The 40,990-nt window shown below is 69.5% G+C and carries 32 protein-coding genes and 3 pseudogenes; 19 read left to right on the top strand and 16 right to left on the bottom strand.

Features of this window, described 5'->3' with window-relative positions:
- Nucleotides 1–118: 118 nt before the first annotated feature.
- Nucleotides 119–1,078, top strand: a pseudogene (locus JHD63_RS08925) (sigma-54 interaction domain-containing protein); the annotation flags it as partial.
- 110 nt (nt 1,079–1,188) lie between these two features.
- Here JHD63_RS08925 and cobT read toward each other — a convergent pair.
- Complete coding sequence (gene cobT, locus JHD63_RS08920) at nt 1,189–2,205, bottom strand: nicotinate-nucleotide--dimethylbenzimidazole phosphoribosyltransferase (protein ID WP_198970393.1); 1,017 nt, start codon at nt 2,203–2,205, stop codon at nt 1,189–1,191.
- Nucleotides 2,206–2,390: 185 nt separating this feature from the next.
- Between cobT and katG the strand changes: the two genes are divergently transcribed.
- The 4 genes from katG (at nt 2,391) to JHD63_RS08900 (ending at nt 6,370) form a co-directional block, all read left to right on the top strand.
- Nucleotides 2,391–4,631 carry a catalase/peroxidase HPI gene (katG, locus tag JHD63_RS08915; RefSeq protein ID WP_198970392.1) on the top strand — a complete coding sequence of 747 codons (2,241 nt, stop codon included), beginning with the start codon at nt 2,391–2,393 and terminating at the stop codon, nt 4,629–4,631.
- Between the two features lie 68 nt (nt 4,632–4,699).
- Entirely contained in the window at nt 4,700–5,116 is a 417-nt protein-coding gene (locus JHD63_RS08910; protein WP_198970391.1) for a hypothetical protein, read from the top strand.
- A 67-nt stretch (nt 5,117–5,183) separates the two neighbouring features.
- Nucleotides 5,184–5,774 (top strand): chromate transporter, encoded by a 591-nt coding sequence (locus JHD63_RS08905; RefSeq protein ID WP_198970390.1) that lies wholly within the window; start codon nt 5,184–5,186, stop codon nt 5,772–5,774.
- Nucleotides 5,774–6,370: a chromate transporter gene (locus JHD63_RS08900; RefSeq protein ID WP_370590436.1), complete on the top strand. Its 597-nt coding sequence runs from the start codon at nt 5,774–5,776 to the stop codon at nt 6,368–6,370. Before JHD63_RS08905 ends, JHD63_RS08900 begins: the two co-directional genes overlap by 1 nt.
- Before the next feature lie 13 nt (nt 6,371–6,383).
- Here JHD63_RS08900 and JHD63_RS08895 read toward each other — a convergent pair whose 3' ends face one another.
- The 3 genes from JHD63_RS08895 to cls all read right to left on the bottom strand — a co-directional run bounded on the left by JHD63_RS08895 (nt 6,384) and on the right by cls (nt 9,740).
- Nucleotides 6,384–6,605 (bottom strand): helix-turn-helix domain-containing protein, encoded by a 222-nt coding sequence (locus tag JHD63_RS08895; RefSeq protein WP_370590432.1) that lies wholly within the window; start codon nt 6,603–6,605, stop codon nt 6,384–6,386.
- A gap of 212 nt (nt 6,606–6,817) precedes the next feature.
- Nucleotides 6,818–8,254, bottom strand: a complete 1,437-nt coding sequence (sbcB, locus tag JHD63_RS08890; protein ID WP_198970388.1) for an exodeoxyribonuclease I — start codon at nt 8,252–8,254, stop codon at nt 6,818–6,820.
- A 34-nt stretch (nt 8,255–8,288) separates the two neighbouring features.
- The gene (cls, locus tag JHD63_RS08885; protein ID WP_198970387.1) at nt 8,289–9,740 is read right to left on the bottom strand and encodes a cardiolipin synthase; all 1,452 of its coding nucleotides are present in this window, start codon (nt 9,738–9,740) and stop codon (nt 8,289–8,291) included.
- 78 nt (nt 9,741–9,818) lie between these two features.
- Between cls and JHD63_RS08880 the strand changes: the two genes are divergently transcribed.
- The gene (locus tag JHD63_RS08880; RefSeq protein WP_198970386.1) at nt 9,819–11,156 is read left to right on the top strand and encodes a lytic murein transglycosylase; all 1,338 of its coding nucleotides are present in this window, start codon (nt 9,819–9,821) and stop codon (nt 11,154–11,156) included.
- Between the two features lie 61 nt (nt 11,157–11,217).
- Here the strand turns inward: JHD63_RS08880 and clpA are convergent, their stop codons facing one another.
- The 3 genes from clpA to dnaE all read right to left on the bottom strand — a co-directional run bounded on the left by clpA (nt 11,218) and on the right by dnaE (nt 17,586).
- Entirely contained in the window at nt 11,218–13,557 is a 2,340-nt protein-coding gene (clpA, locus tag JHD63_RS08875) for an ATP-dependent Clp protease ATP-binding subunit ClpA (protein ID WP_198970385.1), read from the bottom strand.
- A gap of 57 nt (nt 13,558–13,614) precedes the next feature.
- Nucleotides 13,615–13,989, bottom strand: coding sequence for an ATP-dependent Clp protease adapter ClpS (gene clpS, locus JHD63_RS08870; protein WP_198970384.1), 375 nt, complete (start codon nt 13,987–13,989; stop codon nt 13,615–13,617).
- An 81-nt stretch (nt 13,990–14,070) separates the two neighbouring features.
- The gene (gene dnaE / locus JHD63_RS08865) at nt 14,071–17,586 is read right to left on the bottom strand and encodes a DNA polymerase III subunit alpha (RefSeq protein ID WP_198970383.1); all 3,516 of its coding nucleotides are present in this window, start codon (nt 17,584–17,586) and stop codon (nt 14,071–14,073) included.
- A 64-nt stretch (nt 17,587–17,650) separates the two neighbouring features.
- Here dnaE and JHD63_RS08860 point away from each other — a divergent pair, with 64 nt between their 5' ends.
- Nucleotides 17,651–18,406, top strand: a complete 756-nt coding sequence (locus JHD63_RS08860) for a sulfurtransferase (protein WP_198970382.1) — start codon at nt 17,651–17,653, stop codon at nt 18,404–18,406.
- Between the two features lie 60 nt (nt 18,407–18,466).
- Here the strand turns inward: JHD63_RS08860 and JHD63_RS08855 are convergent, their stop codons facing one another.
- From JHD63_RS08855 to JHD63_RS08845, 3 genes are read right to left on the bottom strand one after another with little or no spacing between them, the layout of a single operon-like run.
- The gene (locus JHD63_RS08855) at nt 18,467–19,021 is read right to left on the bottom strand and encodes a flavodoxin family protein (protein WP_198970381.1); all 555 of its coding nucleotides are present in this window, start codon (nt 19,019–19,021) and stop codon (nt 18,467–18,469) included.
- Nucleotides 19,022–19,073: 52 nt separating this feature from the next.
- Entirely contained in the window at nt 19,074–19,505 is a 432-nt protein-coding gene (locus tag JHD63_RS08850; protein WP_198970380.1) for a DoxX family protein, read from the bottom strand.
- 41 nt (nt 19,506–19,546) lie between these two features.
- Complete coding sequence (locus JHD63_RS08845) at nt 19,547–20,248, bottom strand: pirin family protein (RefSeq protein WP_198970379.1); 702 nt, start codon at nt 20,246–20,248, stop codon at nt 19,547–19,549.
- A gap of 112 nt (nt 20,249–20,360) precedes the next feature.
- On the opposite strand from JHD63_RS08845, the gene JHD63_RS08840 reads away from it, so the two are divergent.
- From JHD63_RS08840 to JHD63_RS08815, 6 genes are all read left to right on the top strand, one after another.
- Complete coding sequence (locus tag JHD63_RS08840; RefSeq protein ID WP_198970378.1) at nt 20,361–21,332, top strand: LysR family transcriptional regulator; 972 nt, start codon at nt 20,361–20,363, stop codon at nt 21,330–21,332.
- 63 nt (nt 21,333–21,395) lie between these two features.
- Nucleotides 21,396–22,466 (top strand): NAD(P)/FAD-dependent oxidoreductase, encoded by a 1,071-nt coding sequence (locus JHD63_RS08835; protein ID WP_198970377.1) that lies wholly within the window; start codon nt 21,396–21,398, stop codon nt 22,464–22,466.
- Between the two features lie 62 nt (nt 22,467–22,528).
- Complete coding sequence (gene gluQRS, locus JHD63_RS08830) at nt 22,529–23,542, top strand: tRNA glutamyl-Q(34) synthetase GluQRS (protein ID WP_198970398.1); 1,014 nt, start codon at nt 22,529–22,531, stop codon at nt 23,540–23,542.
- Entirely contained in the window at nt 23,539–24,279 is a 741-nt protein-coding gene (gene trmB / locus JHD63_RS08825) for a tRNA (guanosine(46)-N7)-methyltransferase TrmB (protein WP_370590431.1), read from the top strand. The genes gluQRS and trmB overlap by 4 nt, the downstream gene beginning before the upstream one ends.
- A 127-nt stretch (nt 24,280–24,406) precedes the next feature.
- Entirely contained in the window at nt 24,407–25,426 is a 1,020-nt protein-coding gene (locus JHD63_RS08820; RefSeq protein WP_198970376.1) for a GGDEF domain-containing protein, read from the top strand.
- A gap of 99 nt (nt 25,427–25,525) precedes the next feature.
- The gene (locus JHD63_RS08815; protein ID WP_198970375.1) at nt 25,526–26,293 is read left to right on the top strand and encodes a class II aldolase/adducin family protein; all 768 of its coding nucleotides are present in this window, start codon (nt 25,526–25,528) and stop codon (nt 26,291–26,293) included.
- A 71-nt stretch (nt 26,294–26,364) separates the two neighbouring features.
- Here JHD63_RS08815 and JHD63_RS08810 read toward each other — a convergent pair whose 3' ends face one another.
- On the bottom strand, nt 26,365–27,213 hold the full coding sequence (locus JHD63_RS08810; RefSeq protein ID WP_198970374.1) for a dienelactone hydrolase family protein: 849 nt from the start codon (nt 27,211–27,213) through the stop codon (nt 26,365–26,367).
- Between the two features lie 95 nt (nt 27,214–27,308).
- Nucleotides 27,309–29,918 carry an alanine--tRNA ligase gene (alaS, locus tag JHD63_RS08805; protein WP_198970373.1) on the bottom strand — a complete coding sequence of 870 codons (2,610 nt, stop codon included), beginning with the start codon at nt 29,916–29,918 and terminating at the stop codon, nt 27,309–27,311.
- 154 nt (nt 29,919–30,072) lie between these two features.
- Between alaS and JHD63_RS08800 the strand changes: the two genes are divergently transcribed.
- From JHD63_RS08800 to JHD63_RS08775, 6 genes are all read left to right on the top strand, one after another.
- On the top strand, nt 30,073–31,227 hold the full coding sequence (locus JHD63_RS08800) for an iron-containing alcohol dehydrogenase (RefSeq protein WP_198970372.1): 1,155 nt from the start codon (nt 30,073–30,075) through the stop codon (nt 31,225–31,227).
- A gap of 126 nt (nt 31,228–31,353) precedes the next feature.
- Nucleotides 31,354–32,046: a response regulator gene (locus JHD63_RS08795; protein ID WP_198970371.1), complete on the top strand. Its 693-nt coding sequence runs from the start codon at nt 31,354–31,356 to the stop codon at nt 32,044–32,046.
- A 22-nt stretch (nt 32,047–32,068) separates the two neighbouring features.
- Nucleotides 32,069–33,541 (top strand): ATP-binding protein, encoded by a 1,473-nt coding sequence (locus JHD63_RS08790; RefSeq protein WP_370590435.1) that lies wholly within the window; start codon nt 32,069–32,071, stop codon nt 33,539–33,541.
- A gap of 195 nt (nt 33,542–33,736) precedes the next feature.
- Nucleotides 33,737–34,213 carry a tripartite tricarboxylate transporter TctB family protein gene (locus tag JHD63_RS08785; RefSeq protein ID WP_233167828.1) on the top strand — a complete coding sequence of 159 codons (477 nt, stop codon included), beginning with the start codon at nt 33,737–33,739 and terminating at the stop codon, nt 34,211–34,213.
- A 6-nt stretch (nt 34,214–34,219) separates the two neighbouring features.
- Nucleotides 34,220–35,776 carry a tripartite tricarboxylate transporter permease gene (locus JHD63_RS08780; protein WP_198970369.1) on the top strand — a complete coding sequence of 519 codons (1,557 nt, stop codon included), beginning with the start codon at nt 34,220–34,222 and terminating at the stop codon, nt 35,774–35,776.
- Between the two features lie 138 nt (nt 35,777–35,914).
- Entirely contained in the window at nt 35,915–37,285 is a 1,371-nt protein-coding gene (locus tag JHD63_RS08775; protein ID WP_198970368.1) for a carbohydrate porin, read from the top strand.
- Between the two features lie 194 nt (nt 37,286–37,479).
- Here the strand turns inward: JHD63_RS08775 and JHD63_RS08770 are convergent, their stop codons facing one another.
- The 4 genes and pseudogenes from JHD63_RS08770 to JHD63_RS08755 form a co-directional block, all read right to left on the bottom strand.
- Nucleotides 37,480–38,097 (bottom strand): flavodoxin, encoded by a 618-nt coding sequence (locus tag JHD63_RS08770; protein WP_233167826.1) that lies wholly within the window; start codon nt 38,095–38,097, stop codon nt 37,480–37,482.
- 17 nt (nt 38,098–38,114) lie between these two features.
- On the bottom strand, nt 38,115–39,104 hold the full coding sequence (locus JHD63_RS08765) for an aldo/keto reductase (protein ID WP_198970367.1): 990 nt from the start codon (nt 39,102–39,104) through the stop codon (nt 38,115–38,117).
- Between the two features lie 265 nt (nt 39,105–39,369).
- Nucleotides 39,370–40,560, bottom strand: a pseudogene (locus JHD63_RS08760) (IS3 family transposase).
- Between the two features lie 310 nt (nt 40,561–40,870).
- Nucleotides 40,871–40,990, bottom strand: a pseudogene (locus tag JHD63_RS08755) (IS5/IS1182 family transposase); the annotation flags it as partial.

Genomic DNA, 40,990 nt, shown 5'->3' with positions numbered 1-40,990 from the left:
CCCCCCCCCCCCCCCCCCCCCCCCCCCCCCCCCCCCCTCTTTTACTTCTCCCGCCCCCCCCTCTCTCTACACTAGCTTCTCTTCGTCGGCAGCGTCAGATGTGTATTAGAGACAGGGCGGCGACAGCGCCGCCGCGCGCCGCGTGCGCGCGCTGGCGGCCGAGTGCGCCGCCAGCGACGCCACGGTGCTCATCACCGGCGAGAGCGGCACCGGCAAGGAACTGGTGGCCCAGGGCATCCACAGCGCCAGCCGGCGCGCGGCGCAGCCCTTCCTGGCGGTGAACTGCGCGGCGCTGGGCGAAAGCCTGTTGGAGAGCGAACTGTTCGGCTACGAGGAAGGCGCCTTCACCGGCGCGCGGCGCGGCGGCAAGACCGGGCTGATCGAGGCCGCGCACACCGGCACCCTGTTCCTCGACGAGATCGGCGACATGCCGCCGGCGCTGCAGACGCGCCTGCTGCGCGTGCTGCAGGAGCGCGAGGTGCTGCGCCTGGGCGCCACCGTCGCCGTGCCGGTGGACCTGCGCGTGATTGCCGCCACCCATGCCGACCTAGCGGCGCAGGTGGAGCGCGGCCTGTTCCGGCGCGACCTGTACTACCGGCTGGCGGTGCTGCGCATCACCACGCCGCCGCTGCGCGAGCGCCCCGCCGACCTCGCCCCCCTGGCCACCGGCCTGATGCAGCGCCGCGCCCGCGCCGCCGGCCTGCCCGCTGCGCAGGCCACGGCGCTGCTCGCCGCCCTGCTCGAGCTGGCCGCCGGCTACGCCTGGCCCGGCAACGTGCGCGAACTGGAGAACATGGTGGAGCGCCTGCTCGCCTGCCACGCCACGTTGGCGCCGGCCGGCCGGATCGACCGCGCCCGGCTGCTGGAGCTGATCCCCGAATGCAGCCAGGCGCGCCCGGCGCCGGTGCGCGACAGCCTGCTGAAGGACGCCCGCCGCGCCGCCGAGCTGCGCCGCGTGCGCGAAGTGCTGCAGTCGGTCAACGGCGACCAGCGCCAGGCCTGCGCCCTGCTGGGCATCAGCCGCGCCACGCTGTGGCGCCGGCTGCGCGAAAGCACGGTACAGGTATCAAATCAATAGCGCCATGCCCTGGATCCATCTGCCTTCACCGTTCATGAGAACCTGAAACCAAGATCCCTCCAGGGCTTCACGCTATGCTGAATGTAGCGTTCTGCGCACGCGACGATGGCTCAACCACGCTGCGACACGCCCGCGCTCTCGAAACTGGCCATCTCCGCCAGCAGCGCGCAGGCCGATACCAGCAGCGGCCAAGCCAGCGCCGCCCCCGATCCCTCGCCCAGGCGCAGGCCCAGGTCCAGCAGCGGCTCGGCGCCGAGCGCTTCCAGCATGGCGCCGTGGCCGCGCTCGCCCGAGCGGTGAGAAAACACGCAGCGCTGCAGCACCCGCGGCTGCAGCCGCGCGGCCACCAGCACCGCGGCGCTGGTGATGAAGCCATCCACCACGATCACGCGCCGCTCCTCGGCCGCCTGCAGCACGGCGCCGACCAGGGTGGCGATCTCGAAGCCGCCGAAGGCCGCCAGCGCGTCGAGCGGCTCGGTGGCGCCGGCATGCAGCGCCAGCACCTCCTGCAGCACCGCGCGCTTGCGCGCCACGCCGGCCGCGTCCAGCCCGGTGCCGCTGCCGGCGCAGTCCGCGATCGGCAGGCCGGCCAGCCGCGCCAGCAGCAGCGCGGCGGCCGAGGTGTTGCCGATGCCCATCTCGCCCAGTAGCAGCGCATTGCCGGGCAGCACGCGCACCACCTCGCGGCCATGGGCGATGGCGCTGTCGCGCTGCGCCGCGCTCATGGCCGGCCCGGCCGACGCATCGGCAGTGCCGGCGGCCACCTTGCGCATCACCAGCCCGGGCCGGGGCGCGAAGTCATGGCGCACGCCGCAATCGACCACGGTCAGCGCCAGCCCGTGCTGCCGCGCCAGCACGCTGACCGCCGCGCCGCCGCCCAGGATGTTGCCGACCATCTGCCAGGTCACCTCGCTCGGGTAGGCCGACACGCCGCGCGCGGCTAGGCCGTGGTCGGCCGCGCACACCAGCATCTGCGGCGCCATCAGCGCCGGGTACTCGGTGCCGAGGATGCAGCCGATCTTCAGCGCCAGCGCCTCCAGCCGGCCCAGCGCGCCGGGCGGCTTGGTCTTCTGGTCGAGGCGGTGTTGCAGGCGGGTGGTGAGGGAGGGGTCTTCGAGGTTTTGCATGAGGGCGAACGAAGCGTTCAACGGAAATCGGTCCGCCGCGAGTATCCGTCCATCGCGCGACAGGACGCCGTATAGATTCACGCTATGAACAACTTCGGGCAATTTGATTTAACTATTCTTCGCCCTCTGCTTACTCTTGCGGTCCACAGCAACCGGTTTCCCAACGCCAACGAAAAGGTAAAGCCATGACGAACGAAGCACAGTGTCCGTTCCACCACGCCGCCGCGGGTGGCGGCACCACCAACCGGGATTGGTGGCCGAACGAGCTGAGGCTGGATATCCTGCACCAGCATTCGAGTCTGTCCGACCCGATGGGGCCGGGCTTCGACTATGCCGAGGCGTTCAGGAGCCTGGATCTGGCCGCGCTCAAGAAGGATCTGCTCGCGCTGATGACCGACTCGCAGGACTGGTGGCCGGCGGACTTCGGCCATTACGGGCCGCTGTTCGTGCGCATGGCCTGGCACAGCGCCGGCACCTACCGTATCGGCGACGGCCGCGGCGGCGCGGGGCGCGGGCAGCAGCGCTTTGCGCCGCTCAACAGCTGGCCCGACAACGTGAGCCTGGACAAGGCGCGCCGCCTGCTCTGGCCGATCAAGCAGAAGTACGGCCGGAAGATCTCCTGGGCCGACCTGATGATCCTCACCGGCAACGTCGCGCTGGAGTCCATGGGTTTCAAGACCTTCGGCTTCGCCGGGGGGCGCGCCGACGTCTGGGAGCCCGACCAGGACGTGTACTGGGGCCGCGAGAAGACCTGGCTGGGCGGCGACGTGCGCTATGCGAAGGGATCGCCCGGCGTCGCGGAAGACCACGCCGTGCTGGTGGCGGACGACGACAGCCAGGCGCCGCACACGCGCGATCTGGAGAACCCCCTGGGCGCCGTGCAGATGGGCCTGATCTACGTCAACCCCGAAGGACCGGACGGCAAGCCCGACCCGCTGGCCGCGGCGCGCGACATCCGCGAAACCTTCGCGCGCATGGCCATGGACGACGAGGAAACCGTGGCGCTGATCGCCGGCGGCCACACCTTCGGCAAGACCCACGGCGCGGCCCCGGCCTCGCACGTGGGGCACGAGCCCGAGGCCGCGGGCATCGAGGCGCAGGGCCTGGGCTGGCACAACAGCCATGGCAGCGGCAAGGGCGGCGACACCATCACCAGCGGCCTGGAAGTCACCTGGACCACCACGCCCACGCGGTGGAGCCACGACTTCTTCGAGAACCTGTTCGGCTTCGAATGGGAGCTGACCAAGAGTCCGGCGGGCGCCCACCAGTGGGTGGCCAAGGACGGCGCCGGGGCCGGCACCATTCCGGACGCGCACGACCCGGCCAAGCGCCACGCGCCCGCCATGCTCACCACTGACTTGTCGCTGCGCTTCGACCCGGCCTACGAGAAGATCTCGCGCCGCTTCCTGGAGAACCCCGAGCAGTTCGCCGATGCCTTCGCCCGCGCCTGGTTCAAGCTCACCCATCGCGACATGGGGCCGCGCGCGCGCTACCTCGGCCCCGAAGTGCCGGCCGAAGAACTGATCTGGCAGGACCCGATCCCCCCCGTTGACCACCCGCTGGTCGATGCGCAGGACGTCGCCGCCCTGAAGGCGAAGATCGCCGCCTCGGGCCTGACGGTGTCGCAACTGGTCAGCACCGCCTGGGCCTCGGCCAGCACCTTCCGCGGCTCGGACAAGCGCGGCGGGGCCAATGGCGCGCGCATCCGCCTCGCGCCGCAGAAGGACTGGGCGGTCAACCAGCCGGCGCAACTGGCGCAGGTGCTGGCCGCGCTGGAGCGCATTCAAGGCGAATTCAACGGCGCGCAGTCCGGCGGCAAGAGGATCTCGCTCGCCGACCTGATCGTGCTGGCCGGCGGTGTCGGCGTGGAACAGGCGGCGAGGAAGGCCGGCCACGACGTGAGCGTGCCCTTCGCGCCCGGCCGCATGGACGCATCCCAGGCGCAGACCGACGTGGCGTCCTTCGCGGTGCTCGAACCCGTTGCCGATGGCTTGCGCAACTACCTCAGGGGCCGGCACGGCGCCGCGCCCGAGGCCCTGCTGATCGACCGCGCGCAACTGCTGACCTTGAGCGCGCCGGAGCTGACGGTGCTCGTCGGCGGCCTGCGCGTACTCGGCGCCAACGTCGGGCAGTCGCAGGACGGCGTCTTCACGCGGCGGCCCGAAACGCTCACCAACGACTTCTTCGTCCACCTGCTGGACATGGGCACGCAGTGGACGCCGGTGTCGCCCGAGCAGACCCGCTTCGAAGGGCGCGATCGCCGCAGCGGCGAACTCAAGTGGACCGCCACCCGCGCCGACCTGGTCTTTGGCTCCAACTCCCAGTTGCGCGCCCTGGCCGAGGTCTACGGCAGCGCCGACGCGCAGCAGAAGTTCGTGCACGACTTCATCGCCGCCTGGACCAAGGTGATGAACTTGGATCGATAAGGCGGCGCAGCCGCCCATGGAAAAAAAGAAAGAGCCGGCGCGGCCCCCGCCCGGCCATGGAGACAGCGATGACAGCGACGGCAGCGCCCCTGGCGGACGCGGACAGCCTGGAGCCGTGGCTCCGGCTGTTCGAGCGTCTCGATGACACCCTGGCGTCGGTCGGCAGCAGCGAGGCGCAGCGGATCTTCCGCACCTTCGGGCCACGGCGGCGCGCCCATGCGCAGCAGCGCCTGCTGCGCGAGCGGCAGCGCCTGATGTTCGAGCTGCACGGCTTGGGCCTATGCCCCATCGCGGGCGGCGCGAACGCCGCACCGCCGGCGCCGCCACTGCGCCCCGGAACGCTGGACACCCACTATGCGTTGCTGGCCCAGGCGTTTGCGCAATGCGTGCCGGCCGCGCAGCGGCTGGGCAAGCCCGCGCTGGCGCAATGGCTGCAGGACCGCGCGCACATCCACCAGGAGCATGCGCTGTTCCTGCTGAACTGAAGGCGACGCGACGATCCGCGGGCACATCGCGCGGCGCGCGGCCCAGGGCCTGGAGATAATCGCCGCCATGTCCACGCCACCGCCCGCCGCCGATCCAAACGCACTGCAGCCCGGGCCGGAGTCCCTGCGCGCGCTGTTCATCGCCTTCACGCTGCTGGCGCTCCAGGGCTTCGGCGGCGTGCTGGTGGTGGTGCAGCGCGAAGTGGTCGAGCGCCGCCGCTGGTTGAGCCGCGAGGAATTCCTGGAGGAATGGTCGGTCGCGCAGATCATGCCCGGGCCCAACGTGGTCAACATGGGACTGATCCTGGGCGACCGCTTCTTCGGCTGGCGCGGCGCGCTGGTGGCGCTGCTCGGGCTGATCACCGTGCCCCTTTGCGTGGTGCTGACGCTGGCCGTGTTCTACGGGCACTACCAGGGCCATCCGGCCGTCGCCGGTGCGCTGCGGGGCATGGCGGCGGTGGCCGCCGGCCTGATCCTTGCCACCGGGCTCAAGCTGTTGCCGGCCCTGCGCCACCATCCGCTGGGCAGGCCGCTGTGCGCGGTGTTCGCAGGCAGTTGCTTTGCCATGATCGCGCTGCTGCGCTGGCCGCTGGTCGGGGTGCTGCTGGGCGTGGGCGCGGTGTCCTGCGTGATGACCTGGCGCAGGCTCAAGCCATGATGGGCGGCAGCCTCAGCCTGTCCGACTGGGCCGGCCTGTTCGTGCAGTTCATGGCGCTGTCCCTCGTCTCGGTGAGCGGCGCCATCGGCACCGTGCCCGACATGCACCGCTATCTGGTGGACAAGCATGCCTGGCTCACCGATCCGCAGTTCAACGCCTCCATCGCCATCGCGCAGGCCGCGCCCGGGCCCAACGTGCTGTTCGTGGCGCTGCTCGGCTGGAACGTGGGCCTGAACGCCGCGGGCGGCCCCGCCGCCGGGATGCGCGCCTGGACGCTGGGTGCCCTGGGCGTGCTGATCACGATGGTCGGCATTCTGCTGCCCAGCGGCCTGCTCACCTACAGCGCGGCCCGCTGGGGCCAGCGCAACCGCCACCGCCGCAGCGTGCGCGCGTTCAAGCAGGGCATGGGCCCGATCGTGGTCGGGCTGCTGATGGCCACCGGCTGGGTGCTGGTGAGCGGCGGCGCGGCCACCAGCGCGCCCTGGACCATCTGGGCCACGGCGCTGGCGGCCGCGCTGGTGGTCTGGCGCACCCGCCTCCATCTGCTGTGGTTGCTGGGCGCCGGTGCGCTGCTGGGGGCGCTGGGCTGGATTTGACCGGGCTGCCGGGTCAGGCGTTCAGTACGCGCGCGAACAACTGGTTGCGGAAATGGATGCCCAGCCGCGCGAACGCGCGGCCGCGGTAGGTCTTGACGGTAGGCAGCGCCAGGCCCAGGTCGCTGGCGATGCCCTCCAGCGTCAGCCCCCGCAGCATGCGCACGCAGACGATGCGCTCGCGCTGGGTCAAGGCCGTCGCGGCCACCGGGTTCAAGGCGGACTGATCGGCCGTCACCTGCAGCGCCGAGGACGGCGCCGACTTGGCTGGCGTGGAGCCCTGAGCGCAACCGCCTCGTGTTGCGGGCGAGGCGGGCGGCGGGTACGGGCTTCGCAGCCGGGAAAGACGGTTAACTATCAAATGTATAGCTACAAGCCCAGGTACTACCTGGGCTACAGGCCTTTTTGACCAAGAAAACGCAAGATACCCCGCTGCCGCCGCCGCGCCGCTCACACCGAGGGCACGATCGCCTCCGCGTAGTCGTAGAGCGCCCCCAGAATGGCCTCGCCGCGCTCGTCGGCCGACTCGCCCAGCGCGTCGATCTGGGCGAAGTACTCGTCCACCGCGAGCGCGCCGCCGGCGCCTTCGAGCAGGCGCTGGGCGCGGTGGGCCTCCCAGCGCTCGGCTTCCTCTGCTGACAGCGTGTCCGGGAAGTTTCGCGCGCGGTAGCGGAACACCAGTTCTTCGAGCCGGGGGTCGGCAAAGCTGCTGCGCGCGGCGGCCAGGGCCGCGGGCGACAGGCTGCGCAGGTGGTTGAGTTCGCGCCGGTCGCTGTTGCCGATGAAGCCGCCGTAGAGGTCTTCGTCGACGTCGCGCGGGCCTTCGTCCGGGCGGCGGAACACCTCGGCCCAGATGGCGGAGAGGTCGGGCAGGCTGCGCGCGGCCTGCGCGTGGCGCGCGGCCAGATCCAGGTCGATCTGCCAGCGGGCGGCCATGTCGGGCGTGAGGGTGCGCAGCGCGCCGACCACCATGGGCGACTTGTTCAGGTGCACGCTCTTCACGGGCAGGCGCGTCATGCCCTCGGGCAGGTCGGCGCTGCGGGTGAACAGGCGCAGGCGGATCTCCTCGGCGCCGAGCGCTGCCAGCCCGGCCGGGTCGTGGGCCAGGTCCCAGGCGAGGATCTCGTTCTTGTTGGTGGGATGCTGGGCCAGCGGCCACATCACGGCCAGGCAGCCGCGCTCGGCCGGGAACATGCCCGATACGTGCAGGAAGGGCCTGGCGCCCTGCAGCGTGACGGGCAGGCCCAGTTCGGCGGCGACGCGGTCCTTCTTGTGCAGGCCCAGCGCGAATTCGAACAGGCGCGGCTGCCGGTCGCGGATCAGCCGCGCCAGCGCGATGGTGGCGCGCACGTCGGACAGCGCGTCGTGCGCCGCCTCGTGCAGCAGGCCGTTGGCGCGCGCCAGGTCCTCCAGCTTGAAGCTCGGGCTGCCGTCCTCCTTGCGGGGCCAGGTGATGCCTTCGGGCCGCAGCGCGTAGGTCAGGCGCACCACGTCCAGCAGGTCCCAGCGGCCGCAGTCGTTCTGCCATTCGCGCGCGTAGGCGTCGATCAGGTTGCGCCAGAACAGGAAGCGCGTGACCTCGTCGTCGAAGCGGATGGTGTTGTAGCCCACGCCGATGGTGCCGGCCTGGGCGAAGGCCTGCTCGATCTGCGCGGCAAACGCATGCTCGGGAATGCCGCGCTCCAGGCACAACTGCGGCGTGATGCCGGTGAGCAGGCAGGCCTCGGGGCTGGGCAGGAAGTCCGGCGCCGGCTGGCAATACAGCATCAGGGGCGCGCCCACTTCGTTCAGCTCGGCGTCGGTGCGGATCGCCGCGAACTGGGCCGGCCGGTCGCGGCGCGGAACGGCGCCGAAGGTTTCGTAGTCGTGCCAGAGAAAGGTGCGCATGCTGCAGGAGGGATAAGCGGCGAACCCGCAAGTATCACAGCAACGGCGAGAACAGCCGGGCGGTCGCATCCCCGAGCCGCTGCCAGAACGGCAGCCGGCGGCGCGCCGACACCCGCTGCGACTGGCGCAGGTCGTGTTCGAACTGCGCGCCCAGCGCAACGGTGAGGGCCGGCCCATAGACCAGGGCGCAGATCTCGTAGTTGAGGCGGAAGCTGCGGTTGTCGAAGTTGGCGGTGCCGATGAAGCCGCAATCGTCGTCCACCAGCATGGTCTTGGAGTGCAGCATGCGCGCCTGGTACTCCCAGACCTTGACGCCGGCGCCGATCAGCTCGTCGAAGTAGGAACGCGCCGCCGCGCTCACCACCGCCGAGTCGCTGCGCCGGGGCACCAGCACGCGCACGTCCACGCCGCGCAGGGCGGCATTGGTCAGCGCCATCAGGGTCGGCGGGCCGGGCACGAAGTACGGCGTGGTGAGCCACACCCTGCGCCGCGCGACGTGGATGGCGGCGACGAGCATGCGGTGGATGGCCTCGCGCTCGTTGTCCGGGCCCGAGGCGATGATCTGCACCGGGTGCGCGCCCGGCGAGGACGGCGGCAGCAGCTCGGCAAACTCCTCCTGCGTCGTGCGGCGCCAGTGCTCGCCGGTGGCATAGGACCAGTCCTCCAGGAACACCGTCTGCAGCCAGCGCACGGCATTGCCCTGCAGCCGCAGGTGCACGTCGTGGTAGGCGTCGGGCCGGCGGCGCTCGTCCTCTTCGTCGGTGATGTTGAGGCCGCCGGTGAAGCCGAGCGTTCCGTCGCAGACCACGATCTTGCGGTGCGTGCGGAAGTTGATCACCGGCCGCAGCCGCCGCCCGATGCGGGTATCGTGGAACAGGCCGACCTCGGCGCCGGCCGCCCGCAGCGGCGCCAGGAAGCGCCTGCCCAGCCGCTTGGACCCCAGCGCATCCACCAGCAGGCGCACCTTCACGCCCTGGCGGGCCTTCTGCACCAGCAGGTCGCGCAGGGCCGTGCCGATGCCGTCGGGCTCGAAGATGTAGTACTCGAGGTGCACATGGCGGCGGGCGGCGCGGATCGCCTCGAACAGCGCATCGAAGGTCTGCGCGCCGCCCACCAGCAGGCGCACGTCGGAGGCGGTGGAGACGGGAATGTCGCAGCTCGCCAGCCCCAGCTGCCCCAGCTGGCGCAAATGGCTGGGCGCCTGCGCCGCCTGCGGACGCAGGCTGTCCAGGTCGGCCTTGGCATAGAGCCGGGAATGGCTGCGCAGGCGCTTGAGCCGCTGCCGCCGCAGGCGCTGGGGCCCCAGGAAGTAATAGAGGACGAAGCCCAGCACCGGCAGCACCGCCATCGAGAGAATCCAGCTCAGCGTGGACAGCGGCGAGCGCTTCTGCAGCACGATCCACACGGCCAGCACCACGATATAGCCCGTCCAGGCGATGGAGATGGCGGCCTTGACGGCTTCGGGGAGGACGGGAAAGTGGAACACGCCGTGTGGATGGGAGAGATGGGGAATTCTAGGAGCACCCCATCGCGCCCCCGCTTTCGGGGCCGCACAATCGGCGGCATGCCACCTCGCCTCCTTCCCCCGCGCCTGCGCCCCCTAGCGCCGGCCCTCGCCCCCCTGGCGCTGGCCTTGGTGCTGGCGGGCTGCGCCTCGGCGCCGTCGACCGCACCATCTGCGCCATCCGCCGCCGCCCCACCCCCTTCTCCGGCAGCCCCCGCCCCGGCGCCCTCGACCCCGGCCGTGCCCGCACCGCCGGCAATGGGCGATGCCGCCCAGGAGCAGGGCTTCGCGCAGTGGGTCGCGGACTTCCGCGCCTACGCCCGCACGCAGGGCATAGGCGAGGCCACGCTGCGCGACGCCTTCGACCAGGTCCGCTACCAGCCGCGCGTGATCGAACTCGACCGGGCGCAGCCCGAATTCACGCGCACGGTGTGGGACTACCTGGACACCGCCGTATCGCCCCAGCGCGTGAGCCGCGGCCAGGCGCAACTGCGGCAGGTCAGGGCCGAGGCCGACGCGGCGGCGGCGCGCTATGGCGTGCCGCCCAGCACCATCGTGGCGATCTGGGGCATGGAGAGCAACTACGGCAGCAACTACGGCGACATCCCGAGCATCGACGCCCTGGCCACGCTCGGCTTCGAAGGCCGGCGCCGGGACTGGGCGCGCGGCGAATTGCTGGCGGCGCTGAGGATCATCGACAAGAGCGACATCGACCACCGGCACATGATCGGTTCCTGGGCCGGCGCCATGGGCCAGACCCAGTTCCTGCCCTCCAGCTTCCTCGCCTATGCGGTGGACGCCGACGGCGACGGCCGGCGCGACATCTGGGGCAGCATGGCCGACGTCATGGCCTCGACCGCGAACTATCTGGCGCGCTCGGGCTGGAAGGCCGGGCAGCCCTGGGGGGCCGAGGTGCAGTTGCCAGCCGGCTTCGACTACGGCCGTGCCGACATGGCGGTGCGCCAGTCCAGCGCTCAGTGGGCGGCCGAGGGCGTGCGCGGCGTGAACGGGCAGGCCCTGCCGGACTTCGCCGACGGCGCCATCCTGCTGCCGGCCGGCGCGCGCGGGCCGGCCTTTCTGACGGGGCCCAACTTCCGCGCCGTGCTGCGCTACAACAACTCGACCAGCTACGCCCTCGCGGTGAACCTGCTGGCCCAGGCCATCGACGGACGCCCCGGCGTGCGGGCGCCATGGCCGCGCGACCTGAGCGCGCTCAGCCGCAGCCAGGTGCGCGACCTGCAAACGGCCCTGAACCAGCGCGGCTTCGCCAGCGGCACGCCCGACGGCATGGTGGGCCCCGCCACCCGCGATGCCCTTCGCCGCTACCAGCGCAGCGTGGGGCTTGCGGCGGACGGCTATCCGAGTTCGGAACTGCTGCAGCGGCTGCAAGCGCCGTGAGCCGCAATTGAAAAGGCCCGTGACCTGAGCGATCACGGGCCTATCCATGGCGCATGCAGCCTCAGTCTGCGGTGGCCTCTTCCGGCTCCGCCGGCTCCGACTTGGTGGAGCGGTCGCGCTTGGGCAGGGGCGTGATGTCGAGCATCACTTCCGGCTCCGTGGCGCCTTCCTTCTCCACCAGATCGACCGTGAGGCGGCCGCCGTCCTGCAGGCGGCCGAACAGCAGTTCGTCGGCCAGCGCGCGGCGGATGGTGTCCTGGATCAGGCGCTGCATCGGCCGTGCGCCCATGAGCGGATCGAAGCCCTTCTTCGCCAGGTGCCTGCGCAGCGTGTCGGTGAAGGTGACCTCCACCTTCTTCTCGGCCAGTTGCGTCTCGAGTTGCAGCAGGAACTTGTCCACCACGCGCAGGATGACCTGCTCGTCCAGCGCCTTGAAGTTGACGATGGCGTCGAGCCGGTTGCGGAACTCGGGCGTGAACAGGCGCTTGATGTCGGCCATCTCGTCGCCCGCCTGGCGCGGGTTGGTGAAGCCGATGGTCGCCTTGTTCATGGTCTCGGCGCCCGCGTTGGTCGTCATGATGATGATCACGTTGCGGAAGTCGGCCTTGCGCCCGTTGTTGTCGGTCAGCGTGCCATGGTCCATGACCTGCAGCAGCACGTTGAAGATGTCCGGATGCGCCTTCTCGATTTCGTCGAGCAGCAGCACGGCGTGCGGCTTCTTGGTGATGGCCTCGGTCAGCAGGCCGCCCTGGTCGAAGCCGACGTAGCCCGGCGGCGCGCCGATCAGGCGGCTCACGGCGTGGCGCTCCATGTACTCCGACATGTCGAAGCGGATCAGCTCGATGCCCATGATGTAGGCGAGTTGCTTCGCCGCCTCGGTCTTGCCGACGCCGGTGGGGCCGCTGAACAGGAAGGAGCCGATCGGCTTGTCGCCCTTGCCCAGGCCCGAGCGTGCCATCTTGACCGCCGAGGCCAGCACTTCGAGCGCCTTGTCCTGGCCGAACACCACGCTCTTCAAGTCGCGCTCGATGGTCTGCAGCTTGCTGCGGTCATCGTTGCTGACGTTGGCCGGCGGAATGCGCGCGATCTTCGCCACGATTTCCTCGACCTCGGACTTGCTGATGGTCTTCTTGCGCTTGCTCGGCGGCAGGATGCGCTGGGCCGCGCCGGCCTCGTCGATGACGTCGATCGCCTTGTCGGGCAGATGGCGGTCGTTGATGTACTTGGCGCTCAGCTCGGCCGCGGCCTGCAGGGCCGCCACCGCGTACTTCACGCCGTGGTGTTCCTCGAAGCGCGACTTCAGGCCCTTCAGGATGTCGACGGTTTCCTGCACCGAAGGCTCGACCACGTCGACTTTCTGGAAGCGGCGCGACAGGGCCGCGTCCTTCTCGAAGATGCCGCGGTACTCGGTGAACGTGGTCGCGCCGATGCACTTGAGCTGGCCGCTGGAGAGCGCGGGCTTGAGCAGGTTGGACGCGTCGAGCGTGCCGCCGGAGGCCGCGCCGGCGCCGATCAGGGTGTGGATCTCGTCGATGAACAGGATGGCGTGGGGCTTGTCCTTGAGCGACTTGAGCACGCCCTTCAGGCGCTGCTCGAAGTCGCCGCGGTACTTGGTGCCGGCCAGCAGCGCGCCCATGTCGAGCGAATACACGTTGGATTCGGCCAGGATCTCCGGCACGTCCTTCTGCGTGATGCGCCAGGCCAGGCCCTCGGCGATGGCGGTCTTGCCGACACCGGCCTCACCCACGAGCAGCGGGTTGTTCTTGCGCCGGCGGCACAGGATCTGGATCACGCGCTCGACCTCGTATTCGCGGCCGATCAGCGGGTCGATCTTGCCGTCCTTGGCCTGCTGATTCAGGTTGACGGTGAACTGCTCCAGCGGCGAGGCCTTCTCGTTCTTCTCGCCGCCGGCCTCTTCGGACTCGGCCTGCGGCTCGCCCGGCTTGGCCGGCTCCGGCGGCTCGCCCTTCTTGATGCCATGGGCAATGAAATTGACCACGTCCAGGCGCGTCACGCCCTGCTGATGCAGGTAGTAGACGGCGTGGGAATCCTTTTCACCGAAGATCGCCACCAGCACGTTGGCGCCGGTGACTTCCTTCTTGCCATTGCCCGTGGACTGCACGTGCATGATGGCGCGCTGGATCACGCGCTGAAAGCCGAGAGTGGGCTGGGTGTCGACTTCGTCGTTGCCAGCCACCTGCGGCGTGTTGTCCTTGATGAAGTTCGCCAGGGACTTGCGCAGATCGTCGATGTTGGCGGAACACGCGCGCAGCACTTCCGCGGCGCTCGGGTTGTCCAGCAGGGCGAGCAGCAGGTGTTCCACGGTGATGAACTCGTGGCGTTGTTGCCGGGCCTCGACAAAGGCCATGTGCAAGCTGACTTCCAATTCCTGGGCAATCATGAGATTTCCTTTTGCCTTGCTGAGAAAATAAGACAGTACGTGGAGTTGGAGTCTCGATTATTCAACCGGTTCACTCACGCACTGCAGCGGATGGCCGGATTTCTGCGCCGCCTCCATCACCTGCTCCACCTTGGTGGCGGCCACGTCGCGTGAATACACGCCACATACGCCTTTTCCATCAAGGTGGATTTTGAGCATGATCTGGGTGGCCGTCTCACGGTCCTTGCCAAAGAATTCCTGGATCACGACGATGACGAACTCCATCGGGGTGAAATCGTCGTTGAGCATGACAACCTGATACATCTGCGGCGGCTGCACCTTCTGCGTGCGCCGCTCCAGCACCACCGCATCGCCGTCATCGAAGCGCGGCGCGGGCTTGCTCCCCGGCAGCGCCGGGGGTTTGGAGGGATTTTGGGTCGCCATGAATTTCATTCTATCGGGGGCCATTGCGCACTGCAGCAGTCATGGAAATTGGTGGCTTTTCGGCGACTTCAAGACCCGTGCCGCCGCGAATCATTCGTAGACGATGACCGCCTGTCCACGGTCGGCCTGCGCCGTCCAGCTGGCCAGGGCCGCATCGGTCGGGTAGAACAGCGCGCGCTCGTCGAGCTTGAGGTCCACGCCCACGGCCATGTCGTGCGCATCGCGCCTGAGCGACAGCCGCACTTCCATGCCGCGCACCAGTTCGCCCTGCTCGGAGGTCTCGCGCACCGGCGGGAAGTCGCGCAACAGGCGCTGGATGTCCGGCGCCCGGCCATTGACCGCCACGCGCAGGAACTTGCCGAAGCGGCAGCGCGCCGTGGCCAGGTCCCAGACCTGCTGCACGCTCAGGCGCAGGCCGCCGCTGAAGCGGTCGGGCTGCAGCCGGCCGCTGATGATGACCAGCTCGTCGTCCTTGAGCAGCCCGCGGTGGGCGTTGAGCACGCCCTCGTCGGCCGTGGCCTCGATCACGGCCGACTTGTCGTCCAGCTTGAACAGCGCGAGCTTGCCGCGCTGGCCGTTGATGACGCGCAGGTCGCTCACGATGCCGGCGAGCATCTGCGGCTCCCGGCTGTCCGCCAGTTCCTCGATCTGGCGCCGCACGAACTGCCGCACCTCGCGCGCCACTTCGTCGAACAGGTGGCCTGACAGGTAGAAGCCGATCGCCGTCTTCTCATGCGTCAGCCGCTCCTTCACGCCCCAGGGCGTGGCGTCCACCAGGTCGGGCTCCTGGGTGCTGGAGCCGTGGCCGTCGTCGCCCAGCATGTCGAACAGGCCGCCCTGGTTGGCATGGGCGAGCTGCGCCGCCGCGTAGTCGAAGGCGCGGTCGATGGAGGCCACCAGCGCGGCGCGGTTCTGCTGGATCGAGTCGAAGGCGCCGGCCTTGATCAGCGCCTCGACCGTGCGCTTGTTGATCCGCTGCCGGTCCACCCGGTTGCAGAAGTCGAACAGGCTGGTGAACGGCCCGCCCTGCTCGCGCGCGGCGACGATGGCCTCGATGGCCGACTGGCCGGTGCCCTTGACCGCGCCCAGGCCGTAGCGGATCACCTTGTCGGTGACCGGCTCGAAGCGGTGGGTGCCGCGGTTGACGTCCGGCGGCTCGAAGGACATGCCGAGCTTCTGAGCGTCCTCGAACAACACCTTGAGCTTGTCGGTGTCGTCCATTTCCACCGTCATGTTGGCGCAGTAGAACTCCGCCCGGTAGTGCACCTTGAGCCAGCCGGTGTGGTAGGCCAGCAGCGAGTAGGCGGCCGCGTGCGACTTGTTGAAGCCGTAGCCGGCGAATTTCTCCATCAGGTCGAAGACCTCGTCGGCCTTGTCCTGGGCAATGCCGTGGGTGCTGAGCGCGCCCGCGCGGAACTTCTCGCGGTGCTCGGCCATTTCCTCGGCCTTCTTCTTGCCCATGGCGCGGCGCAGCAGGTCGGCGCCGCCGAGCGAGTAGCCGCCCAGGATCTGCGCGGTCTGCATCACCTGCTCCTGGTAGACCATGATGCCGTAGGTCTCGGAGAGCATCTCGGCCACGGCCGGGTGCGGGTACTCCACCTCCTCGCGTCCGTGCTTGCGCGCCACGAAGCTGGGGATCAGGTCCATCGGGCCAGGGCGGTACAGCGCATTGAGCGCGATCAGGTCTTCCAGCCGCGTCGGCCTGGCGTCGCGCAGCATGCCCTGCATGCCGCGCGATTCGAACTGGAACACGGCCTCGGTCTTGCCTTCGGCGAACAGCCGGTAGGTGGCGGCGTCATCCAGCGGGATCTTCTCGTAGCTGAAGTTCTCCTGGCCCTTGTGGCGCTTGATGATGAATTCGCGCGCGATCTCCAGGATGGTGAGCGTGGCCAGGCCCAGGAAGTCGAACTTGACCAGGCCGATGGCCTCCACGTCGTCCTTGTCGTACTGGCTCACCGCGGATTCGCTGCCGGGCTGCTGGTAGAGCGGGCAGAAGTCGGTGAGCTTGCCCGGCGCGATCAGCACCCCGCCGGCGTGCATGCCGATGTTGCGGGTCAGGCCCTCGAGCTTCTGCGCCATCTCGATGATGGTCCTGACGTCTTCCTCCTTGCGCACCCGCTCGTAGAGCATGGGTTCGAGTTCCAGCGCGTAGTTGTTCTTGTCGCCGTCCTTCTTGACCTCGGGCGGATAGGCCAGCGTGTAGGACATGCCCGGCTTGCCCGGCACCAGCTTGGAGATGCCGTCGCAGAAGGTGTAGCTCATGTCCATCACCCGCCCGACGTCGCGGATGGCGGCCTTGGCGGCCATGGTGCCGAAGGTGGCGATCTGGCTCACGGCGTCCTTGCCGTACTTGTCCTTCACGTAGTCGATCACGCGGTCGCGGTTGGACTGGCAGAAGTCGATGTCGAAGTCGGGCATGGACACCCGCTCCGGGTTCAGGAAACGCTCGAACAGCAGGTTGAATTCGAGCGGGTCCAGGTCGGTGATCTTCAGCGCATAGGCCACCAGCGAGCCGGCGCCCGAGCCCCGCCCCGGCCCGACCGGGCAGCCGTTGGTCTTGGCCCACTGGATGAAGTCGCCCACGATCAGGAAGTAGCCGGGGAAGCCCATCTTCAGGATGGTGTTGATCTCGAACTCCAGCCGCTCGACGTAGCGCGGGCGCTCGGCGTTGCGCCGGGCCTCGTCCGGGTAGAGCAGCGCGAGCCGCTCCTCCAGCCCCTCGAAGGAGCTGATGCGGAAGTAGTCGGCGATCGGCATGCCGCCGGGCGTGGGGAAATCCGGCAGGCGCGGCTTGCCCAGGTCAAACACGATGCTGCAGCGCCGCGCGATCTCCACCGTGTTGGCGATGGCGCTGGGCACGTCGGCGAACAGCGCCTCCATCTGCGCGGCGCTCTTGAAGTACTGCTCGCGGGTGAACCTGCGCACGCGGCGCTGGTTGGCCAGGATTTCGCCTTCGGAGATGCAGACGCGCGCCTCGTGCGCCTCGTAGTCGTCCTCGGTGGTGAACTGCACCGGGTGCGTGGCGACCACCGGCAGGTTCAGCCGCGCGGCCAGTTGCACGCAGGCGGTCACGTGGGCCTCGTCGGAGGGACGGCCGGCGCGCTGGATCTCCAGGTAGAAGCGGTGCGGGAAGATGCCCGCCAGCAGCAGCGCCGCCTCGGCCGCGCCCGCGGCGTCGTGCTTTTCCAGCGCCTGCCCGACCGGGCCGGCCTGGGCGCCGGCAAGCAGGATCAGGCCGTCGTTGAGTTCGCGCAGCCACTCCAGCCTGCACACCGCCTGGTTCTTCACCACGTTCTTCGTCCAGGCGCGCGCCAGCAGCTCGCACAGGTTGAGGTAGCCCTGCCAGTGCTGCACCAGCACGATGACGCGCGAGCTAGCCGCCGGGTCGCAGCCCAGGCCTTCGAGGAACAGCTCGGCGCCGATCAGCGGCTTGACGCCCTTGCCGCGCGCGGCCTTGTAGAACTTGATCGCGCCGAACAGGTTGCTGAGGTCGGTGATGGCCAGCGCGGGCTGGCCGTCGGCGGCGGCCGCCTTGACGATCTCGTCGATGCGGTTGGTGCCGTCGACGACGGAGAATTCGGTGTGCAGGCGCAGGTGGACAAACATGTCTCCATTGTAGAAACCCGGCCCCCCGCCCCGGTGCCGGAAAGGGCCTTTTTAGAATCGGGGTGTGAACACCATCTTGAACATTTCCGCCTACCTGTTCGTCCCGCTATCGGACCCGGCCGCGCTGCAGCCGCTGCTGCTCGAACGCGCCGTGGCGCGCGGCCTGAAGGGCACGATCCTGCTCGCCGGTGAAGGCATCAACCTGTTCCTCGCCGGCCCGCCCGAGGCGGTGCGCGGCTTCGTGGACCTATTGCGGCAAGACCCGCGCTTCGCGCCGCTGGCGCCCAAGGAGAGCTGGTCCGCGAGCGTGCCCTTCCGCAAGATGCTGGTGAAGGTCAAGCGCGAGATCATCCGCATGGACCATCCGGCGATCCAGCCCGACTTCTCGCGCGCGGACGGCCGCGCCCCGGCGGTGAGCGCGGCCACACTGCGCCGCTGGCTGGACCAGGGCCGCGACGACGCGGGCCGGCCGGTGGTGACGCTGGACACGCGCAATGCCTTCGAGGTGGACCATGGCACGTTCGAGGGCGCCATCGACTGGCGCATCGGCAAGTTCACCGACTTCCCGCCCGCCCTCGCCGCCCACCGCGCCGAGCTGCAAGGCAAGACCGTGGTCAGCTTCTGCACCGGCGGCATCCGTTGCGAGAAGGCCGCCATCCTGATGCGCGAGCAGGGCGTGGAGCACGTCTACCAGCTGGAGGGCGGCATCCTGAAGTATTTCGAGGAAACCGATGGCGCGCATTTCAAGGGCGACTGCTTCGTCTTCGACGAGCGGCGCGCGCTAGACCCGGCGCTGAGCCCGGCCGCCAGCGCTCCTTGAATGATAGCTACAAGCCCAGGAATAACCTGGGCTTCAGGCACTTTTCATGCATGAAAAGGGCTATCGACCCAGTCGCGCGGCGATGTCGGCCACGCGCTGGCCATACAGGCGACCGGTCTCCAGGTCGCCCGGGAACATCTCGGCGGCGCTGGCGTCCGAGGGGCTTTGCGTCAGCACGCCGATCGAGCTGCCCAGGTAGTTCGCATCCTGGCGCGTCGCGGCCTTGGTGTTGCTGGGCAACTGGCCCAGGCTGACCCAGAGCCCGCCGTGCTGCGCGGCCAGCGTCAGCAGGTAGTGCAGCGTGTTCTGCTTGTCGCCATTGATGCTGGCGCTGTTGGTGAAGCCGCCGAACACCTTGTCCTGCCAGGCGCGGCTGAACCAGGCCTTGGAGGAGGCGTCGGCGAACTTCTTGAACTGCCAGCTCGGGCCGCCCATGTAGGTCGGCGTGCCGAAGATGATGGCGTCGGCGGCGTTGAGCGTCTCCCAGGCGCCCTCGGGCAGATTGCCCTCGGCGTCGATGGCGATCAGTTCCGCGCCAGCGCCGTCCGCGACGGATTGGGCCAGGCGCTGGGTGTGGCCGTAGCCGGAGTGGTAGACGACTGCGATATGGGTCATGTCGGGCACTTGAAGCAAAAAAGAGTCGAAGAGAGGGTGACGGGGAAAAGGATCAGGCGCCGCGGCGCTTCGCGTCCACGCTGAGGCCGCCGGCACCGAAGGCCGCCAGCGCCAGCAGGCCGCCGGCGATGGCGATGTTCTTGTTGAAGTTGATCTGCTGCATCATCTGCTGCGCCTCCGGCACGGCCCAGTAATTGTGGAAGAACACAGCGGCCGCCACCGTGAAGACAGCCAGCACGAGCGCGGCCAGCCGCGTCCGCAAGCCCGCGATCAGCGCCAGGGCGCCCAGGATCTCCACCAGCAGTGCGATCACCGCGCCCACCTCGGGCATCGGCAGCCCCTTGGACGCGATGTAGCCCACCGTGCCGGTAAAGCCGATCACCTTGCCGACGCCCGCGGGCAGGAACAGGAAGGCGAGCAGCAGACGGGCCAGCAGCGCGAGGCCGTTCTGCGGTCCGGTGGGTGCGGTCGGGGTATGGGTCATGGCGGTGCTTTCGTCGGATCAGGGTTGGAAACGGGAAAAAATCAGGGAGCGAGGTCGAACACCAGCACTTCGGCGTCGCGGCCGTGGGCGATGGCGATCTGCGGCTCGCCCTCCAGCAGCGCGGCATCGCCACCGCGCAGCAGCTGGCCGTTGACCTGCAGCGCGCCGCGCACCAGGTGCACGTAGGCCTTGCGCGCCGGGTCCAGCGCCAGCGTGGCGCGCTCCTCGCCGTCGAACAGGCCGGCATACATGCGGGCGTCGGCGTGCAGGGTGACCGAGCCCTCGGCGCCGTCGGGCGAGGCCACCAGGCGCAGCACGCCGCGCTTTGCGGCGTCGTCGAAGCGCTTCTTTTCGTAGCTGGGCGCAATGCCGCGCCGATCGGGCAGGATCCAGATCTGCAGGAAGTGCGTGCTCCGGCCCTGGGCATGGTTGAACTCGCTGTGCTGCACGCCGGTGCCGGCGCTCATGCGCTGCACGTCGCCTGGAGGGATGGTCTTGACGTTGCCCATGCTGTCCTCGTGGGCCAGCTCGCCGGAGAGCACGTAGCTCACGATCTCCATGTCGCGGTGCGCATGCGCGCCAAAGCCGGTGCCGGGGGCGATGCGGTCCTCGTTGATCACGCGCAGGTTGCCAAAGCCCATGTGCGCAGGGTCGTGGTAGCCGGCGAAAGAGAAGCTGTGAAAGGACTTGAGCCAGCCGTGGTCGGCGTGGCCGCGTTCCTGCGAGGGGCGAAGTGTGAGCATGGCGTCGATCTGCTTGGGAGGACAGGCAAGGACTGTAGGCCGCGCGGCCTTGCCGGAGTTACATTGCGCCTGACGACACCATTCAGAAATTTCGAACGAACCACCCCTCTTCATGCAAACTCCGCGCGACGTCCTCACGCCCGCAACGCTGGACATGCTCCAGCGCATCGCCGACGCCGGCAGCTTCGCGGCCGCGGCCCGCGCCCTGGGCCTGGTGCCCAGCGCCCTCACCTACCGGGTGCGGCAGGTGGAGGAAGCGCTGGACGTGCTGCTGTTCGACCGCAGTTCGCGCCAGGCGCGGCTGACCGAAGCCGGGCGCGAGCTGCTGCGCGAGGGCGCGCGCCTGCTGGGCGAGATCGACGCCATGGCGCACCGGGTCAGGCGCGTGGCCACAGGCTGGGAGTCGCAGCTCAGCATCGCCGTGGACGGCGTGATCGACCCCGCCACGGTGATGGAACTGGTCGAGGCCTTCTACGCGCTGCAGCCGCCCACGCGCCTGAAGCTGCGCGCGGACATCCTCAGCGGCACGCTGCTGGCGCTGACCTCCGGGCGCGCCGACCTGGCCATCGGCGTCGCCGGGGAGGCGGCCTCGGCCGCTGGCGTGCAGGTGCTGCCGCTCGGCGTCATGCGCTTCGTCCACGTTGTCGCGCCCCACCACCCGCTGGCGGCCGAACCCGCGCCGCTGCAGCCGGAGGCCCTGCGCCTGCACCGCGTCATCGCCGTGGCCGACTCGGCCCAGCAGGGCGCCGGGCTGACCGTGGGCGTGCTCGACGGGCAGGACGTGCTCACCGTGCCCTCGATGCAGGCCAAGCTCGAGGCGCAGCTGCGCGGCCTGGGCGTGGGCTCGCTGCCCGAGCCGCTGGTGCGCCCCTACCTCGCCAGCGGGCGCCTGGTCGCGCTGCAGATGCAGCAGCCGCCGCGCATCCATCGCATGGGCTACGCTTGGTGCGGGCCGAACGAGCGCCGCGGCCGCGCGCTGCAATGGTGGCTGGAACAGCTGGCGCGGCCCGCCACCCAGCATGCGCTGATGGAAGGCCGGCACAACGCGCCGCCCGCGGCGCCCGCGCCCCACGGCGCGGGTTAGAGTCGCGGCACGCGCCATTGCCTTTTTTCACGGGCACGCGTCGATTGCCCACAGGAGACCCGCATGCCCTTTTCCCCCCGCCGCCCGCAGCCGCCCGCGTCCCGCAGCATCGCCGTCATTGGCGCCGGCATGGCCGGCATCGCCTGCGCCCGTACCCTGGTGCAGGCCGGCCACCGCGTGACGGTCTTCGAGCAGGACGCAGCGCCGGGCGGCCGCATGGCCACCGAGGATTCGCCGTTCGGCAGCTTCGACAGCGGCGCGCAGTACTTCACCGTGCGCGACCAGCGCATGGCGCTGGCGCTGGACACCACTGCGCCCGGCCTGTGCCGGCGCTGGAGCGCCAACACCGTGCGCGTGCTCGACACCCAGGGCCGCGTCGCCGCCGCCGGCCTGCCGCCGCGCGACGCGCACTGGGTGCCGGCGCGGCGCATGGATGCGCTGCTGCGGCACTGGGCCGCGCCGCTGGCCGACGCCGGCGCGCTGTACACGTCCACCCGGGTGCGGACGATCGCGCGCGACACGCTCGACCCGCGGCGCTGGCAACTGCACACCAGCGGCGCCGAAGGCTCCAGCGGCGTGGTGGCGGGCTTCGACGCGGTGCTGCTGGCGGTGCCGGCCGCCCCCGCCGCCGAACTGCTGCGCGGCGCCCGGGCCACGGCGCTGGCCAAGGCCGCCGGCGGCAGCGAAGTCGCCCCGTGCTGGAGCCTGATGCTGGCCTTTCCCCAGGCCTCGCAGCCGGGCCTGAGCAGCCTGGGGCCCCAATGGAACGCCGCGCGCAGCACGCACCACCGCATCGCCTGGCTGGCACGCGAATCGTCCAAACCCGGACGCGGCTCGATCGAGCGCTGGACGGTGCAGGCCAGCGAGGCCTGGTCGCGCGAGCACTTCGACGACGACGCCGAACGCGTCTGCGCCAAGATGCTGCGCGCCTTCTCGGAAGTCACCGGCATCCGCGCCGCGCCGGCCTATGCCGTGGTGCGGCGCTGGCGCGACGCCAAGACCGTCAAGCCGCTCGGCCACTCGCATCTCTGGGACCGCCAGGCCGGCCTGGGGGCCTGCGGCGACTGGTGCCTGGGCCACCGCGTGGAAGACGCCTTCCTCTCCGGACTGGAACTGGCGCTGCAGGTGGCGTAGCCGTGGCGGGCGAGGCAACGCAGGACGCCGCCGGGCCGCCCCAAGGTGGCCGCGCCTCCCCCTTGGGCGGTGGCGAAGCACGCGCAGCGGCAAGCCGGGGGGCGCACGGTTACGTCGGGCGTTTCGCGCCCTCGCCCACCGGGCCCCTGCATGCGGGCTCATTGGTCGCCGCACTCGCCAGCTGGCTCGACGCACGCGCCCATCACGGCCGCTGGCTGGTGCGCATCGAGGACGTGGACACGCCACGCTGCCTGCCCGGCGCCGCGCAGACCATCCTGGCGCAGCTCGCCGCCTGCGCCCTGGTGCCCGACGAACCGCCCGTCTGGCAGTCGGCGCGCGGCGGCCTCTATGCCGGCGCACTGCAGAGCCTGGCCGCGCGCGGCCTGGCCTACCCCTGCGGCTGCTCGCGCCGCGAGATCGAACAAGCCCAGGCCGCGCGCGGCCTGCGGCGCCGGCGCCACGCGGCGCTGCCCTACCCCGGCACCTGCCGCGGCGGCCTGCAGGGCAAGACCGCGCGCGCCTGGCGCCTGCGCACCGACGTTTTGGAGCCAAAAGTGGCTGAAGCCCTGGAAGGATCTGGGTTTTTCGCTATCAATTTCGAAGAAAACGACCCGCTCCTGCACTGGCAGGACCGCGCGCTCGGGCCGCAGGCGCAGGACGTGGAGCGCGAGGTCGGCGACTTCGTGCTGCGGCGCTCAGACGGCCTGTTCGCCTACCAGCTCGCCGTGGTGGTGGACGATGCCGCGCAGGGCGTGACCGACGTGGTGCGCGGCGCCGACCTGCTGGACAACACGCCGCGCCAGATCCTGCTGCAGCGCGCGCTCGGCCTGCCGACGCCGCGCTACCTGCACACGCCGCTGGTGCTGGCCGAAGACGGCCAGAAGCTGTCCAAACAGAACGGCGCGCGGCCCTTCGACGCGCAGCGCCCCGCCGCGGCCCTGGCGGCGGCGGCGCGGGTGCTGGGCCTGCCGGCGGGACCGGCCACCGACCCGCCCGCAGCGCTGCTGGCCCGCTGGGTGCCGGCCTGGAGCCTGCGCTGCGCCACGCACGGCCGCCTCCTACAATCCGGCGGGTGAACGATCCGCAAGCTTCCACCGCCAGCGCCTCCTGCGCCTCCCCCGACACGGCCGCGCCGGTCTACCGCCGGACCGTCAAGAGCTTCGTCCTGCGCGCCGGCCGCACCACCTCCGGCCAGGCACGCGCCTTTGCCGAGCAGGGCCCGCGCTTCCTGCTGCCCTACCGCGCCGCGCCGCTGGACCTGGCCGAGGCCTTCGGCCGCAGCGCGCCCACCGTGCTGGAGATCGGCTTCGGCATGGGCGACGCCACGGCCCACATCGCCGCGCTGATGCCGCAGACCAACTTCCTCTGCTGCGAGGTGCACGAGCCCGGCGTGGGCGCGCTGCTCAAGCGCATCGGCGAGCAGGGCCTGACCAACATCCGCATCCTGCAGCACGACGCGGTGGAGGTTCTCCAGCACATGCTGGCGCCAGGCGTGCTGGCCGGCGTGCACCTCTTCTTCCCCGACCCCTGGCACAAGACGCGCCACCACAAGCGCCGGCTGGTGCAGCCGGCCTGGGCCGCGTGCGTGGCAGAACGCCTGGCACCCGGCGGCTACCTGCACTGCGCCACCGACTGGGAGCCCTATGCGCACCAGATGCTGGAGGTGCTGGGCGCCGAACCCCGGCTGCGCAACACCGCCGTGGCGGCCGACGGCTTCGCGCCCCGGCCGGCCTACCGCCCGCTGACGAAGTTCGAAAACCGGGGCATCCGCCTGGGCCACGGCGTCTGGGACCTGGTCTTTGCCCGGGGTTAACCCCGCGCGCGCCCTTGCCGATCAGCCGCTACCGTGCCATGATGCACAGTTACACAAGTCTTACACCCCTTGCAAACTTGCCGTTGGACCTCCACGCCGCACACAGAGCACGCGCATCCGCCATCCGATGACTCCGATCCTCCAGCATCTCATCGAAATCACCGGCCATCGCGATCATGACCGGCTTGAGTTGTCGGTGATCTCGGCGCTGCGCCACCTGGTGGAGGTGCGCAGGGTGCGAAAGCTGGAGTTCGCCTCCTCCGCGCGGGGCGCCGTGCTGCGGGGGTACATGCTGTTCGATGGCGGCGAGATGCCTCCCACGCAGCCCGCCCCGGTGGTGGACGAGTCGCTGGCCGACTACCCGGAGCTGGTCGACGCCATCGAGCACCGGCATTCCAGCGCACAGCGCTACCGGCCGGGTCAGCCCTACACCCTGTGGCTGCCGGTGCGGCTGCACGACAAGGTGGTCTCGTGCCTGGAAGTGCAGAACGACACCCCCTACGAGCAGCAGACGCTCGAGGTGGTCTACGGCATCGTCGAGGTCTACCGCAACTACCAGAGCCTGCTCGATGACAGCGAGCGCGACGCGCTCACGGGGCTGTTCAACCGCAAGACCTTCGACGAGCAGTTCTCGCGCCGCGCGCGCGAACAAGCGCAGTTCCCGGCCAAGGCAGGGGATGCCGGCGCGGGCGACTCCGACCAGCAATGGCTGGCGGTGGTGGACATCGACCACTTCAAGCAGGTCAACGACCGCTTCGGCCACATCTACGGCGACGAGGTGCTGATCCTCGTGGCCAATCTGCTGCGCTCCTCGTTCCGGGCGCAGGACCGCATCTTCCGCTTCGGCGGCGAGGAGTTCGTGGTGCTGCTGCGCTCGGTGTCGCTGGAGTCGGCGCACCGCATCTTCAACCGCTTCCGCATCAACATCGAGCAGCACAACTTCCCCCAGGTCGGCCGGGTGACGGTCAGCGTCGGCTTCACCGGCGCGCAGACCGGCGCGCCGGTGGAGATCCTCGGCCATGCCGACCAGGCGCTGTACTTCGCCAAGGAACATGGCCGCAACCAGGTCTGCTTCTACGAAGACCTGGTCGCCCAGGGCCTGCTGCAGTCCGCAGGCGTGGCGCACGACAGCGTCGAGCTGTTCTGACGCGGCCGGGGGCCATGCGCCTGCGGGACAGGCCGGAGCGCCGGGCCGCCGCACAATGCTCCCACGGCCCCGCAAGCCGGGCCGCCAAGGAGACACCCGATGCACATCCTCTCGATGAAGGAAGCCGTCAGTGCCGAGGAATGGGCGCTGCGCTGCGACCTGGCCGCGTGCTACCGCCTGGTGGCGCTGTACGGCTGGAGCGACATGGTCTTCACCCACATCACGGCCAAGCTGCCGTCCTCGGTGGCGGGCACGCAGCACCAGTTCCTGATCAACCCCTACGGCCTCATGTTCGAGGAGATCACCGCCTCCAGCCTGGTGAAGGTCGATATGCAGTGCAACAAGCTGCACGACTCGCCCTTCCCGGTGAACCCGGCCGGCTTCGTGATCCACAGCGCGGTGCACGAGGCGCGGCCCGATGCCCAGTGCGTGCTGCACACCCACACCCGCGCCGGCGTGGCGGTAAGCGCGCAGCAGGCCGGCGTGCTGCCGATCAGCCAGCAGTCCACCTTCGTGCTGGCCTCGCTGGCCTACCACGGCTACGAAGGCGTGGCCTTTCGCGAAGATGAAAAACCGCGCCTGCAGGCCGATCTGGGCGAGGCCAACTTCCTCGTGCTGCGCAACCACGGCCTGCTCACCGTGGGCCGCAGCATCGCCGACGCCTTCCTGGCCATGTACACCTTCGAGAACGCCTGCCGCATCCAGATCGACGCGCAGGCCGGCGGCGCGCTGACAGAGGTCGACCCGCGCATCGTGCAGGGCACGGCCATGGCGATGAAGGTACAGACCGGCGGCCTGGGCGGGCAGTTCGTCTGGCCCGCGCTGCTGCGGCGCCTGGAGCGTACCGATCCCGGCTACCGCGACTGAAGTATCAGGGAAATATGCGTCCAGCCCAGGCAGTACCTAGGCTATCAGCTATCAAAATAAAAGCGCTGCAGCTAGCGCGCGGCCGCCACTCCGGCCAGCAGCTCGCGCAGCCGCGCATAGGCCGCCTCGCGCGCGGCCGGGTTGGCCCCGACATGCACGCCCTGGCCGGGGTGCACGCCGTTGGGCACGTCCTTGCGCAGGCGCACGGTGCCGACCGGGTTGTCGAAGTCGTGGTAGCTGTCGGGGAACACATGCACCTCGGCCCCGGCCGCCTCGCCCAGCGCAGTGCAGGGCGCGGCCGGCGTCCAGTCGTCGAGCGCGCCCAGCATCAGGGTCAGGTGGGTGTTGGAGTGGTAGCCGCTCCTGAGCGGTGCGCTGCAGCCCGGGTAGAAGGCAATCGCCGTGGCAAAGGTCTGCGGCACGTCCCGCACCTCGCTGCGCGTGGCGTCGGTCACCGACAGCACCGCGCTGCCGCCGTGCGACCAGCCCAGCACCGCGATCTTCTTCGGGTCGGCCCAGGGCTGTGCGGCCACCCAGGCCAGCGCGGCCAGCCCGTCGTGGCGCCGCTGCACCTGGGTGATGCTGCGCGTGCCGATCTTCTGCGTGCAGATCTGCTCCATGCCGCGCGGGCGCAGGCTGTCGGGGAATAGCACCGCGTAGCCCTCGCCCACCAGCAGGTCGGCCATGGCCTGGTGTCGCGCATTGAACTGCCCCTTGCGCGGCCCGCCCGTGGCGTACAGGCCGCCGCAGCCATGCAGCGCCACCACGGTGGCGCGCGGCGGTTGCGCCGGCGGCTGGAACAGCCAGCCCAGCAGCGGCGTGCCGTCGCGGCTGGGGAAATTGACCTGGGTAGGCGTGGCCGCCATGGCCTGTGCCGCACAGCAGGCCCATGCTGCGATCACGATCTGCATCCGCACCATACGCCACCTCTTTCCAGCCAAAAATGACGAAAGCCCAGATTCCGCCTGGGCTTTCAGCTACTGAAAGATGAGCGATTCCCGCCCATCCCGGGCGGCTAGACCCGCTCGGCCACCCAGGCGCGCACCGACTGCAGCGCCGCCGGCAGCGCCGTGGCGTCGGTGCCGCCGGCCATGGCCATGTCGGCCTTGCCGCCGCCCTTGCCGCCGACCTGCTGGGCGACGAAGTTGACCAGTTCGCCGGCCTTGAGCCTGCCGATGCTGTCGGCCGTGACGCCGGCCGCCAGTTGCACCTTGCCGCCTTCGGCCGAGGCCAGCACGATGGCGGCGGTCTTGAGCTTGTCCTTGAGCTTGTCCAGCGTCTCGCGCAATGTCTTGGCGTCGGCGCCGGGCAGTTGCGCGGCCAGCACCTTCAGGCCACCCACGTCCACCGCCTGGGCCAGCAGTTCATCGCCTTGGGACGAGGCCAGCCGGCCCTTGAGGGCGGCGACTTCCTTCTCCAGCGTGCGCACCTGCTCCAGCACCTGGCCGAGGCGGCCCTGCAGTTCCTGCGCCGGGGCCTTGAGCGTGGCGGCCACGCTGTGCACGGTGGATTCGAGTTCCTGCAGATAGGCCAGCGCCTGGGTGCCAGTCACCGCCTCGATGCGGCGCACGCCCGCGGCCACGCCGCTCTCGGCCACGACCTTGAACAGGCCGATGTCGCCGGTGCGCTGCACGTGGGTGCCGCCGCACAGTTCGCGGCTGCTGCCGATGTCGAGCACGCGCACGGTGTCGCCGTACTTTTCGCCGAACAGCATCATGGCGCCGGTCTTCTGCGCCGATTCGATGTCCATCACGCGCGCCTGGGTCGGCGCGTTGGCCAGGATTTCCTCGTTGACGCGGCGCTCGATCTCGGCGATCTGGGCGTCGGTCACCGGCGCGTTGTGGGCGAAGTCGAAGCGGGTGCGCTCGGCATTCACCAGCGAGCCCTTCTGCTGGACGTGCGTGCCCAGCACCTCGCGCAGGGCCTTGTGCATCAGGTGGGTGACGCTGTGGTTGCGCTGGGTGGCGGCGCGCAGCGCGGTGTCGACGCGCGCCGTGACCGTGTCGCCGAGCTTGAGCGTGCCCTGGGTCTGCGTGCCGTGGTGGCCGAAGACGTCGGCCTTGATCTTCTGCGTGTCGTCCACGCCGAACTGCACGCCCTCGGCCGCCAGCACGCCCTGGTCGCCGACCTGGCCGCCGCTCTCGGCATAGAACGGCGTGCTGCTGAGCACGACCACGCCGCTCTGGCCCTCGGCCAATTGCTGCACCGGCGTGCCTTCGTGGTACAGCGCCACGACCTGCGCGACCTCCTCCAGCGTGTCGTAGCCGGTGAAGATGTTGCCGGTGCCGCCGTAGTCCAGCGCGCGGTCCATCCTGAACTTGCCGGCGGCGCGGCCGGCGGCCTTCTGCCGCTCCATGGCGGCCTGGAAGCCGGCGGCGTCCACCTGCACGCCGCGCTCGCGCGCTACGTCCTGCGTCAGGTCGAGCGGGAAGCCGTAGGTGTCGTGCAGCTTGAAGGCGACCTCGCCGGGCAGCGTCTGCACGCCGCCGGCCAGCGTGCCGTCGAGGATTTCCATGCCGTTGGCCAGGGTCTCGAAGAAGCGCTCCTCCTCGGCCTTGAGCACTTCGGTGATGCGCGCCTCGTCGGCCCTGAGCTTGGGATAGGCGTCGCCCATCTGCGCCACCAGGTCGGCCACCAGCTTGTGGAAGAAGGGCTTCTTCCGGCCCAGCTTGTAGCCGTGGCGGATGGCGCGGCGCACGATGCGGCGCTGCACGTAGCCGCGGCCCTCGTTGGACGGAATGACGCCGTCGGCCACCAGGAAGGCGGTGGCGCGGATGTGGTCGGCGATCACGCGCAGGCTCTTGTGGCCCAGGTCCGTCTCGCCGGTCTCGCGCGCGGCGGCCTTGATGAGCGCGTCGAACAGGTCGATCTCGTAGTTGCTGTGCACGTGCTGCAGGATCGCGGCCAGGCGTTCCAGGCCCATGCCGGTGTCCACGCAGGGCGCGGGCAGGCGCTTGACGCTGCCGTCCTCGGCCATGTCGAACTGCATGAACACGTTGTTCCAGATCTCGATGAAGCGGTCGCCGTCTTCGTCGGGGCTGCCCGGTGGGCCGCCGGCGATGTGCGGGCCGTGGTCGTAGAAGATCTCGCTGCACGGGCCGCAGGGGCCGGTGTCGGCCATCATCCAGAAGTTGTCGGACTTGTAGCGCCCGCCCTTGTTGTCGCCGATGCGGATCACGCGCTCGGGCGGCAGGCCGATTTCCTGGGTCCAGATGTCGTAGGCCTCGTCGTCCTCCTGGTAGACGGTGGCCAGCAGGCGCTCGGCCGGCAGTTGGTAGACCTCGGTCAGCAGTTCCCAGGCCCACTTGAGCGATTCGCGCTTGAAGTAGTCGCCAAAGCTCCAGTTGCCCAGCATCTCGAAGAAGGTGTGGTGGCGCGCGGTGTAGCCCACGTTCTCCAGGTCGTTGTGCTTGCCGCCGGCGCGCAGGCAGGCCTGCACCGAGGCGGCCCGCACGTAGGGGCGGCGGTCGGTGCCCAGGAACACGTCCTTGAACTGCACCATGCCGGAGTTGGTGAACATCAGCGTCGGATCGTTGCCCGGCACCAGCGAACTCGAAGGCACCACCGTGTGGCCCTTGGAGGCGAAGAAGTCGAGAAAGGTCTTGCGGATGTCCGCGACGCTCATGGGGGAGCGCTGCGTCGTCGTGTGTGCGGTCATGGGGCTTGAGGGAAAGTGGCTGCCGGTGTAACCCTCCATTATCAGGGGACCGGCGTTATCGCCGCAGGATGGGTGATTGGCCGTACCCTTGAGCATCCGGACCAGAACAGAGCGAAATCCCATGCAGCCCTTCACCTTTCAGACCGTGCCCCAGATCATCCTCCAGAGCGGCGCCGCCGCGCGCCTGGGCGAACTGCTGTCCCAGCGCTACCCGGTCGGCCGCGTCTGCGTCATCACCGATGCCTTCTTGCACCGGAGCGGGCTGCTGGCGCCGGCGCTGGACAGCCTGCGCGCCCGCCGTTGGCAAGTGCAAGTGGTGGACGACGTGCAGGCCGATCCGCCCGAGCACGTGGTGGAGACGGTCGCCGCCCGTGCGCGCGACTTCGGCACCCAGGTGGTGCTCGGCCTGGGCGGCGGCTCGTCCATGGACGTGGCCAAGCTGGTGGCCGTGCTGCTGGCCGGGCCGCAGCCGCTGGCGCAGATGTACGGCATCGACAAGGTGCAGGGCGAGCGGCTGCCGCTGGTGCAGGTGCCGACCACCGCCGGCACCGGCTCGGAGGTCACGCCGATCTCCATCGTCACCACCGGCGCCACAACAAAGAGCGGCATCGTGGCGCGGCAGTTGTATGCGGACATGGCCATCCTGGACGCCACGCTGACCACCGGGCTGCCGAGCGCCATGACCGCGGCCACGGGCATCGACGCCATGGTGCATGCGATCGAGGCCTTCACCAGCAAGCGGCTGAAGAACCCGCTGTCGGACCACCTGGCGCTGCTGGCGCTGCGGCTGCTGTCGCAGAACCTGGTCAAGGCCTGCGAGGACGGCCAGGACCTGCCCGCGCGCGAAGCCATGCTGCTGGGCGCCATGCTGGCCGGCCAGGCTTTCGCCAATGCGCCGGTGGCGGCCGTGCACGCGCTGGCCTATCCGCTGGGCGGGCGCTTCCACCTGCCGCATGGCCTGACCAACGCCCTGGTGCTGCCGCACGTGCTGCGCTTCAACGCCGAGGCCGCGGCCGGCCACTACGCCGCGCTGGCCGAGGTGCTGGTGCCCGGCGTTCAGGGCAGCGATGCCGCGAAGACGGCCGCCTTCATCGCCCGGGTCGAGGCCCTGGCCGCCGCCACCCGCCTGCCGCTGCGCCTGCGCGACCACGGCGTAGGCGAAGCCGACCTGCCGCTGCTGGCCGCCGACGCCATGCAGCAGACCCGGCTGCTGGTCAACAACCCGCGCGAAGTGGCGGAGGCGGATGCGCTGGCGATCTACCGGCGGGCCTACTGACGCAGCAGTCCATGCAATCCCTGGCCATCAGCCCCCCGGGCCTTTTCGCAGCAAAGACGCCGACATGAAGACCTCCCCCCTCGCGCAGCGCAAGCCCTCCGGCCTGGGCCGCGGGTAGCACGCCCCATGCGCATCCTGCTGGTAGAGGACGAGCACGACATGGCGTCGTGGCTGTCGCGCGCGCTCAAGCAGAGCGGCTTCGTCCCCGACCATGCCGCCGACGCCCGCACCGCCGGGGCCTTCCTGGCCAGCGGCACCGAATACGACGCCGTCGTGCTGGACCTGGGCCTGCCCGACCGGCATGGGATGAGCGTGCTCACGGCCATGCGCGACGGCGGCGACCGCACGCCGGTGCTGGTGCTGACGGCGCAGGGCGCCCTGCCCGAGCGGGTGCGCGCCCTGAACCTGGGCGCCGACGACTTCCTGGCCAAGCCCTTCGCCATCGAAGAACTGGAGGCCCGGCTGGCCGCCCTGGTGCGGCGCAGCCACGGGCGCCAGCACCCGCGGCTGCAATGCGCCTCGCTGGCCTATGACGGCGACAGCCGCGCCTTCACCCTGGCCGGCGCGCTGCTGCAACTCACGCCGCGCGAGCATGCGGCGCTGACCGCGCTGCTGATGCGCGCCGGCACGCCGGTCGGCAAGTCGCAGCTCTACGGCAAGGTGTTCCCGCACGACAGCAACGCCGGGCCCGACGCCATCGAACAGGTGCTGCACCGCCTGCGGCGCAAGCTGGCCGGCAGCGACGTGCACATCGTCACCGTGCGCGGCCTGGGCTACCTGCTGGAGAGCACGGCGCATGCCGACGCCGCCGGTACCTGAAGGCCCGCGGCCGGCGCGGCGCATGGGCATCCGGGCGCTGCTGCTTGCGCTGCTGCTGCCGGGCCTCACCGCCCTGCTGGCGGTGGACAGCTGGAGCGACTACCGCGCCTTCGCCCGCATCAACGAGAACGCCTACGACCAGGCCCTGCTGGAGCCGCTGTCGGCGCTGGACGACAGCGTCGGCATCGACGCACGCGGCGAGATCGGCCTGCGCGTGTCCTTCGAGGTGCAGGCCATGTTCGACTCGGTGCAGGCGCTCCACAAGCACCTGCGCGTGACGCTCACGCCGCTGGCGCCGCCCGGCGCGCCGGAGCGCACCCTGATGGGGGTCGCCGACCTGCCGCCGCCCCCGGCGGGCGCCGAGTTCCTGCCGCCGCCCGCCAGCTTCGGCGGCGCCCACGGCGGACGCCTGCTGTTCTACGACGCGGCCTACCGCGGCTATGCGGTGCGCGTGGCCGTGCTGCGGCGCGACATCGAGAACGGCGCCGGCCAGCGCTACCGGCTGCAGGTGCAGGCCGCGGAGAGCACCGGCCGGCGCGCCGAGGCGCGGCAGGCCTGGCTGCGGCACGAGCTGTGGCAGGACGCGCGGATGCTCGGCCTGACCCTGCTGCTGGTGTGGCTGGGCGTGGCCTGGGCGCTGCGCCCGCTCGAACGCCTGCGCGCCTCGCTGCGCGAGCGGCCCACGAACGACCTGCAGCCGCTCGATGCCAGGGGCGTGCCCTCGGAGGTCGCGCCGCTGGTGGATGCGGTGAACCACCATATCGACGAACACCGCGAGATGCTGGCCGAGCAGGCGAGCTTCCTGGCCGACGCCTCGCACCAGTTGCGCACGCCGCTGGCCATCATGCTGGCCCAGGCCGGCTACGCGCTGCGCGAGCAGGACCCGGAACGCATGCGCGAGACCCTGCACGCGATCATGGCCCAGCTCGCCCGCAGCCGCCGGCTGTCGGACCAGTTGCTGGCCCTGGCGCACGCCCGCCGCGCGCTGGATGAGGCCGGCACGCCGCCGCTCGCCGACCTGAACGCGGTCGCGCGCGAGGTGGTGCTGCAGTACCTGCCGCTGGCGCGCGAGAAACAGCTGGACCTGGGCTGGGTGGACGTGCGCGGCGAGGATGCGCCCGAAGGCGCAGACGCCCCGGCCGCGCCGGTGCGGGCGCAGGCCGCAGAACTGCACGAGGCGCTGGCCAATCTGCTGCACAACGCGATCCGCCACACGCCCGCAGGCGGCAGCGTCACCGTCCTGGTGCGCATCGACGGCGGGCTGGCCGTGGCCGAGGTCCGCGATGCCGGCCCGGGCATTGCGCCCGAGCGGCGCGAGGCGGCGTTCGAGCGCTTCGGCCGCAGCACCGGCGGCGCCGGGCTGGGCCTGGCGATCGCGCGCGCCTACGCGCGGCGCAATGGCGGCGACATCGTGCTGGCCGAGGGCGAGGCCAATGCCGAGGGCGGCCAGGGCCTTTGCGCCCGCCTGCTGCTACCGCGGGCGCGTACGCAATAACACGTATTTTGAGGCGCGGCAAGCCCGTTGGAAGCGGATTGGAAGCTTCGCTTCCTAGACTGCGCCTTATCTCTGCCGAGCGTCGCGCCGCGACAACAGCAGGTGTCCCGAGAAGGAGATCCAGACCATGCACGAGCTTCGCGCCGCCGGCGCACCCGACCGGCAAGCCGCCGGTGCCCTCCCTGGAGCGCCGCGATGAAATCCCCCTCCCACTTCAAGAAGGACTACTACGGCGGCGCCTTGATGGTGCTGATCGGGCTGGCGGCCATCTACGCGAGCGTGCAGTACCGGCTCGGCACGCTGGCCCACATGGGCCCGGGCTTCTTTCCCTGCGCCGTCGGGGCGCTGCTGGTGGTGACCGGCGTGCTCATCGCCGCCTCCGCGCGCGGCCAGACGGCGCCGCCGGGCCCGGCCATCGGCCATGCGCACGGCATGCCCGACCTGCGCGGGGCCCTGTGCATCATCCTGGGCGTGCTCGCCTTCCTGCTGTTGGGCGAATACCTCGGCCTGCTGCCGGCGACCTTCGCCATCGTCTTCATCTCGGCGCTGGGCGACCGCAGCAATACCTGGCTGCAGGCGCTGCTGCTGTCGCTGGCCATGATGGCCGTCGCCACGGTGGTGTTCTGGTGGGCGCTGCAACTGCAGCTGCCGCTCTGGAAATGGGGGGCCTGAGCCGTGATGCAGTCCCTGCAAGACCTGTGGTTCGGCTTTGGCGTCGCGTTCCAGGGCACAAACCTGATGTGGTCCTTCTTCGGCGTGCTGATCGGCAACCTGATCGGCGTGCTGCCCGGCATGGGGGCGCTGTCGGCGATCTCCATCCTGCTGCCGCTGACCTACGCGATGCACCCGGTGCCGGCCATCCTGATGCTCGCCGGCATCTTCTACGGCTCGCAGTACGGCGGCGCCATCGGCGCCATCCTGCTGAACCTGCCCTCGCACCCGCCGCATGCGGTGACCTGCCTGGACGGCTACCCCATGACCAAGGCCGGCAAGGGCGGCACGGCGCTGGGCATCACCATGATCTGCTCGTTCTTCGCGGCGTCGGTGGGCATCCTGGTGATGGTGTTCGCCTCGCCGCTGCTGACCGAGATCGCGTTCAAGTTCGGCCCGACCGAGATCTTCTCGATCATGCTGCTGGGCCTGCTGGCGGGCTCGACCATGTCGCGCGGCTCGCCTCTCAAGGGCGTGGCGATGACGCTGTTCGGCCTGCTCTGCGGCGTGGTCGGCACCGACGTCAACACAGGCAGCTTCCGCTTCTCGTTCGGCGTGCCTGAACTGAGCGACGGGCTGGAGCTGGTGGCCATCGCCATGGGCCTGTTCGGCGTGGCCGACTTCCTGCTCAACGTCAACCGCATGAAGGTGATCACCGCCAACACCTCGCTGCGCATCCGCGACATGCGGCCGAGTTGGGCCGAACTGAAGGAGGCCTTCTGGCCCATGGTGCGCGGCACCGGCGTGGGCACGCTGTTCGGCGCCATGCCGGGCACCGGCCCGACTATCACCACCTTCGTCGCCTACGCGCTGGAGCGCAAGCTCTCCAAGACGCCCGAGAAGTTCGGCACCGGCATGATCGCCGGTGTGGCTGGCCCGGAGGCCTCGGCCCACTCCAAGACGCAGGTGGACTTCATCCCGACCATGAGCCTGGGCATCCCGGGCGATGCGGTGATGGCGCTGATCCTGGGCGCGCTGCTGATCCAGGGCATACAGCCCGGCCCGCAGCTGATCACCGACCACCCGGACATCTTCTGGGGCCTGATCGCCAGCTTCTGGATCGGCAACGTGATCCTGATGGTGCTCAACGTGCCGATGATCGGCGTCTGGGTCAAGCTGCTGCAGGTGCCCTACCGCTACCTGTTCCCCTCGGCCATGTTCTTCATCGCGGTGGGCGTGTTCAGCACCCAAAACAATCTGTTCCAGATCTGGGAAGTGCTGGCCTTCGGCCTGATCGGCGCGCTGCTGATGGCACTCGACTTCTCGGTGGCCCCGATCATGCTGGGCTTCGTGCTCGGGCCGATGGTGGAGGAGAACTTCCGCCGCGCCCTGCTGCTGTCGCGCGGCGACATGGCGATCTTCGTCACCCGCCCGATCAGCGGCACCTTCATCGCGCTCAGCGCCCTGCTGCTGGCCGGCGTGACCTGGTCGGCCTGGCGCGGCAAGCAGCGCGGCAAGCCGCAGGAGTCGGTGGCCGACGAGGTGCTGGCCTCTGCCCACGTGGTGCTTCCCAAGGAAGCGTGACAACGGGTGGGCTGATCCGGTCGGCCCCGCCCGCGCCGGCACTCCTGTTTCAATAGCATGACACCGGCGCAGGACATGGGCTTTTGGCTCCAATCGTCATGAGGTTGACACGGGGTCGCGGCTATACTGCGCCGCCCCATGCGCCTTACCCACTCCCCCTCCCTCCCCGCCCGCCACGGCCTGCGGATCGCCACCGCCCTGCTGCTCGGCCTCTGTGGCACGGCACGTGCTGCCGAAGCAGCCGCGGCCGAGCCCGGGCCCGAGCCGTGGAATCTCCACGCCCAGGCCACTTACGTCTGGCAGATCAAGCCCTCGTTCCCGGCCGCCTACTCCGGCCCGGACAGCCTTTCGCCCGAGCGCGCGCGCAGCTACTCGTTCACCTCCACCGCGTTCATGGGCCTGCGCCTGGGCCCGGCGACCGAGGCCTACTTCAACCCGGAGGTGGTGCAGGGCCTGCCCCTGTCCAACCTGACCGGCCTGGGCGGCCCCACCAATGGCGAACTGCAGAAGGCCGCGGGCTCCTCGCCGACCTTCTACCGCGCGCGCCTGTTCCTGCGCCACACCTGGGGCCTGGGCGGCGGCACCGAGCAGGTGGAGTCCGACGCCAACCAGCTCGCCGGCGCCTATGACAAGCGGCGCCTGACGCTGACCGCCGGCAACTTCGCGCTGACCGACGTCTTCGACAACAGCCTGCACGCGAGCGACGCGCGCACGCAGTTCCTCAACTGGTCCTTCCTGACGCACGGCGCCTACGACTACGCCGCCGACTCGCGCGGCTACACCTGGGGCGCGGCGCTGGACTACCGGCACGGCGACGACTGGTCGCTGCGCGCGGGCCGCTTCCTGCAGCCGAAGCAGTCCAACGGCCTGCCGCTGGACCGGCGCATCTTTTCGCACTACGGCGACCAGGTCGAACTGGAGCGGCGCTATACCGTGGGCGGGCGCGAAGGCTCGCTGCGCCTGCTGGGCTTCCACAACGTGGCCGTCATGGCCGGCTTCGACGATGCTCTGGCCTACGCGCGGCAGAACGGCGGCACGCCGGAGCTGGCCCCGGTGCGCAAGCGGCGCAGCAAGTATGGCGCCGGCGTGCATCTGGAGCAGCAGGTGGCCGACGGCGTGGGCGTCTTCCTGCGGGCCTCGGCCAACGACGGCCGCTCCGAGCCCTATGCCTTCACCTCGATCGACCGCGCCTTCTCCGCCGGCGCCACCTTCGAGGGCGCGCGCTGGGGCCGGCCGCTGGATGCGCTGGGGCTGGCCGCCGCCGTCAACGGCCTGTCCTCGGCGCACCGCGCCTATCTGGCCGCCGGCGGCACCGACTTCTTCGTCGGCGACGGCCGGCTGCGCTACCGGACGGAGAACATCTTCGAGGGCTACTACCGCATCGGTTTCGGCCTCGGCCGCAGCGACGCGGCCCTGAGCTTCGGCCTGCAGCTCATCCACAACCCCGGCTACAACGCCGACCGGGGCCCGGTGAAAATCGGCACCGTGCGCCTGCACGTCGAAATCTGATATTTTCTGATTGAAAATGGCCTGTAGCCCAGGTTCCGCCTGGGTATATAGCTACATAATTAATAGCACCATCGCCTGCCCTGGCAGATGCGCAGGCGCCAGCCTCTACGCGCCGGATCGCGTCGACCCCATCAGCTCAGCCATTTGATTTCGTCACCGAGCGAGCGCCCGTCAAACGTCAAGATGGCGCTCGCTCATCCACTTGACCCTGGCCGGATCGCGGTGTGAGAAGAAACGGCTCTCAGCCAACTCGTCACACGCTCCATCGTCCGCCTCTCCTGGTCCATCTCCATGACGAATCCTGTGAGCAGCCGCGCTTTCGGCGCGTGGCTAGCGAGAACATCCAGGCTTTTGCCTGGTCCGTAGCCGCCGTGGGTGATGAAAGGGATCAGCGTCCTGCCGGACAGGTCGTGGCCGGAGAGGAAGGAGCGGACCACGGGCGGCGCCGTTTCGCCCCAGATCGGAAAGCCGAGGAACACCGTGTCGTAGTCCGCCATGGCCGTGATCGTGGCCGCCAGCGGTGGCTCATGGCCGCTGTCGGTTTCCATGCGGGCCTGGGCCACCGTCTCCAGATAGTCCTCCGGGTACGGCCTGGCCGGCTGGATCTCGAACAGATCGGCGCCGCGGGCGCGATGAATCAGTCCGGCGACCACGCGCGTGTTGCCCGACCGGGAGAAGTAGGCCACCAGGGTGCGCGAGCCCTGCCGGCGCAGTTCACCGCCTTGGGCGTTGGCCGCCGCCGCGGCGCCCAGCGGAAGGGCGGCGAGCGCCGTCATCACGCCGCGGCGGGTCGAGTCATGGTCAGAAGCCAACGGGGCTGCTCCTGGCGCTATCGGCCGACACGCGCCTGGAGTTCGGCCGGGTATCGGTCACCCTGGACCCTGACCTCGGCCAGCGCCTGCTCGATCCTGCTCAGGTCGGCTTGCGACAGCTCCAGCGCGGCCGCGCCCAGGTTCTCCTCCAGCCGGTGCAGCTTCGTCGTCCCCGGGATGGGCACGATCCACGGCTTTTGCGCCAGCAGCCAGGCCAGCGCGATCTGGGCGGGTGTGGCGCCCTTGCTGTCGGCGATCTGGCCAATCAGATGCACCAAACCCTGGTTGGCCTGCAGCGCTTCGGGTGAAAAGCGAGGCACCCTGCTGCGGAAATCGCCCGCGCCGAAGGTGGCGTCTGCTGTGATGGCGCCGGTGAGAAAACCCTTGCCCAGCGGTGCGAACGGAACGAAGCCGATGCCGAGTTCCTCCAGCGTCGGCAGGATCTCTTGCTCGGGCTCGCGCCACCACAGCGAGTATTCGCTCTGCAAGGCAGTGACGGGCTGCACCGCATGTGCGCGGCGGATCGTCTGGGCACCCGCCTCGGACAAGCCAAAGTGCTTGACCTTGCCCTCGGCGATCAAGTCCTTGACCGTGCCGGCCACGTCCTCGATCGGCACCTCGGGATCGACCCGGTGCTGGTACAGCAGGTCGATCACGTCGGTCTTCAGGCGCGTGAGCGAACCTTCGACGGCCCAGCGAATGTGCTCCGGCCGGCTGTTGAGGATCTGCTGCTGGTGGTCGTCGCCAAACGTGAACCCGAACTTGGTGGCGATCACCACCTGGTCGCGCACGGGGCCAAGGGCCTCGCCGACGACTCCCTCGTTCAGATAGGGTCCGTAGGCCTCTGCGGTGTCGAAGAAGGTCACGCCACGTTCCACTGCAGCCCGAATCAGCGAGATCGCCTGCCCGGTGTCCGTGGGCGGGCCGTAGCCGTGGCTCAAGCCCATGCAACCCAGGCCCAGGGCCGAGACTTCCAGATGACTGTTTCCAACTTTGCGCTTTTGCATGATGTTTCTCCTTTGAAGCCGATCCTGCACGCCCTCAGCGAGGGGCTGCGACGGCACGATGAAGACCGGCCGCAAGACAGGCGGATCGCCCGGCCCATTTGGCGAATCGTCGTGGGACCGCGTCGCCAGCGAATGTAGCGATCGCGCCTGCGCGCGACTAGAGCGTGTTATGAACTTGATAACGCCTGGGGTAGATTCGCCGCATGGCAAGGCGCAAGCAGTACCCGACTGACCTTGCCCCTGGAATCCGTATCGCATAGCCGAGTCACGAGTTGGCTTGCATGGCCTGAGCCGCAAACCAGTCTTGCTCGAACCGCATCGGGCTGACATAGGCCAGCGTCGAGTGCAGCCGCGTCTGGTTGTACCAGAACAGCCACGCAATGGTTTCGTCCTTGGCCTGGCGCCGGGTCTCGAAGCGCTGCCCGTGCAGTCGCTCCACCTTCAGCGAACCGAACAGCGTCTCGCTGCAGGCGTTGTCCCAGCATTTGCCTTTGCGGCTCATCGAGCTCGTGATGCCGTACTCGGTCAGCACTTCCCTGAAGTCCTTGCTGGCGTACTGGCTGCCACGGTCGCTGTGGAAGATCAACCCGGCTTGCTTGGCCGGATGGCGCTTGAACCACGCCATGCGCAACGCATCGATGAGGATATCGCGCGTCATGTCCGCGCGCAGCGACCAGCCCACCACCTGGCGGCTGAACAGGTCGATCACCACCGCCAGGAACAGCCAGCCCTCGTCGGTGGCGATGTAGGTGATACCGCCCGCCCAGACCTTGTCGGGCTCGGCCACGCTGAACTGCCGATCCAGCAGGTTGGGCGAGATCGGAAGGTCGTGTTTGCTGTCGGTCGTGACCTTGAAGCGGCGCTTGCCCTTCGCCCGGAAGCCGTGCAGTTGCATGAGCTTTTGCACCCGCTCCTTGCCCACACGGATGCCCCGGGCGAGCAATTCCTTCCAGATGCGCGGCCAGCCATAGCCGCCATGCGTCTCGGTGTGGATGGCCGTGATGTGCACCAGCAGCGCATCGTCGCTCAGGTGCCGGCGCTGTGCATCGCTGGCCCGGCCGAACGAGGTGCTCGTGGTATCCGGCCACGCTGACCTCCAGCACTCGGCATTGCACCGGGATCGGCCATACGCGCCGGTGACGTTGGATGAAGGCGTACCTCAAGTCGATCCTTTTGCAAAGTACGCCGTCGCTTTTCCCAGGATGTCGCGCTCCATCTTCACGCGCGCCAGCTCGGCTCGCAGCCGGCTGATCTCCATCTGCTCGGCGCTCACGCGCGGCTTGTCGTCAACTCCATTGAGCTTGCCCTACCGATGCGCCTTGACCCAGTTGAATATCGTCTGATCGACCACGCCCAATGTCCGCGCCGCCGCCGCGATGCTCTGGCCACCCTCGACCAACCGCACCGCCTCTTGCTTGAGTTCGAGCGTGTAGCGCGCCCTCGTCGTCCTCGTCATTTCCGTTCTCCTTGCTTGCATTGAATCACTCAGCAAGGGATACGTTTTCCGCGGGCAAGGTCAGTTGAAGTGGAGCGGGTGAAGGGAACAAGTCCAATCAACTAACCCATTGATTAATAACGGGTTTTTCCCGTTCGCTACACGGGAATAGGCTACATATTGTACCAGCCGGGGGCGCTAGTCAACGCAACGCTTCCATCATCGTCTGGGGACGGCTACCCGCAGCCAACAAGGACCGCTCAGGCGCTGGGCGCACCGTTCGGCGGAGGCCCCAAGCGCTTCACTCGTCCGATGAACCGCTTTAGAGCGGCTAACAAAACAAAGGGAGGTTGCGAGCACAGATGACACAACAAGCCAGGGAAAGCAGCGCGACATGAATGTCGATGCGGCGCTCGAAGCGGGTTCGCAGCTTGCCAAACGCGGCCAGCCA

The organism is Xylophilus sp. ASV27 (assembly GCF_016428875.1).
In the GTDB taxonomy this organism is placed as follows: Bacteria; Pseudomonadota; Gammaproteobacteria; order Burkholderiales; family Burkholderiaceae_C; genus Xylophilus.
The sequence above is the reverse complement of the archived record's forward strand: the minus strand, read 5'-3'. Positions and strand labels throughout refer to the sequence as shown.

Coding starts and splice junctions, on each gene's coding strand:
- JHD63_RS08840 (WP_198970378.1), top strand. CDS start 20,361: ATGCAAACTCCGCGCGACGTCCTCACGCCCGCAACGCTGGACATGCTC.
- clpA (WP_198970385.1), bottom strand. CDS start 13,557: ATGATTGCCCAGGAATTGGAAGTCAGCTTGCACATGGCCTTTGTCGAG.
- JHD63_RS08845 (WP_198970379.1), bottom strand. CDS start 20,248: ATGCTCACACTTCGCCCCTCGCAGGAACGCGGCCACGCCGACCACGGC.
- cobT (WP_198970393.1), bottom strand. CDS start 2,205: ATGCAAAACCTCGAAGACCCCTCCCTCACCACCCGCCTGCAACACCGC.
- JHD63_RS08820 (WP_198970376.1), top strand. CDS start 24,407: ATGACTCCGATCCTCCAGCATCTCATCGAAATCACCGGCCATCGCGAT.
- JHD63_RS08800 (WP_198970372.1), top strand. CDS start 30,073: ATGCAGCCCTTCACCTTTCAGACCGTGCCCCAGATCATCCTCCAGAGC.
- JHD63_RS08900 (WP_370590436.1), top strand. CDS start 5,774: ATGGGCGGCAGCCTCAGCCTGTCCGACTGGGCCGGCCTGTTCGTGCAG.
- JHD63_RS08815 (WP_198970375.1), top strand. CDS start 25,526: ATGCACATCCTCTCGATGAAGGAAGCCGTCAGTGCCGAGGAATGGGCG.
- clpS (WP_198970384.1), bottom strand. CDS start 13,989: ATGAAATTCATGGCGACCCAAAATCCCTCCAAACCCCCGGCGCTGCCG.
- JHD63_RS08880 (WP_198970386.1), top strand. CDS start 9,819: ATGCCACCTCGCCTCCTTCCCCCGCGCCTGCGCCCCCTAGCGCCGGCC.
- JHD63_RS08855 (WP_198970381.1), bottom strand. CDS start 19,021: ATGACCCATATCGCAGTCGTCTACCACTCCGGCTACGGCCACACCCAG.
- JHD63_RS08775 (WP_198970368.1), top strand. CDS start 35,915: ATGCGCCTTACCCACTCCCCCTCCCTCCCCGCCCGCCACGGCCTGCGG.
- JHD63_RS08910 (WP_198970391.1), top strand. CDS start 4,700: ATGACAGCGACGGCAGCGCCCCTGGCGGACGCGGACAGCCTGGAGCCG.
- JHD63_RS08765 (WP_198970367.1), bottom strand. CDS start 39,104: ATGCAAAAGCGCAAAGTTGGAAACAGTCATCTGGAAGTCTCGGCCCTG.
- JHD63_RS08780 (WP_198970369.1), top strand. CDS start 34,220: ATGCAGTCCCTGCAAGACCTGTGGTTCGGCTTTGGCGTCGCGTTCCAG.
- sbcB (WP_198970388.1), bottom strand. CDS start 8,254: ATGCGCACCTTTCTCTGGCACGACTACGAAACCTTCGGCGCCGTTCCG.
- JHD63_RS08835 (WP_198970377.1), top strand. CDS start 21,396: ATGCCCTTTTCCCCCCGCCGCCCGCAGCCGCCCGCGTCCCGCAGCATC.
- alaS (WP_198970373.1), bottom strand. CDS start 29,918: ATGAGCGTCGCGGACATCCGCAAGACCTTTCTCGACTTCTTCGCCTCC.
- katG (WP_198970392.1), top strand. CDS start 2,391: ATGACGAACGAAGCACAGTGTCCGTTCCACCACGCCGCCGCGGGTGGC.
- dnaE (WP_198970383.1), bottom strand. CDS start 17,586: ATGTTTGTCCACCTGCGCCTGCACACCGAATTCTCCGTCGTCGACGGC.
- JHD63_RS08905 (WP_198970390.1), top strand. CDS start 5,184: ATGTCCACGCCACCGCCCGCCGCCGATCCAAACGCACTGCAGCCCGGG.
- JHD63_RS08790 (WP_370590435.1), top strand. CDS start 32,069: ATGGGCATCCGGGCGCTGCTGCTTGCGCTGCTGCTGCCGGGCCTCACC.
- JHD63_RS08850 (WP_198970380.1), bottom strand. CDS start 19,505: ATGACCCATACCCCGACCGCACCCACCGGACCGCAGAACGGCCTCGCG.
- JHD63_RS08795 (WP_198970371.1), top strand. CDS start 31,354: ATGCGCATCCTGCTGGTAGAGGACGAGCACGACATGGCGTCGTGGCTG.
- JHD63_RS08810 (WP_198970374.1), bottom strand. CDS start 27,213: ATGGTGCGGATGCAGATCGTGATCGCAGCATGGGCCTGCTGTGCGGCA.
- JHD63_RS08785 (WP_233167828.1), top strand. CDS start 33,737: ATGAAATCCCCCTCCCACTTCAAGAAGGACTACTACGGCGGCGCCTTG.